Origin of the sequence: Arthrobacter sp. TS-15 (assembly GCF_006964045.1) — a bacterium.
Classification (GTDB): domain Bacteria; phylum Actinomycetota; class Actinomycetes; order Actinomycetales; family Micrococcaceae; genus Arthrobacter.
Window position 1 is genome coordinate 57,672 of sequence record NZ_SDXQ01000037.1, and the last position, 56,577, is coordinate 114,248.

The 56,577-nt window shown below is 61.5% G+C and carries 54 protein-coding genes and 1 tRNA gene (2 of these 55 running past the window's edge); 23 read left to right on the forward strand and 32 right to left on the reverse strand.

Going from position 1 to position 56,577, the window contains the following annotated elements; all coding sequences use genetic code 11:
- From EU811_RS15250 to EU811_RS15260, 3 genes are all read right to left on the reverse strand, one after another.
- Positions 1 to 287: the 5' portion of a Gfo/Idh/MocA family protein gene (locus EU811_RS15250; RefSeq protein ID WP_142939185.1), read on the reverse strand. It extends 823 nt beyond the left edge of the window; 287 of the gene's 1,110 nt are visible here — the first part of the coding sequence; its start codon is at positions 285 to 287; the stop codon falls past the left edge of the window.
- A 57-nt stretch (positions 288 to 344) separates the two neighbouring features.
- A complete protein-coding gene (locus tag EU811_RS15255; RefSeq protein WP_142939186.1) occupies positions 345 to 2,024 on the reverse strand; it encodes a sugar transferase in 1,680 nt (559 codons plus the stop codon).
- 267 nt (positions 2,025 to 2,291) lie between these two features.
- Complete coding sequence (locus EU811_RS15260; RefSeq protein WP_142939187.1) at positions 2,292 to 2,549, reverse strand: hypothetical protein; 258 nt, start codon at positions 2,547 to 2,549, stop codon at positions 2,292 to 2,294.
- Positions 2,550 to 2,588: 39 nt separating this feature from the next.
- On the opposite strand from EU811_RS15260, the gene EU811_RS15265 reads away from it, so the two are divergent.
- Complete coding sequence (locus EU811_RS15265) at positions 2,589 to 2,822, forward strand: DUF5703 family protein (RefSeq protein ID WP_011774832.1); 234 nt, start codon at positions 2,589 to 2,591, stop codon at positions 2,820 to 2,822.
- A gap of 32 nt (positions 2,823 to 2,854) precedes the next feature.
- Here the strand turns inward: EU811_RS15265 and EU811_RS15270 are convergent, their stop codons facing one another.
- Positions 2,855 to 4,015, reverse strand: coding sequence for an acyl-CoA dehydrogenase family protein (locus EU811_RS15270; RefSeq protein ID WP_142939188.1), 1,161 nt, complete (start codon positions 4,013 to 4,015; stop codon positions 2,855 to 2,857).
- A 16-nt stretch (positions 4,016 to 4,031) separates the two neighbouring features.
- On the reverse strand, positions 4,032 to 5,336 hold the full coding sequence (locus EU811_RS15275) for a M20/M25/M40 family metallo-hydrolase (protein ID WP_142939189.1): 1,305 nt from the start codon (positions 5,334 to 5,336) through the stop codon (positions 4,032 to 4,034).
- A gap of 269 nt (positions 5,337 to 5,605) precedes the next feature.
- Between EU811_RS15275 and EU811_RS15280 the strand changes: the two genes are divergently transcribed.
- A tRNA-Leu gene (locus EU811_RS15280) sits at positions 5,606 to 5,691 on the forward strand.
- Positions 5,692 to 5,874: 183 nt separating this feature from the next.
- On the opposite strand, the gene EU811_RS15285 is transcribed toward EU811_RS15280, so the two are convergent.
- The 3 genes from EU811_RS15285 to EU811_RS15295 are packed head-to-tail and all read right to left on the reverse strand — an operon-like array spanning position 5,875 to position 9,514.
- The gene (locus tag EU811_RS15285; protein ID WP_142939190.1) at positions 5,875 to 6,801 is read right to left on the reverse strand and encodes a MaoC/PaaZ C-terminal domain-containing protein; all 927 of its coding nucleotides are present in this window, start codon (positions 6,799 to 6,801) and stop codon (positions 5,875 to 5,877) included.
- The gene (locus EU811_RS15290; protein WP_142939191.1) at positions 6,798 to 8,150 is read right to left on the reverse strand and encodes a 3-oxoacyl-ACP reductase; all 1,353 of its coding nucleotides are present in this window, start codon (positions 8,148 to 8,150) and stop codon (positions 6,798 to 6,800) included. The genes EU811_RS15285 and EU811_RS15290 overlap by 4 nt, the downstream gene beginning before the upstream one ends.
- An 11-nt stretch (positions 8,151 to 8,161) precedes the next feature.
- Positions 8,162 to 9,514 (reverse strand): acetyl-CoA C-acetyltransferase, encoded by a 1,353-nt coding sequence (locus tag EU811_RS15295; protein WP_142939192.1) that lies wholly within the window; start codon positions 9,512 to 9,514, stop codon positions 8,162 to 8,164.
- On the opposite strand from EU811_RS15295, the gene EU811_RS15300 reads away from it, so the two are divergent.
- Together EU811_RS15300 and EU811_RS15305 are read left to right on the forward strand one after the other, a co-directional pair.
- Positions 9,513 to 10,301: a TetR/AcrR family transcriptional regulator gene (locus EU811_RS15300; protein ID WP_142939193.1), complete on the forward strand. Its 789-nt coding sequence runs from the start codon at positions 9,513 to 9,515 to the stop codon at positions 10,299 to 10,301. The genes EU811_RS15295 and EU811_RS15300 overlap by 2 nt on opposite strands.
- Before the next feature lie 46 nt (positions 10,302 to 10,347).
- Positions 10,348 to 12,447 (forward strand): acyl-CoA dehydrogenase family protein, encoded by a 2,100-nt coding sequence (locus EU811_RS15305; protein WP_142939194.1) that lies wholly within the window; start codon positions 10,348 to 10,350, stop codon positions 12,445 to 12,447.
- A gap of 91 nt (positions 12,448 to 12,538) precedes the next feature.
- On the opposite strand, the gene glgA is transcribed toward EU811_RS15305, so the two are convergent.
- Complete coding sequence (glgA, locus tag EU811_RS15310) at positions 12,539 to 13,735, reverse strand: glycogen synthase (protein ID WP_142939195.1); 1,197 nt, start codon at positions 13,733 to 13,735, stop codon at positions 12,539 to 12,541.
- Positions 13,736 to 13,828: 93 nt separating this feature from the next.
- Between glgA and glgC the strand changes: the two genes are divergently transcribed.
- Entirely contained in the window at positions 13,829 to 15,241 is a 1,413-nt protein-coding gene (gene glgC / locus EU811_RS15315) for a glucose-1-phosphate adenylyltransferase (protein WP_187697213.1), read from the forward strand.
- Between the two features lie 73 nt (positions 15,242 to 15,314).
- Entirely contained in the window at positions 15,315 to 16,766 is a 1,452-nt protein-coding gene (locus tag EU811_RS15320) for an SDR family NAD(P)-dependent oxidoreductase (protein ID WP_142939197.1), read from the forward strand.
- Positions 16,767 to 16,838: 72 nt separating this feature from the next.
- Here the strand turns inward: EU811_RS15320 and EU811_RS15325 are convergent, their stop codons facing one another.
- Genes EU811_RS15325 through EU811_RS15335 form a run of 3 tightly spaced genes read right to left on the reverse strand, consistent with a single transcriptional unit; the run spans position 16,839 to position 20,225 of the window.
- On the reverse strand, positions 16,839 to 17,690 hold the full coding sequence (locus EU811_RS15325) for a transglutaminase family protein (RefSeq protein WP_142939198.1): 852 nt from the start codon (positions 17,688 to 17,690) through the stop codon (positions 16,839 to 16,841).
- Positions 17,687 to 18,613, reverse strand: coding sequence for an alpha-E domain-containing protein (locus tag EU811_RS15330; protein ID WP_142939199.1), 927 nt, complete (start codon positions 18,611 to 18,613; stop codon positions 17,687 to 17,689). Before EU811_RS15330 ends, EU811_RS15325 begins: the two co-directional genes overlap by 4 nt.
- Before the next feature lie 55 nt (positions 18,614 to 18,668).
- Entirely contained in the window at positions 18,669 to 20,225 is a 1,557-nt protein-coding gene (locus EU811_RS15335) for a circularly permuted type 2 ATP-grasp protein (protein WP_142939200.1), read from the reverse strand.
- Between the two features lie 110 nt (positions 20,226 to 20,335).
- Here EU811_RS15335 and EU811_RS15340 point away from each other — a divergent pair, with 110 nt between their 5' ends.
- Complete coding sequence (locus EU811_RS15340; protein WP_142939201.1) at positions 20,336 to 21,385, forward strand: YeiH family protein; 1,050 nt, start codon at positions 20,336 to 20,338, stop codon at positions 21,383 to 21,385.
- Positions 21,386 to 21,389: 4 nt separating this feature from the next.
- On the forward strand, positions 21,390 to 23,993 hold the full coding sequence (gene pepN, locus EU811_RS15345) for an aminopeptidase N (RefSeq protein ID WP_142939202.1): 2,604 nt from the start codon (positions 21,390 to 21,392) through the stop codon (positions 23,991 to 23,993).
- A 55-nt stretch (positions 23,994 to 24,048) separates the two neighbouring features.
- Here pepN and EU811_RS15350 read toward each other — a convergent pair whose 3' ends face one another.
- From EU811_RS15350 to EU811_RS15370, 5 genes are all read right to left on the reverse strand, one after another.
- The gene (locus EU811_RS15350; RefSeq protein WP_446698054.1) at positions 24,049 to 25,158 is read right to left on the reverse strand and encodes a lipoate--protein ligase family protein; all 1,110 of its coding nucleotides are present in this window, start codon (positions 25,156 to 25,158) and stop codon (positions 24,049 to 24,051) included.
- Positions 25,159 to 25,234: 76 nt separating this feature from the next.
- The gene (locus EU811_RS15355; RefSeq protein WP_142939204.1) at positions 25,235 to 25,492 is read right to left on the reverse strand and encodes a type B 50S ribosomal protein L31; all 258 of its coding nucleotides are present in this window, start codon (positions 25,490 to 25,492) and stop codon (positions 25,235 to 25,237) included.
- 141 nt (positions 25,493 to 25,633) lie between these two features.
- Complete coding sequence (locus tag EU811_RS15360) at positions 25,634 to 26,443, reverse strand: TrmH family RNA methyltransferase (RefSeq protein ID WP_142939205.1); 810 nt, start codon at positions 26,441 to 26,443, stop codon at positions 25,634 to 25,636.
- 7 nt (positions 26,444 to 26,450) lie between these two features.
- Positions 26,451 to 27,236 (reverse strand): sulfite exporter TauE/SafE family protein, encoded by a 786-nt coding sequence (locus tag EU811_RS15365; protein ID WP_142939206.1) that lies wholly within the window; start codon positions 27,234 to 27,236, stop codon positions 26,451 to 26,453.
- Positions 27,237 to 27,255: 19 nt separating this feature from the next.
- On the reverse strand, positions 27,256 to 28,041 hold the full coding sequence (locus tag EU811_RS15370) for an ABC transporter ATP-binding protein (protein ID WP_142939207.1): 786 nt from the start codon (positions 28,039 to 28,041) through the stop codon (positions 27,256 to 27,258).
- Positions 28,042 to 28,152: 111 nt separating this feature from the next.
- Here EU811_RS15370 and serB point away from each other — a divergent pair, with 111 nt between their 5' ends.
- Together serB and EU811_RS24245 are read left to right on the forward strand one after the other, a co-directional pair.
- Positions 28,153 to 29,046, forward strand: coding sequence for a phosphoserine phosphatase SerB (gene serB, locus EU811_RS15375; protein ID WP_142939208.1), 894 nt, complete (start codon positions 28,153 to 28,155; stop codon positions 29,044 to 29,046).
- A 328-nt stretch (positions 29,047 to 29,374) separates the two neighbouring features.
- Positions 29,375 to 29,944, forward strand: coding sequence for a hypothetical protein (locus tag EU811_RS24245; protein WP_238703421.1), 570 nt, complete (start codon positions 29,375 to 29,377; stop codon positions 29,942 to 29,944).
- A 77-nt stretch (positions 29,945 to 30,021) separates the two neighbouring features.
- On the opposite strand, the gene EU811_RS24250 is transcribed toward EU811_RS24245, so the two are convergent.
- From EU811_RS24250 to EU811_RS15395, 4 genes are all read right to left on the reverse strand, one after another.
- Positions 30,022 to 30,588 (reverse strand): ATP-binding cassette domain-containing protein, encoded by a 567-nt coding sequence (locus EU811_RS24250; protein ID WP_238703422.1) that lies wholly within the window; start codon positions 30,586 to 30,588, stop codon positions 30,022 to 30,024.
- A gap of 6 nt (positions 30,589 to 30,594) precedes the next feature.
- Positions 30,595 to 31,524 (reverse strand): ATP-binding cassette domain-containing protein, encoded by a 930-nt coding sequence (locus EU811_RS24255; protein ID WP_238703423.1) that lies wholly within the window; start codon positions 31,522 to 31,524, stop codon positions 30,595 to 30,597.
- Positions 31,525 to 31,849: 325 nt separating this feature from the next.
- Positions 31,850 to 32,602, reverse strand: a complete 753-nt coding sequence (locus EU811_RS15390; protein ID WP_142939209.1) for an SDR family oxidoreductase — start codon at positions 32,600 to 32,602, stop codon at positions 31,850 to 31,852.
- 116 nt (positions 32,603 to 32,718) lie between these two features.
- Positions 32,719 to 33,444 (reverse strand): beta-ketoacyl-ACP reductase, encoded by a 726-nt coding sequence (locus EU811_RS15395; RefSeq protein ID WP_142939210.1) that lies wholly within the window; start codon positions 33,442 to 33,444, stop codon positions 32,719 to 32,721.
- Positions 33,445 to 33,598: 154 nt separating this feature from the next.
- On the opposite strand from EU811_RS15395, the gene EU811_RS15400 reads away from it, so the two are divergent.
- From EU811_RS15400 to EU811_RS15415, 4 genes are read left to right on the forward strand one after another with little or no spacing between them, the layout of a single operon-like run.
- Positions 33,599 to 34,096 carry a DUF3099 domain-containing protein gene (locus EU811_RS15400; RefSeq protein ID WP_142939211.1) on the forward strand — a complete coding sequence of 166 codons (498 nt, stop codon included), beginning with the start codon at positions 33,599 to 33,601 and terminating at the stop codon, positions 34,094 to 34,096.
- Positions 34,093 to 34,368 (forward strand): hypothetical protein, encoded by a 276-nt coding sequence (locus EU811_RS15405; protein WP_142939212.1) that lies wholly within the window; start codon positions 34,093 to 34,095, stop codon positions 34,366 to 34,368. The genes EU811_RS15400 and EU811_RS15405 overlap by 4 nt, the downstream gene beginning before the upstream one ends.
- Positions 34,369 to 35,235, forward strand: coding sequence for an SURF1 family cytochrome oxidase biogenesis protein (locus EU811_RS15410; protein ID WP_142939213.1), 867 nt, complete (start codon positions 34,369 to 34,371; stop codon positions 35,233 to 35,235).
- Positions 35,219 to 35,704: a YbaK/EbsC family protein gene (locus EU811_RS15415; protein WP_142939214.1), complete on the forward strand. Its 486-nt coding sequence runs from the start codon at positions 35,219 to 35,221 to the stop codon at positions 35,702 to 35,704. The genes EU811_RS15410 and EU811_RS15415 overlap by 17 nt, the downstream gene beginning before the upstream one ends.
- A 177-nt stretch (positions 35,705 to 35,881) precedes the next feature.
- On the opposite strand, the gene EU811_RS15420 is transcribed toward EU811_RS15415, so the two are convergent.
- Entirely contained in the window at positions 35,882 to 37,480 is a 1,599-nt protein-coding gene (locus EU811_RS15420; protein WP_062068715.1) for an ABC-F family ATP-binding cassette domain-containing protein, read from the reverse strand.
- Positions 37,481 to 37,755: 275 nt separating this feature from the next.
- Here EU811_RS15420 and EU811_RS15425 point away from each other — a divergent pair, with 275 nt between their 5' ends.
- The 3 genes from EU811_RS15425 to EU811_RS15435 are packed head-to-tail and all read left to right on the forward strand — an operon-like array spanning position 37,756 to position 39,763.
- Positions 37,756 to 38,385 carry a biotin transporter BioY gene (locus EU811_RS15425; protein ID WP_142939215.1) on the forward strand — a complete coding sequence of 210 codons (630 nt, stop codon included), beginning with the start codon at positions 37,756 to 37,758 and terminating at the stop codon, positions 38,383 to 38,385.
- Positions 38,386 to 38,402: 17 nt separating this feature from the next.
- Positions 38,403 to 39,140 carry an energy-coupling factor ABC transporter ATP-binding protein gene (locus EU811_RS15430; protein ID WP_142939216.1) on the forward strand — a complete coding sequence of 246 codons (738 nt, stop codon included), beginning with the start codon at positions 38,403 to 38,405 and terminating at the stop codon, positions 39,138 to 39,140.
- Entirely contained in the window at positions 39,137 to 39,763 is a 627-nt protein-coding gene (locus EU811_RS15435; protein ID WP_142939217.1) for an energy-coupling factor transporter transmembrane component T family protein, read from the forward strand. Before EU811_RS15430 ends, EU811_RS15435 begins: the two co-directional genes overlap by 4 nt.
- 13 nt (positions 39,764 to 39,776) lie before the next feature.
- Here the strand turns inward: EU811_RS15435 and EU811_RS15440 are convergent, their stop codons facing one another.
- Positions 39,777 to 40,997 carry a thiolase family protein gene (locus EU811_RS15440; RefSeq protein WP_238703424.1) on the reverse strand — a complete coding sequence of 407 codons (1,221 nt, stop codon included), beginning with the start codon at positions 40,995 to 40,997 and terminating at the stop codon, positions 39,777 to 39,779.
- On the reverse strand, positions 40,990 to 42,381 hold the full coding sequence (locus tag EU811_RS15445; RefSeq protein WP_142939219.1) for a class I adenylate-forming enzyme family protein: 1,392 nt from the start codon (positions 42,379 to 42,381) through the stop codon (positions 40,990 to 40,992). The genes EU811_RS15440 and EU811_RS15445 overlap by 8 nt, the downstream gene beginning before the upstream one ends.
- Positions 42,382 to 42,442: 61 nt before the next feature.
- Between EU811_RS15445 and ypfJ the strand changes: the two genes are divergently transcribed.
- Entirely contained in the window at positions 42,443 to 43,348 is a 906-nt protein-coding gene (gene ypfJ, locus EU811_RS15450) for a KPN_02809 family neutral zinc metallopeptidase (protein WP_142939220.1), read from the forward strand.
- An 81-nt stretch (positions 43,349 to 43,429) separates the two neighbouring features.
- Here the strand turns inward: ypfJ and EU811_RS15455 are convergent, their stop codons facing one another.
- The 6 genes from EU811_RS15455 to EU811_RS15480 are packed head-to-tail and all read right to left on the reverse strand — an operon-like array spanning position 43,430 to position 48,584.
- The gene (locus tag EU811_RS15455; RefSeq protein WP_089595078.1) at positions 43,430 to 43,762 is read right to left on the reverse strand and encodes a metal-sulfur cluster assembly factor; all 333 of its coding nucleotides are present in this window, start codon (positions 43,760 to 43,762) and stop codon (positions 43,430 to 43,432) included.
- 13 nt (positions 43,763 to 43,775) lie between these two features.
- A complete protein-coding gene (sufC, locus tag EU811_RS15460; RefSeq protein WP_142939221.1) occupies positions 43,776 to 44,561 on the reverse strand; it encodes a Fe-S cluster assembly ATPase SufC in 786 nt (261 codons plus the stop codon).
- A gap of 43 nt (positions 44,562 to 44,604) precedes the next feature.
- Complete coding sequence (locus EU811_RS15465) at positions 44,605 to 44,961, reverse strand: non-heme iron oxygenase ferredoxin subunit (RefSeq protein ID WP_142939222.1); 357 nt, start codon at positions 44,959 to 44,961, stop codon at positions 44,605 to 44,607.
- Between the two features lie 22 nt (positions 44,962 to 44,983).
- On the reverse strand, positions 44,984 to 46,297 hold the full coding sequence (gene sufD / locus EU811_RS15470; RefSeq protein ID WP_142939223.1) for a Fe-S cluster assembly protein SufD: 1,314 nt from the start codon (positions 46,295 to 46,297) through the stop codon (positions 44,984 to 44,986).
- Between the two features lie 2 nt (positions 46,298 to 46,299).
- Complete coding sequence (gene sufB, locus EU811_RS15475) at positions 46,300 to 47,763, reverse strand: Fe-S cluster assembly protein SufB (protein WP_011774792.1); 1,464 nt, start codon at positions 47,761 to 47,763, stop codon at positions 46,300 to 46,302.
- On the reverse strand, positions 47,763 to 48,584 hold the full coding sequence (locus tag EU811_RS15480) for a helix-turn-helix transcriptional regulator (RefSeq protein WP_142939224.1): 822 nt from the start codon (positions 48,582 to 48,584) through the stop codon (positions 47,763 to 47,765). The genes sufB and EU811_RS15480 overlap by 1 nt, the downstream gene beginning before the upstream one ends.
- 109 nt (positions 48,585 to 48,693) lie before the next feature.
- Here EU811_RS15480 and EU811_RS15485 point away from each other — a divergent pair, with 109 nt between their 5' ends.
- The 3 genes from EU811_RS15485 to EU811_RS15495 are packed head-to-tail and all read left to right on the forward strand — an operon-like array spanning position 48,694 to position 51,413.
- Complete coding sequence (locus EU811_RS15485) at positions 48,694 to 49,659, forward strand: ABC transporter ATP-binding protein (RefSeq protein WP_142939225.1); 966 nt, start codon at positions 48,694 to 48,696, stop codon at positions 49,657 to 49,659.
- Entirely contained in the window at positions 49,656 to 50,420 is a 765-nt protein-coding gene (locus tag EU811_RS15490) for an ABC transporter permease (RefSeq protein WP_142939226.1), read from the forward strand. The genes EU811_RS15485 and EU811_RS15490 overlap by 4 nt, the downstream gene beginning before the upstream one ends.
- Before the next feature lie 48 nt (positions 50,421 to 50,468).
- Positions 50,469 to 51,413, forward strand: a complete 945-nt coding sequence (locus EU811_RS15495; RefSeq protein WP_142939227.1) for a COX15/CtaA family protein — start codon at positions 50,469 to 50,471, stop codon at positions 51,411 to 51,413.
- Here EU811_RS15495 and EU811_RS15500 read toward each other — a convergent pair.
- Both EU811_RS15500 and EU811_RS15505 read right to left on the reverse strand, forming a co-directional pair.
- Positions 51,410 to 51,703: an FtsX-like permease family protein gene (locus tag EU811_RS15500; protein WP_160147652.1), complete on the reverse strand. Its 294-nt coding sequence runs from the start codon at positions 51,701 to 51,703 to the stop codon at positions 51,410 to 51,412. The two genes, EU811_RS15495 and EU811_RS15500, sit on opposite strands and share 4 nt — an antisense overlap.
- A gap of 589 nt (positions 51,704 to 52,292) precedes the next feature.
- Positions 52,293 to 53,255, reverse strand: coding sequence for a heme o synthase (locus EU811_RS15505; RefSeq protein ID WP_142939229.1), 963 nt, complete (start codon positions 53,253 to 53,255; stop codon positions 52,293 to 52,295).
- Between the two features lie 428 nt (positions 53,256 to 53,683).
- Here EU811_RS15505 and tkt point away from each other — a divergent pair, with 428 nt between their 5' ends.
- Both tkt and tal read left to right on the forward strand, forming a co-directional pair.
- A complete protein-coding gene (gene tkt / locus EU811_RS15510; RefSeq protein WP_238703425.1) occupies positions 53,684 to 55,810 on the forward strand; it encodes a transketolase in 2,127 nt (708 codons plus the stop codon).
- A gap of 33 nt (positions 55,811 to 55,843) precedes the next feature.
- Positions 55,844 to 56,577 carry the 5' portion of a transaldolase gene (gene tal, locus EU811_RS15515; protein WP_142939230.1) on the forward strand. The gene runs 385 nt beyond the window's last position, so the window shows 734 of its 1,119 coding nt (coding positions 1–734); the start codon lies at positions 55,844 to 55,846; the stop codon falls past the right edge of the window.

Genomic DNA, 56,577 nt, shown 5'->3' on the forward strand with positions numbered 1-56,577 from the left:
CCATGATGGGTATGCGCGGGAGTCGCTACGGCTACGGCATCCAGATTGTAGGTATCCAACAGCTCGTCCAGGGATTCGACGACGGCCACCCCGCCCACCGTCTCCGCGAGCTTGAGGCCCCGCTCGACGTCGAGGTCGCAGATGGCAACGAGATCCCAGTCCGGGCTGGCTTTGAGGTTCCGGGCAAGATTGGGGCCCCAGTACCCTGCCCCGACCACAGCGATGCGGAGCCTGGGCAACAGCCCGTGGCCGTTAAATTGTCCTGATGGAATGGTTCGTATGGTCATTTCCCACTCTGCTTCTGTGTTGACAGCGCGATTCGTTTGGTGTTGGTCAGCTCTTGGCTAGTAGGCTCCGGTCGGTTGGATCATTGCCCTGAAAGTCCGCCACATGATCATCAGGTCTCCCGCTATGGACCAGTTCTCCACGTAGTAGAGGTCCAGTCGAACGGCCTCGTCCCATGGAAGGTCGGATCGCCCGTTGATCTGCCACAGGCCCGTGATGCCGGGTTTGATGAGGAGCCGGCGGTGTGTATGACGTTCATAGCCGCTCACCTCCTTGGCCAGCGGCGGCCGGGGCCCCACCAGGCTCATATTGCCCACCAGGACATTCCAGAACTGTGGCAGTTCATCCAGGGAATACTTACGCATCCAACGCCCGCACCGGGTGATACGCGGATCCCCGCGGATCTTGAACAGGACGCCCGCGCCCTCGTCCTGGGTATTGAGCTCCTCCAAGCGGGATTCGGCGTCCACCACCATGGACCGGAACTTGAGCATGTGGAAGGTGCTGCCTCGCCGGCCAACCCGCTCCTGGCGAAAAAGGACGGGCCCGGGGCTGTCGTGGTTAACTATGGCGGCCAGGAGCAGCAGGACCGGTGACAGGACCAGCAATGCCGACGCCGAAACCGTAATGTCCATCAACCTCTTCAGAGTGTGCTTCCCCCCGGAGTAGTGCGGGATGTCCACGTGCATCAGTGGAAGTCCCTCCACCGGCCGCCAGTGGATGCGGGGGCCGGCTACGTTGGTCAGGGCGGCCGCGAGGACAAGTTCTGCCGCGTTTTCCTCCAGCCGCCATCCGAGCTCCTGAATGAATTGGTTTCCCCCGGGCACGGGGCCAGCCACAATGACCGCGTTGGCACCTGTCTGCCGGACGGTGTCGGCAATACCGTAGATCGATGACAGGACGGGGACGCGACGTTCGTCAACCTTCAGGACCGCACCGCGACGGGCGCCCGGGAGGCATGCTCCGAGGATGTCGTAGGCGGTGCCGGACTTTCGGTTGATCTGTTTGATGACGTACCGGACATCCTGGGGTTCGCCAACAACGATTGCACGGGAAAGGCAGCGTCCACGGGACTTCTCGTGACTCAGCCATCGGCGGAAACTCCACCTGCTGCCGGTGAGCGCCACCAGGCCAAGCGGCAAGGAAACGATGACAAATGAACTCACGGCATCAATACGGAAAACCACGGCCACAATGCCCAGGAAACCAAAGACGCGGAAACTGGCTGACAGAACGCGCTTGTATTCCTCCGGCCCAACGCCAAGGACCTTAGGATCGCGGGTGCGGTAGACCTCCAGCGAACCCAACCAAAGGAGTCCAAGTATCAGCCCCAACACCAGGTGCCGTGAGTAGCCAGGGCTTTGGGCGGAAAGGGACAGGCCATCGGTGTTGAGAACAAAGCCGGCGAAGACCGCAGCAGCGACCAACGCGGTGTCTGTCATGCGGAGACTGTTGGTAAGCGAGTGCGCCCAATCGTCACCGCCCCGGGCGGTGGACTTATCTTTCGGCGCTCTGCGGGTGACTGGCGGCACGAAATCCAGGGTGACCTCGGACCTTGGTGCCGCCAGTCCCGCCTTTTCAGCCCGTTGTGCAGCAACGGACTTGTCAATCCAGGGAGACGCCGGCGGATTGACGTCGACGATGGCAGTTTTTGCTGGAAAGACTGAATGCGCTGAGGCACGGTCCGCACCTTGGGGTGCCGCTACCTTGCCCGTACGCAAGACTGGAACTTTCACCATGTCAGCCTTCTTCGCAGACCTGCCATTGCCTACATATCAGTGAAGCGGCGGCTCTGTGGTGACGCACCAGTAGTCGGTACTCAAGTTTGCGCAGTATTACCCATCACGCCTACGTGCGAGTACCTATCCGGGGAGGACGGGACTACGTGTTTTTGGTGTCATTCCCTGTGGCGCGAACGGCAGAAATCCAGGCGGGAGTGGGATCTTTTGACGCCGGGAGGGGCATAAAAAAACCGGCCACCCAAGGTGGCCGGTTCATGAGGGTGTTCAGTCCTCCACGATTTCCAAATCTTCGTCCAGGACATCGTCGTCTTCTTCATCCTCGTCATCGAAGACCTGCAGCGGAGTAACCTCGGAGTAGGCCTCGTACAGCGCATCTTCATAGACCTCAAAGGCATCAGCGACGGCGAAAAAGGCCGACTCAACGTTGGGGTCACCTTCACCTCTCCGAGCCGATGCGGCGGCCAGATGTTCTTCCAGGGCGGCGGTCAGTGATTGAAGCGCGACACGCGGATCGATGCTCATGACTTCACGTTAGCCGGAAAAAGACGAAAATGGAGAGGGATGAGAGAACAATTTCCAGGCAGCTCCGTAGAGCGCCAACGAGACTATGCACGTCAGTACGAATACCTCGTTCTGACGGTGGGGCCTGACGATTCGTTGCCGGACGCCCGGCGCCGGCTGGCCGAACATTCCGAATACGGCAAGTGGGAACTCGAACGCAGCGTGCTTTACCTGGGAGGCGGGCGGCGCTTCTGGCTTCGCCGGAAGGTCTACTCCGTGCAGCGAACCGTCTGAACCCTGCGACACCACCGGCCGGGTTGATGCAGCTAGTCCTCCAGCGGCCCCAACCATGCATTTGCCACAGTGTTATGGGCGGATTCGTCGTTGGAAGGATGGAAGATTCCCGCCAGGACATCCCTGTAAAGGCGCTCCATCTCGGAACCGCGGAAGTAGCTGGATCCTCCTGTCACCCGAATGGCCAAATCCACCACGTGGCGTGCGTTTTCCGTTGCCCGGGACTTGAGTCCCACAAGTTTGGGGAACCACTGGGCTCCGTGGTCCACCAGGTTGTCCACATCCCTGGCCAGGGACGAGATTTGCGGGGAAATGCCGTCCATCGCCAAGGCGGCATCGGCCACCTTCCAACGGATATCGGGATCCTGGGCGTAGCTCCGGCCACCGTGCTTCGCCGAAACCCTGCGCTTGACGTTCGCTACCCCAAGGGTGAACGCACGCTCGGCAACACCGGTATACACAGCGGCGAGCAACGTCTCAAAGCACGCGAAAATCGCGAAGAACAGCAGGTCCTTACCGGGACCCACCGGCAGTTTGCGGAAGATCCGCTCCGGCGGAACAACAGCACCGTGCAGGAGGGTGGTGTTGGACGCGCTGGCACGCATTCCCAGGGTGTCCCAGTCGCTCAGTGTTTCGTGGCCCGGCTCATCTCGCCTGAGAAAGCCGAAGACCAGCTCCCCTGCACCGTCCCGGGCGTCGGCATCCTTGCCGAAGGTTCCCAGCCGGGTCCAGCCACGGGAGAGGCTGGTAAAGATCTTCCTGCCCGTGAACCGGTAACTTCCGTCCGGCAGCGGCTCGGCAACCGTGCCGGAATCGAACAGCATGGAGTCGTTGCCGGCCTCGGAAATGCCGAACGCAAAAATCTCACCCTGCCCCGCCTCCTTCAACACGAAATCCAATGACGTGTCCCCGCGCGCGGTCATGACCTGCGCGACTCCGGTCCAGACCAGGTGCATATTGACGGCCAATGCCGTTGCGGGCGCGGCCGTGGCGAGACGCTGCTGCAACGCAGCCACCGCTTCGAGCCCGAGCCCAAAACCGCCGTCGGCCTCTGGCACGAACAGCTTGAGGTAACCGGCAGCGGCCAGTTCATCAAGGTCTTCGTGGAAGAACTGGTTGTTGTCGTCGTAGCCTGCCGCGCGGCCACGGAGCCGTTCAAGCAGTTCGTCGGGAAGGATTTCTTCGGGACTCACGGCGGGGACCTCCTCGTTAGTAGTTGCTTAGCAGGGTGTTCAGGACCCGTGCGCCGAACTGGAGGGACTCGGCCGGCACGCGCTCGTCAACCCCGTGGAACATTCCCGTAAAGTCGAGCTCGTCGGGCAGCATCAGCGGGGCGAAACCATAACCGGTGATACCAATCTTGCTCAACGACTTATTGTCGGTGCCCCCTGAGAGTGTATAGGGAAGGACTTTCGCGCCCGGATCTTCAGTGTGCAGGGCATCGATCATGGAATCCACCAGGTTCCCGGCAAAGGGCACTTCCAAGGAAACATCCTTGTTGACATAGCTGATGTCGATGCCGTCGCCGGCGAGTTCCTTGATGGTCTCGAACACCAACTCCTGCTGGCCCGGCAGCGTGCGGCAGTCAACGAACGCCTCGGCTGACTCCGGGATGACGTTGTGCTTGTAGCCGGAGCGCAGGTACGTGGGATTGGAAGTGTTCTGAAGGGTGGCGCCGACGAAGCGAGCTACAGTACCAAGCTCCTTGAGGAGGATGTCCGGGTTGTCGGCGTCGAACTCGACGCCGGTCAGTTCAGTCACGCCGTCCAGGAACTGTCGAGTGGTGGGTGTCAGTTCCACGGGCCACTTGTATTCCCCGATCCGGGTGACGGCCCCTGCCAACCGGGTGACAGCATTGTCAGTATTGATTTGAGAGCCGTGGCCCGCCCTGCCATGCGCAACCAAACGCAACCATGACAATCCCTTCTCAGCGGTCTGCAGCAGGTAGGTCCGCTGGCCACCGATCGTGGCGGAGAATCCACCCACTTCCGAGATCGCCTCGGTGGCCCCGTCGAAAAGTTCACGTCGGTGTTCGACGGCGTAGCGTGCCCCGTAGGTGCCGCCGGCCTCTTCGTCGGCGAAGAAAGCAAAAATGATGTCGCGCTTTGGCTTGCGGCCCGTCCGGGCGAAGTTGCGCATGACTGAAAGGATCATGGCATCCATGTCCTTCATGTCTACGGCGCCGCGCCCCCAGATCAGTCCGTCCTTCAGTTCGCCGCTGAAGGGGTCAACGCTCCATTGATCCTTGAGGGCGGGAACGACGTCCAAGTGACCGTGAACTACCAGCGCGTCGGCTGAAGGATCCTCCCCGGCCATGCGGGTTATCACGTTCGCGCGGCCCGGGGCCGACTCGAAAATCTCGGCTTCGAGGCCGACTTCGGTGATCAGGCCGGCCGTGTACTCTGCTGCTGCCCGCTCACCCGGGCCGGTTTCGTCGCCGAAGTTGGAGGAGTCAATCCTGATGAGTTCCTGGCAGATCCGGACAACTTCATCTTCAGGGCGGATGACAGACATGGAAACTCTCCTTGCGTGGCTGGGCTGCAGGTTCCGGCGACGCACGCTGCGGTCTTCGCGGCATCTGGCGTCCCTTGTTCCATCAGCCTACCCATCAGCGGTTGCCGGCGTCCGGAATATTCGCCGTGGCAAGGGCCTGAGATGATGACACCCGCGCTCGGACCAGGGCCGATTTTTCAGCGACCTGAAACCGTGTTAGAGTTTTTCTCGCTGCTTCGGAGGAAAGTAAAGCACCGGAAGGTGCCCAACAAACCATCTGAACACCACCTGCGCGGGTGGCGGAATGGCAGACGCGCTAGCTTGAGGTGCTAGTCCTCGAAAGGGGGTGGGGGTTCAAGTCCCCCTCCGCGCACCATCGCAAGGCCTGGAATCCATGGATTTCGGGCCTTGTTTTGTTTGTATGAAGAACATGCGAGACAGTGCGAGTTTCATCACAACTGTTTCTTTAGTTGTCATTAATGAACAGTTTCTTTAGTTGCCGTTAACGAACAATGGCGGCGGGCACCTGGTGGTGGCCGCCGCCGTTGTTGCTGGTGGATCATGGCAAGGCAGTAACGCTTCCGGTGAAGTGCCGCCTGCCGCTGCGGGGATTCCACGCCACGTAGTCCGAGCGTTCCCAATGCCCCGAATCCGACTGCAGCGTGGTGATGTCCAAGGCAACCCGCGCTGGAAGGAAGACCGGGGCTTCGAATGAGACATTCCAGGCAAATGAGTCCGCCTTGACGGCTCCGACGTCGGCCAGCGCGCGGGAGGCCAGGTACATGCCGTGGGCAATGGATCCCCGCAACCCCAAAGCCTTCGCCGAAAGCACACTTAAGTGGATCGGATTGAAGTCGCCGGAAACCGCGGCGTAGCTTCGGCCGGTGTCCAGGTTGAGTTGCCACAGAGCGGTGGGATGCGGAGGGACAAAATCGCTGGCATCCAAGGCACCGTTCGGACTGCCCGCTTTGTCGATACCCGGCAGGAAGACACCCTTGGCCAAATAGGTTGAAACGCCCCGCCACAGCAAATCATCGCTGGAACCCGCCCGGACTTCGGAAACTACGTCCAGCTGGGTTCCTGCTCTATGCCCGGCGAGATTCTCCGCCCAGGATCGGATGTCCAGTTTCTGGGCGAACTGAATGGGAGCCAGCTGTTCAATGCGGTTTTTCAGGTGGATCATGCCAAGAAGTGGCAGCGGAAAGTCCTCGCGGTTCATGACGCTCATGGACACGGGAAATGCCAAAGCATGCACGTAGCCGGCGGGGAGGGTATCACTGGCTGTCTCCCCCAGCAGATGTTGGTAGGCGGTGAGGTTCTCGACGTCGGCCCGTACTCCCCTGACCTCGTGGCTGACAGCTGGAAGCCGTTTCTTGCCGGTGGAGGATCCAAGGACCCGACGGCGGGCTGCTGCGGCCGCTGCATTGACGTACAGCTTGGACAAGGACGGCAGTTCGCCCAGGACTACTGGCTGCGGGTGGTTCATGCTCCCACCAGTTGCTGCCCGCATACGCGCAGTACTTCTCCGGATATTCCGCCGGCAGCGTCGCTTGCCAGGAAGGCGATGGCCTCGGCCACATCCTGGGGCTGGCCCCCCTGCTTGAGGGAGTTGAGCCTGCGGGCGGCCTCACGGATCGCGAAGGGCATTTTTGCCGTCATCTCGGTTTCAATGAAACCAGGAGCTACGGCGTTGATTGTCCCGCCGAAAGGTTCCATCAGGGCCGCTGTGGACCTGACCATCCCTATGACGCCACCCTTGGACGCGCCGTAGTTGGTCTGCCCCCTGTTTCCAGCGATGCCGCTGGTGGAAGCAACCGAGACGATGCGCGGTGATTCCTTGAAATGCTCCGATGCCAGAAGGGCTTCGTTAATCCTCAGTTGGGCGGCGATGTTGACCGCGATGACTGACTGCCAGCGGCCCTCGTCCATGTTGGCCAGCAGCCTGTCACGGGTGATTCCTGCGTTGTGGACCACGATGTCGAGCCGGCCATGGCGTTCCACCGCGTGTTCGATGATCCGGTGTCCTGCGTCATCCCGGCTGATATCAAGCTGCAGGGCGGTCCCGCGTACTTCGTTGGCTACTGCTGCCAGATGATCCCCGGCTGCCGGGATGTCCACAGCTACCACCTTGGCTCCGTCGCGGTGAAGGGTTCTGGCGATTGCTGCACCAATACCACGGGCCGCGCCTGTAACAACTGCTACTTTGCCGGCGAGGGGCTTGTAGGCGTCGTTCGGCAAGCTGCCGGACGTTGAGCTGACGGTGATGAACTGTCCGTCCACGTAGGCGGATCGGCCTGAGAGGAAGAACCTCAGCGCCCCCAGTGCTGAGGGACTGGTTGTTGCCAGATGCTCGTCCAAGTGCTCGTCCAGGAGAATGCCGTTGGCTGTGGCGCCCGCCCGCAGTTCCTTGGCAAGGGAGCGCAACATCCCATCAATGCCCTGCCGCGCAGCAGCCGATGCCGGGTTGCGGGCTGACTGCGATGTCCGGGAGATAGTGATGACACGACCGTTGGGCGATAGGTCCCGCAAGGAAGCGGCCGCGGTCAGTACTGGTTTGCCCAGGTCCTCGGGGTGCTGGACGGCATCAAGGACCAGGATGATAGCCCCCAGCTTTTCCTTAGGCAACGCGTTGCGCCTGACGTCCAAGCCCCATCCAAGCATTGTGGTGGCAAGGTCATCTGCGCCGGCGCTGTCGCCGCTTACCAGGACCGGACCGGTAACGAGGGGTGCGCCGGGTTCGTGGCGTCGAAGAACCACCGGTTGAGGCAGACCGAGCTTCTTGGCCACGTCCTTCCCTAGTCCCTGACTTACAAGCTGTGTGTACTTATCAGTCATCGCGCTCCCCCTTAAGCTGCTTCCAGAATCGCAACGACACCCTGACCGCCGGCGGCGCACACGGAAATGAGGCCACGGGCAGGGCGGCCGTCTACGCTGCCCTTCTCATGCAGCATTTTTGCAAGGGAAGCTACGATCCTGCCACCTGTAGCGGCAAACGGATGGCCCGCAGCTAGCGAGGATCCATTGACGTTGAGCTTGGCACGGTCCACCTTTCCCAGTGCGCCATCCAGGCCCAAACGCGTCCTGCCAAAATCTTCGTCCTCCCACGCGGCAAGGGTGCTGAGCACCGTCCCGGCGAAGGCTTCATGGATTTCGAAGAAATCGATGTCCTCGAAGGTAAGGCCGTGGCGGGCCAGGAGGCGTGGCACAGCGAAGACCGGCGCCATGAGGAGGCCGTCCTTGCCATGGACGAAGTCCACGGCGGCCGCCTCGCCGTCCAGGACCGTAGCGAGCTTGGGCAGGCCGTGGGCGTCCGCCCATTCCCCCGTTGCCAGGAGGACCGTTGATGCGCCGTCTGTCAGGGGTGTGGAGTTGCCAGCGGTCATAGTGGCCTCGGAGCCGAGCGTCTTCCCAAAGACGGGCTTCAGGGTGGAGAGCTTCTCCAAGGTGGTGTCCGCGCGCAGGTTTGAATCCCGGTTCAGGCCGCGGTACGGGGTGATGAGGTCATCAAAGAAGCCCCGCTCGTACGCGGCCGCCAGATTGCGGTGGCTGTTGTAAGCAAGCTCGTCCTGGGCTTCCCTGGTAATTTTCCATTGTGCGGTTGTGAGGGCCTGGTGCTCACCCATGGACAATCCCGTGCGGGGCTCTCCGGTGTTGGGCGCGTCCGGGGCCAGATCCTTGGGCCGGATCCGGCCGATGATCTTTAGTTTCTGCACCGTGGTCTTTGCCCGGTTCAGATCCAACAGGATTTCACGCAATCCTTCACTGACAGCAATCGGGGCATCGGATGCCGAGTCCACCCCACCGGCGATACCTGAATCAATCTGTCCCAACTTGATCTTGTTGGACAGTCCCAGGACTGTCTCCAAACCTGTGGCACAGGCTTGTTGGAGGTCGTATGCGGGGGTTTCCGGAGACAAAGCAGAGCCGAGCACAGCTTCCCGGGTGAGGTTGAAGTCCCTTGAGTGTTTGAGGACCGCCCCGGCTGCTACCTCACCGATGCGTTCGTCCTGGAGCCCGAACCTGGCAATGAGTCCTTCCAAGGCCGCGGTCAGCATGTCTTGATTGGAGGATTTTACGTAGGCGCCGCCGGTGCGGGCGAACGGGATGCGATTGCCGCCTACGATGACCGCCGAACGCGATGCTTGTGGGGTGGTAGCCGGTTCCAAGGGCCCGTTCGTTGTCACGTCTGCTGCAGCCATGCTTGTCTCCTTCGATCAATGCCAGTTACTGATACCCAGCGTACCTGATACGCTGGGTATCGTGAACAGTCGCCACGAAGAATCCGCCGAAGCCGCCGGCTCCCCGCAGCTTGCCGTTGAAGTACCCGGTGCAGTGGACGCAGACGCGGTAGTGGATGGACGTGCAGCCCGGTGGCAGTCCCACCGTGAAGAGCGCCGGCGCGAACTCATCAAAACCGCGCGAAGAGCCGTCCACAGTCTTGGAAGCGATGCCTCCATGGAGGAGATCGCCGGGGCCGCCGGAACATCCAAATCAGTCTTTTACCGCTACTTCGGGGACAAGGCAGGTCTCCAGCAAGCCATGGGTGAAGTAGTGCTGGGGCAAATGCAGCGACGCATGCAGGAGGCCACCCAGCTGGCGCAAACTCCTCGCGAGGGACTCTTTGCCATGGTGTCGGCATATCTGCAGATGGCCGAATCCAGCCCTAACGTCTACGCCTTCATCACCCGGCTTACTCCCGGGGAGGCTTCGGCCCAGGATGCCATCGCGGCCTCGGGCGCCCTGGGCAACTTCTTCGAACAAATCACGGACATGATCGCAACTCCCATGCGGGAGCACCTTGGCGGAGAGAAGGAAGCGGTCATCGTGTACTGGCCCACAGCCGCTATTGGACTCGTGAGGAATGCCGGCGAAATGTGGCTCGGCAGCCCCGCAGGCAGCACCAAACCCGATCAGGCAACCATGGCCGCCCAGATCACGGACTGGCTGTGCCTGGGCATCGCCCCGGAACTTAGAAGCACCACCTGACATCAGCAACGACTCATCAGTTGTCGGAACCAAAGAAGGAAGCAACATGACTGAAGTAGTGGACCGGGCTTCATCCGCCCAGCAACCCTCCGGCCGCGAAGAAGCCACCCCCGGCGCCGAGCCGGTGGTGGACGTAGCCGCCCTCGGAGAGCAGCTCCTTGGAAAATGGGCGCATATCCGCCACGAAGCCCGCAAGGTGGCGGGGAACCCGGTGGTGCAGAAGATCGAAGGCCTGCATCACACCGAGCACCGCGCCCGCGTGTTCGAGCAGCTGAAGTTCCTGGTGGACAACAACACTGTCCATCGCGCGTTCCCCACCCGTCTGGGCGGTTCGGATGACCACGGCGGCAACATCGCCGGCTTCGAAGAGATCGTCACTGCTGATCCGTCCCTACAGATCAAGGCCGGCGTCCAGTGGGGCCTCTTCGGCTCTGCAGTGATGCACCTGGGCACGGTGGAACATCAGGATAAGTGGCTCCCGGGCATCATGAGCCTGGAGATTCCCGGTTGCTTCGCCATGACTGAAACAGGCCACGGCTCGGATGTCGCCAGCATTGCAACCACGGCGACGTATGACGAAGCCAGCCAGGAATTCATTATCAATACCCCCTTCAGGGCGGCGTGGAAGGACTACATCGGCAACGCGGCAAACGACGGCCTTGCCGCAGTGGTCTTTGCCCAGCTGATCACCAAGAACGTCAATCACGGTGTCCACGCTTTCTATGTGGAGCTCCGCGATCCAGCTACCAAAGAATTCCTCCCGGGTATCGGCGGCGAGGACGACGGCATCAAGGGCGGCCTGAACGGCATCGATAACGGCCGGTTGCACTTTACCGAGGTTCGCATACCGCGCACCAACCTCCTGAACCGCTACGGCGATGTAGCTGTGGACGGCACGTACTCCTCCACCATTGAGAGCCCCGGACGCCGCTTCTTCACGATGCTTGGAACGCTGGTCCAGGGCCGCGTTTCCCTTGACGGTGCCGCAGTGGCCGCGAGCAAATTGGCGCTGAAAACGGCCATCCAGTACGCCACCGAGCGTCGACAGTTCAATGCCTCGTCCAGCACCGACGAAGAGGTCCTTTTGGACTACCAGCGGCACCAGCGACGCTTGTTCACCCGGTTGGCAACTACCTACGCGGCCAGCTTTGCCCACGAGCAGCTCCTGCAAAAGTTCGACGACGTCTTTTCCGGCGCCCACGACACCGACGCGGACCGTCAGGACCTGGAGACATTGGCGGCCGCGCTCAAGCCACTCAGTACCTGGCATGCCTTGGACACCCTGCAGGAGTGCCGCGAAGCGTGTGGCGGCGCGGGCTTCCTGATCGAGAACCGATTTGCGTCGCTTCGTGCGGACCTGGACGTTTATGTCACGTTTGAAGGCGATAACACCGTCCTGCTGCAGCTGGTGGCCAAGCGGTTGCTGGCCGACTATGCCAAGGAATTCCGGAGTGCCGACTTTGGCGTCCTGGCCCGCTACGTGGTAGATCAAGCCGCGGGTGTCGCATTGCACCGGACGGGTCTGCGGCAAGTTGCCCAGTTCGTGGCCGATACCGGTTCAGTCCAGAAGGCAGCACTGGCTTTGCGGGACGAGGAAGGTCAGCGAACCCTCCTGGCTGACCGCGTCCAGTCCATGGTTGCAGAAGTCGGTGCTGCACTGAAGGGGGCCAACAAGCTTCCCCAACACCAGGCCGCTGCTCTCTTCAACCAGCACCAGCATGAGCTCATTGAAGCTGCCCAGGCACATGCTGAACTCCTGCAGTGGGAAGCCTTCACCGAGGCCCTCGCGGAGGTCAAGGATGAGGGAACCAAGCGGGTCCTGACCTGGCTCCGGGACCTGTTCGGCTTGTCCCTGATCGAGAAGCATCTGTCCTGGTACCTCATGAACGGAAGGTTGTCGATGCAGCGTGGCCGTACCGTAGGCACGTACATCAACCGCTTGCTGGTGAAGATCCGCCCGCACGCGGTGGACCTTGTGGACGCCTTTGGCTATGGTCCTGAGCACCTGCGTGCCTCCATTGCCACCGGCGCGGAAGCAACCCGGCAGGATGCGGCGCGTGAGCACTTCCGCGAGCAGCGAGCCAACGGCAGTGCTCCTGCGGATGAGAAGACGCTAATGGCACTGAAGGCCTCGAAGAGCCGCTAGCAGCAGGCCGCTTACGAGCGGTGAACAATTGCGGAACTATTGAAAACCACGACGGCGCCGTCGTGGTTTTGCTGTTCTTCAGAGCCGAGGGTTAGCGCAAAACCGACCGGTAGACCTCAAGCGTCGTTTCCGTGATGGACTCCCAGGAGAAGTGCTCTTCAGCGCGGCGCCGTCCTGCGATGCCCATTTCGCGGGCACGGGCGGGATCGGCCACAACCTGGTTCAATGCCGCGGCGAAGTCGCTGACGAACTTTTCCGGGTCCAACGGCGTACCCGTGCCATCGGTTACCTGCTCAAGTTCCACCAGAAGGCCCGTTTCGCCGTGCTGGACAACCTCGGGAATGCCGCCCGTGGCACTGGCCACCACTGCGGCACCGCAGGCCATGGCTTCGAGGTTCACGATGCCAAGGGGCTCGTAGATCGACGGGCAGGCAAAGGCCGTGGCGTGGCTGAGGACCTGGATGAGTTCCCTACGCGGCAACATCCGCTCAATGAGGATGACGCCCTCACGCTTGGCCTGCAGTTCCTCAATGAGGCGTGCGGTTTCGGCAGCGAGCTCGGGAGTGTCCGCAGCGCCGAGGCAGAGCACCAACTGGACGTTGTCAGGCAGGCTTGAAGCGGCTCTGAGCAGGTACGGCACGCCCTTTTGACGTGTATTGCGGCCAACGAAGACCACGCTGGGCTTGGCGGGATCGATGCCCAAGGCCCGGATTGCATCGTCCTCTTCATCACGTTCCCACAGGGAGACATCGATTCCGTTATGGACGACGCGCACCTTGTCCGGGTCCACGTCAGGGTAGCTGCGCAGAATGTCCTGCCGCATGCCATCGGAGACGGCGATGATCGCCGCCGCAGCCTCATAGGCCGTCTTCTCCACCCAGGAAGACAAGGCGTAACCGCCACCCAGCTGTTCGGCCTTCCACGGACGCAGCGGCTCCAGGCTGTGAGCGCTGAGTACGTGCGGAATGCCATGGAGCAGCGAGGCGAGGTGTCCAGCCATGTTGGCGTACCAGGTGTGCGAGTGGACAAGGTCCGCCCCCGCAATATCCGGAACGATCCTCAAGTCGACGCCGAGGGTCTGGATGGCAGCGTTGGCATCGCCGAGGTCTTCGGGTGTGGCGTAGGACGCCACCGAAGCCCCGTGATAGTCGGCGTCACGGGGCGCGCCGAACGCCCGAACATGAAGGTCGACGTGCTTTGCCAGCACCCGGCTGAGCTCGGCAACGTGGACACCGGCACCGCCATAAATTTCCGGAGGGAATTCTTTAGTCACAATGTCTATTCGCACGCTAACCAACGTAGTCGTTCCGGCGTATGTGTTCTAGTGTGAAAGAGTCCGGAAAATCGGACTTTTGGGGGATACGAAGACGTACGGGGAGCTGTGACCATGGCGTTGAAGAAAGTTTTGGCAATCGTATTGGCAGGCGGGGAAGGCAACCGACTCATGCCGCTAACGGCGGATCGGGCCAAACCAGCCGTTCCGTTCGCAGGCGGCTACAGGTTAATTGACTTTGCACTGTCCAATCTCGTTAATTCGGGATATTTGAAAATCGTCGTGCTGACGCAGTACAAATCGCACAGCCTCGACCGGCACATCTCGGAAACCTGGCGCATGTCAACGCAGCTGGGCCGCTATGTGGCATCTGTACCGGCGCAGCAGCGCGTGGGCAAAAGTTGGTTCCTTGGCAGTGCCAATGCAATTTATCAGTCGCTGAACCTCATCCACGATGACGCCCCGGACATCGTGGTAGTGGTCGGCGCTGACCACGTGTACCGCATGGATTTCTCCCAAATGGTGGAGCAACACATTGCCAGCGGCGCCAAAGCCACGGTTGCTGCAGTACGGCAACCGCTGAACATGGCCAACCAGTTCGGCGTGATCGAGGTAGACCAGAACGATCCCCGGAAGATCGCCGCGTTCGTGGAAAAGCCGGCCAGCACCCCCGGGCTGGCAGCCGACCCCACGCAGTTCCTGGCCTCCATGGGCAACTACGTCTTCAACGCAGACGCCCTCGTTGAAGCGCTGCATGTGGACGCGGAACGCCTCGATACCAAGCACGATATGGGTGGCGACATCATTCCTTACTTCGTGGACCAGGGAGAAGCCGGCGTCTATGACTTCACCCTTAACGACATTCCCGGTGCCACCGACCGCGACCGGACCTACTGGCGCGACGTCGGTACCATTGACTCGTTCTACGACGCTCATATGGACCTGATCTCCCCCGTGCCGATCTTCAACCTCTATAACTCCGAGTGGCCGATCTACACGCGCCAGAGCATCTCGCCGCCAGCGAAGTTTGTCCGTGGTGAGAACAACACAGTGGGAACAGCCCTGGATTCCATCGTTGCCAGCGGCGTGGTGGTTTCCGGCGGAATCGTTGAGGGATCCGTCCTCTCCAACGACGCCTATGTGGCTGCCGGTAGCCGGGTTCAGGACTCCGTGCTCATGGATAAGGTCCGTGTGGGCGAGGGCGCCGTCATCAAGAGGGCAATCCTGGACAAAAACGTCAAGGTGCCTGCGGGCGCGGCCATCGGCCTGGACCCCGCCTTGGATAAGGCCCGAGGCTACAAGGTCACCGAATCCGGCATTACCGTGCTGGCAAAGGGTCAGGTTGTCCCCGAGCCCGGTGAAGCCGAACTTGCGTTGTCCGCACAGCATCGGCGTGGGTTGCCGGAAGCGGTCAAAGCGGCCACGCATGACGATCCCGATATCCGCGACTCAGCGGAAAAGGTGGCAGCCGGCATCCAATCACGCGTAGCGGACGCCGCTGGGCAGGGTGCGTCGCATTAGCCCGTAGGCGCACCGCCGGCACCCACAGAACCCGAGGCAGGCCACTGGCTCCCAAGGCTGTAAAATCAGGTCAATGAGCTCCACCGATCTGACGCCTGAAGAGATCCAGGCCTGCCTCAAGGTTCTGACCACGATCCACGTCTACGACGAAGAGCACCCGGACTACGTTGCTGTCCGCCGTGCCACCGGCAAGATGTTCAAAGCCGTCAAACGGCACCGGCGCGTCACCAAGCGCGACTCCATCGCGGAAGCAGACAGGGCTGTCATTGCCCTCACTGCTACCGCCGCCCCGGACCGCATCGACGACGAAACCCGCGGAAACAAGCTGGCCCCTTCCACCACCGGGGAAATTGCAGGGCACCTCATTCGCTCCCGTCCCTGCTACATCTGCAAAAAGCACTACACGCAGGTTGACGCGTTCTACCACCAGCTTTGCCCCGAATGCGCGGCTTTCAGCCACAGTAAGCGCGATGCCCGCACTGATCTCACGGGACGGCGCGCATTGTTGACCGGCGGGCGCGCCAAGATCGGCATGTACATTGCCTTGCGCCTTCTCAGGGACGGCGCCCACACCACCATCACCACCCGCTTTCCCAAAGACGCTGCGCGTCGATTCGCTGCCATGGAAGACAGCGGCGAATGGTTGCACCGGCTCCGGATTGTGGGCATCGATCTCCGTGACCCGGCACAAGTGATGGCTCTGACCGACTCTCTTAATGAAGCCGGCCCGCTGGACATTATCATCAACAATGCAGCTCAGACCGTGCGACGCTCGGGCAATGCGTACAAGCCCTTGGTCGATGCAGAAGACGAGCCCTTGCCGGCGGCGCTTGAAGTTGCCAACGGCGGGCCCGAGCTGGTGACCTTCGGGCACGCACATGACAAGCACCCGCTTGCCCTCGCCAGCAGCGTCACCGAACACCCGGTGCTGGCCGGCGATGCGATCACCTCTCTGGCGCTCTCCACGGGATCAGCATCTCTGGAACGCATTGAATCGGGAACAGCGATCGACGCCGGCGGCCTGGTTCCGGACCTCGCCGCCATCAACAGCTGGACCCAGGTGGTGGACGAGGTGGATCCCTTGGAGATGCTCGAGGTCCAGTTGTGCAACGTTACGGCGCCCTTCTTGCTGGTCAGCCGTCTCAGGGACGCCATGAAACGGTCCACAGCCCACAGGAAGTACATCGTTAACGTCTCTGCCATGGAGGGCCAGTTCTCCCGCGCTTACAAAGGCCCGGGACACCCTCACACCAACATGGCCAAGGCTGCGTTGAACATGATGACCCGGACCAGCGCACAGGAAATGCTGGATTCCGATGGCATCCTCATGACCGCGGTAGATACCGGATGGATCACTGACGAACGGCCGCACTACACGAAGGTCCGGCTCATGGAGGAAGGGTTCCATGCTCCTTTGGACCTGGTGGACGGTGCTGCGCGTGTCTACGATCCCATTGTGATGGGTGAAAAGGGCGAGGACCAGTACGGTGTCTTCCTCAAGGACTACAAGCCGTCTCCTTGGTAGAAAGACGTTAGGTTTGAGTACAGACAAGGCCCTTAAGAGCGACTCTTAAGGGCCTTTTCTGTACATAAACTCCTAGGCGAGGCGGGTAATCTCCACGGATACCGAGAGTCCCGAACCGCCTCCCCCTGACAAGATGCCCTTCAAGGGCGGAACGTCCCGGTAGTCACGGCCGCGTGCCACTGTGACGTGGTAATCCCCTGCAGGCTTGTGGTTGGTGGGGTCCCAACTGCGCCATTCTCCATCCCACCATTCCAGCCAGGCGTGTGATTGGCCGGCTACGGTTTCGCCGATGTCCGCCGAGGACCGGGGGTGGATATAGCCGGAGACGTACCGCGCCGGAATGCCGCTGCAGCGTAAGGCACCGATCGCCAGGTGTGCCAGGTCCTGGCACACGCCCTGGCGTTGGGACCATGCCTGTTCGGCATTCGTGGTGACGCCGGTAGTGCCCTTCATATACGTCATCTCACCGGCCATCCACGCGAACACTGCGAGAGCGGCCTCATGGGGGTTCTTTCCCCGCACAACGTCGGGAATGATCCCCAGGACTTCCTCGCCTGGCCCGCTAAGACGGGACTGAGGCAGCCAGTCGCTGAACTCGTCCTGGACCTTCTCCGAGGCTATGACGTCCCATCCCACGATGTCATCCTCGGTTGCCACCCGTTCCGTGCGGTGCACCTCAACAGTGGCTGTAGCGAGGACTTCAAGGCTTTCGTGCGGCATTTGCATATCGAACGCGGTGACACGCGTTCCCCAATAGTCACGGTAGGTGCTGACGGATGCCTGATGGGGTGAAACTTTCAGCGACGCCTCCAGGACCACTTGTTGACCGTCGGTCAGCGGGGTCATGCGGGCCTCGTTATAGGACAAGGTCACGCGTCGGTTGTACTTGTAGGCGGTTTTGTGAACGATGCTCAGCCGGGTCATGAAACTTCTCCCACCCAGGCGTGCTCGTCAGCCTGATTGAAGTACTTACGGGAAATTGCGTCCGACGCTTGCGTCACTGCCTTCTGCACACGTTCCATGTGCTCGGGCAGTTCGGACATGAGATCGTCCGTGCGGTGGAACTCCAGGAAGGTGCGGGCCTGGCCCACGATCCGTCGGGCATCGTTGATGAACCCGACGCGCTGCGCCGAAGGATCCAACTTGGCCAGGCAATCATCGGCATCACGCAAGGCATACACAATCGAGCGCGGGAACAATCGGTCCAGGAGCAGGAACTCTGCCGCGTGCTGGTCCCCGAATGCAGCCCTGCGGGTCCGGATGAACGACTCATACGCTCCCGCACACCGGAGCATGTTGACCCATGACATCCCAGCGGATTGGACATCGCGCGTGGACAACATGCGGGCCGTCATATCGGCGCGTTCCAGTGAGCGGCCGAGCACCATGAACAACCAGCTCTCATCGTGGCTGACAGTGGTGTCCGCGAGCCCGCGGACCATGGCGGTGCGCTCCAAAACCCAATTGCAGAAGCGGTAGGTTCCTACAACGTCCTTGCGATGCTGATTGAGGCCGTAATAAGTGGTGTTGAGGCTTTCCCAAAGGGACTGTGAGACAGTCTCGCGGGCCCGGCGTGCATTCTCACGGGCTGCGCCCAAAGAACCCGCTATGGAGGATGCGCTGTGCTTGTCATAGGCCAGCGCATGGAGGAGCTCGGGGAGGCCGAACTCTTCCCCTTGCGGCTTGGCACCCATCACGGCAAGGAGCTCCCGCGCGACGCTTCTCTGTTCCTCAAGGGGCAGGTGGTTCAAACGCTCAAGGTGTACATCCAAAATCCTGGAAGTACCGTCGGCACGCTCAACATAGCGTCCGATCCAGAAGAGTGACTCAGCAATGCGGCTCAGCATGGAACTGCCTCCTTCGCGTGGTGCAGATCGAAGTTCAAGTGTTGGTGGAGCGCGTTCACTGCTGCTGCTCCGTTTGGCGGTCCCGCCAATTGCTTTCCACCGGCCACACGGATACCTGCTCACGTATGGTGACGGATTGGCGGGGAATAATCTCGGCCGGCAACTGCGGCGAGTCAGCCAAAACCCAGGTGTCTTTGGAACCGCCACCCTGGCTGGAGTTCACTATCAAAGAGCCTTCTTTGAGCGCCACCCGGGTGAGGCCTCCGGGCAGGACCCAGACGTCGTCGCCGTCGTTGACTGCGAAAGGACGCAGGTCCACATGCCGCGGCCCGAACTTGTCGCCGGAGAGCGTCGGTACTGTGGAGAGCTGCAGGACAGGCTGGGCGATCCAACCGCGGGGATCGGCAATGACGCGCTTGCGCAAAGCGTCAAGCTCGTCCTTCGTTGCATCCGGTCCGATGACCAGGCCTTTACCACCGGAACCGTCCACAGGTTTGACCACCAGTTCGTCGAGGCGGTCCAGAACATGCTCCCTGGCTTCCTTTTCCTCAAGCCGGAAAGTGTCAACGTTGGCGATGATCGGCTCTTCGTGAAGGTAGTACCGGATCAAGTCAGGGACGTAACTGTACACGAGCTTGTCGTCCGCCACCCCGTTGCCTACAGCGTTGGCAATAGTCACCCCTCCGGCCCGTGCGGCGTTGACCAGGCCCGGGCAACCGAGCATTGAATCCGAGCGGAACTGCAACGGGTCCAGGAAGTCGTCATCGATGCGCTTATAGATCACGTCCACGCGCTGCTCACCGGCTGTGGTGCGCATGTAGACACGGTTGCCGCGGCAAATGAGGTCCCTGCCTTCAACGAGCTCGACGCCCATGAGCCCTGCAAGGAGGGTGTGCTCGAAGTAGGCGCTGTTGAAGACGCCCGGTGTCAGGACAACCACGGTGGGGTCGTCCACGCCTGCGGGAGCGGTCTTGCGCAGTGCGGAGAGGAGCCGCCTGGGGTACTCCTCCACAGGCCTGATGTGCTGTTGGCCGAAAGCCTCGGGCAAACCCTTGGCCATGGCGCGCCGGTTCTCCAAGACATAGCTGACGCCCGAAGGTACGCGGACGTTGTCTTCAAGGACGCGGAAAGTTCCGGCAGCATCCCTCACGACGTCGATCCCTGAGACATGGACCCGGACGCCACCTGACGGTTCGAAGCCGTGCACCGCGCGGTGAAAGTGCGCGCTGGTGGTCACCAGCTGCCGGGGAATCACGCCGTCGGTGACAACGGCCATTCGTCCGTAAACGTCATTGAGGAAGGCCTCAAGTGCCTTGACGCGTTGGGCTACGCCTCTCTCCAGCACATCCCACTCATCGGCGGGAATGACGCGCGGGACAATATCCAGGGGAAACGGCCGCTCCTCCCCCGCGTAGTCGAATGTCACGCCACGGTCCAGGAAGGTGCGCGCCATGGAGTCGGCACGGGCGGTGACATCGGCCAGGGAAAGCTCGCGGAGAGCCCCGGAAACCTGACCGTAGGATCTTCTGGCAACGTGGCCTTGGGCAAACATCTCGTCATAGGCGCCAGTGCGGGAAGCAGCCTCGGAGTAATCCTGGAATAGGTCAGACATGGGATTCAGGTAATCACCTTTTTGAGTCGAGCGCATTTCGCGCTGGTTGTGTCGCCGTTTCCGGGTGCTCCCGGTTCGCCTTCCGTGCCCCCATCCGGCAGGGTTGAGGCATGCCCTTCAACAGTCCCGCGCCCCGCTTGTCCCGGCTGGGGCCAGGCTTGGTCCTGAGCATCGCCGCCACGGGTCTTGCCTTCGCGATCCACAGCGTCTTTCCGGCTGTCCCGGCGATGACGCTAGCCGTTGCCTTGGGACTGCTTTCAGCAAATATACCGGGCACGGCTATCCTGGCCGCGGGGCGCGCCCGGCCAGGCCTGGACTTCGCGGGAAAGCACCTTATGCGTGCCGGAATTGTGCTCTTGGGCCTCAAGGTCAGCATCGGCGACGTCATCGGCCTGGGGTGGCTGTCGTTGCTGCTGATCGCCGGGGTTGTCCTGGTGAGCTTTGCGGGAACCTATGGGCTGGCGCGTCTGCTGCGTCTGCCCGGGGAAGCTGCCCTGCTCATTGCCACCGGCTTCTCCATCTGCGGCGCATCCGCGATCGGCGCCATGGCAGCTGTGCGACGCATCAAACATCAAGACACGGTGCTCCCCGTGGCACTGGTAACCCTCTGCGGTACCCTCGCCATCGGTGTTTTGCCGCTGCTCATGCACCCCTTGGGCCTGAACCCTGAACAGTTCGGAGCGTGGACAGGCGCCTCGGTGCATGACGTCGGCCAAGTAGTTGCCACTGCGCAAACTGCAGGTACATCGGCGCTGGCGATCGCCGTCGTCGTCAAATTGACGCGTGTGGTCCTACTGGCCCCGGTTGCGGCTGCCGCCGGGGTGCACCAACGAATCATCCATGTAAGGAAGCGTGCCAGCAGCACAAGCGATGGGGCTGGTGGTATCGACGGGCGGTTCCCGCCGATTGTTCCTCTGTTTGTGGTCGGGTTCCTCGCCACGGTGGCACTGCGCTCACTGGGCTGGGTGCCGCAGACCGGTCTGGAAATGGCGGCCGCTGTCCAGGACATCCTCCTGGCGACTGCCCTGTTCGGGCTGGGTTCGGCGGTGCGTGTACGCACCCTGATTCATACGGGAGGGCGCGCCGTTCTGGTGGCGCTGGGCTCTTGGCTGCTCATCGCATCGCTGGGCCTGGGGGCCGCGTGGATCATGATTAGATAGCTGTGTGTCGAATCACAATCTCTCGCGCGATGAAGCCGCAACCCGTTCAGCCCTGATCACCACCCACAGCTACGACGTCACCCTCGATGTCCGCGACGCGGCAGATCCCGCCGTCGCCGGTTACCCGAGCATCAGCACGGTCACTTTCTCAGCCGAACCCGGCTCCGCCACCTTCATGGATTTCATCAGCGGCGGCATCGAGTCCGTAGTGCTGAACGGCCTGACGCTTGACCTGCGGTCAGTGGTGGACCGCCACAGGATCATCCTGGAAGGCCTCGCTGCCGAGAATACCGTGACGGTGACAGGGACGGCGCTGTACAGCCGCTCAGGCGAGGGAATGCACCGCTTCGTGGATCCTGCGGATGGCCAGTGCTACCTCTACACGCAGTACGAACCGGCGGACAGTCGCCGCGTGTTCGCCAATTTCGAACAACCGGACCTCAAAGCCGAGTTCACCTTCCACGTGATCGCTCCAATCGGCTGGGAAGTCGCATCCAACGGAGTTGAGGTGGCCCGCACGCCGGTTCAGGGCCAGCCGACTGCCGCGCGGTGGGATTTTGCCGCTACCAAGCGAATGTCCACCTACATCACCACGGTCCTTGCCGGCCCCTACTTCAAGGCCACGGACCACTGGGGAACAACGCTCGACGACGGCACTCGCCTGGACGTGCCACTGGCACTTTACTGCCGGGCTTCGTTGGCCGACTCCTTCGATGCCGATCACCTGTTCGGGTTGACCAAGAACGGTCTGGCCTTCTTCAACGACCTTTTCGCCTACCCCTACCCTTGGGGCAAGTACGATCAAGCGTTCGTGCCCGAATACAACCTCGGCGCCATGGAAAACCCCGGGCTCGTGACATTCACTGAAAAATACGTGTACGCCTCACGGGCCACCGACGCCCAGTACCAGGCCCGCGCCAATACCCTCATGCATGAGATGGCCCACATGTGGTTCGGAGACCTGGTGACTATGAGTTGGTGGGATGACCTCTGGCTCAAAGAGTCGTTCGCCGACTACATGGGGACACTGGGGGTGGACCGTGCCACGGATTGGGACACGGCATGGGTGAACTTCGCCAGCAAGCGCAAAGCCTGGGCCTATGTGCAGGACCAATTGCCCACCACGCACCCGATCGTGGCGGATATTCCGGACCTTGAAGCCGCCAAACAGAACTTTGACGGGATCACCTATGCCAAGGGTGCGTCGGTGTTGAAGCAGCTGGTTGCCTATGTTGGCTTTGATGCCTTCATTGCAGGATCCCGTCAGTACTTCAGGGATCACGCCTTCGGGAACACTTCCCTCCAGGATCTCCTGGCGGCCCTCAGCGCGGCCTCGGGACGGGATCTGGCCGGATGGGCCCGGCAGTGGCTGCAGACATCCGGCATCTCCACTATTTCGGCCGAGATTGTGGAAGACGACGGGATACTCGGTGCGGTAACGCTCCGGCAGGACGCCATCGATCCCCTCACCGGTCACCAGGAACTCCGTCCGCACCGTATGCGGCTGGGCCTGTATGACGCCGACTCAACGGGTGCCTTGGTAAGGACCGAAAGCATCGACGTAGACGTTGCAGGACCCAGCTCACTGGTGACGGAATTGCAGGGAAGGCGCCGGCCAGCGCTGCTCCTGGTCAACGATGACGACCTCAGTTACGTCAAGGTCCGGCTGGACAGCCGATCCGAACACACGGTAAGGACATCACTGAACAGGATTTCGGATCCCATGGCACGTGCTCTTTGCTGGACTGCGCTCTGGGATTCAGCCAGGGATGGCGTCACCCCCGCGGCCAGCTACGTGTCCGCCGTCGAGCAGTTCGCGCCCTCGGAAACGGGCATAGGAGTCCTGCTCAACGTGCTGGGCAACGCTGCCAGTGCTACCGAGCGTTATGTCTCCGCGGCTACGCGCGAGGGCGTACGGAAGGATTTTCTGGGCGTAGCTGCTGAGCAGTTGATGGCTGCTGTTGCAGGCTCTGACCAGCAACTTGCCTGGGCCAAGACCGTGGCCGACGTTTCCAGGCACGGTGCCAGCCAGCTCCCCTTGGTGCGGGGAATCCTGGAAGGGAGCGCCGTGGTGGAAGGCCTGGCCGTGGACGCTGAACTGCGCTGGAGCCTGTGGCAGGCGTTGGCCGCCCATGGGCAGGCGACCCTCGCTGAGCTGGACCGGGAGCTTGACGCTGATACCACAGCATCGGGCAAGGAGGGCTACGCTCTGGCCTCGGCCGCCCGTCCAGAGGCCTCAGTTAAGGCCGCAGCCTGGGATTCCATCGTCAACAGCGCCGGTCTTTCCAACGAGATCCTCAGCGCCACCATAGCGGGGTTCGTCACTGCTCCCGGAGAGCTTCTTGAACGCTACATCGAGCCCTACTTCGAGTGCCTTGAACGAGTGTGGTCCGAACGGAGTATTGAAATCGCGGGCCGGATTGTCCGTGGACTCTTTCCCGGAGCCCAAAATCTCACCGAAGGCATGCGGCCTGCCGAGCATCCGGTCCTCATCCGGGCGGACCAGTGGTTGCATGACCACCCTGAGGCGCCCCGTGCCCTGCGCCGCATCCTCATCGAACAACGGAGCCACCTGTTGCGGGCGCTGACCGCCCAAGCGGCAGGCTGAACGACGGGAAAGGTTGACAGCAGGATAGGTACACCGGAAATGACCCGGGGAACGCCTAGGGAACCCGGTTCAGCCATTCCTCAGTGCCAAACTTCTCATTCACACGCTGCCTGGCTTCGTCGAGCTCACTATCGGTGAGCCGTGATTCAACGGCACCGTAGCGTTTGATGAAGACATCCTTCATGGCCTCAATGATTGCCGACCGTGCAAGACCTGTCTGGCGACGCAGGGGGTCCACGCGCTTCTTGGCGCTCCGGGTTCCTTTGTCCGAGAGCTTTTCCTTGCCGATGCGCAAGACCTCCACCATCTTGTCGGCGTCGATGTCGTAGCTCATGGTGACGTGATGGAGCATGCCGCCGTTAGCGAGCCTTTTCTGTGCGGCACCACCGATCTTGCCTTGATCGGTGGCGATGTCATTCAAGGGCACGTAGAAGGCAGTAATGCCCAGTTTCTCCAAGGCTGCCATGACCCAGGCATCGAGGAATGCGTAGGAGTCAGCAAAGCTGATGCCGTCCACCAGCGTCTGCGGCAGGTACAGCGAATAGGTGATGCAGTTTCCGGCCTCCATGAACATGGCACCTCCACCACTGATGCGACGCACCACGGAGATACCATGCCGCATGACCCCGTCCGGATCCACCTCGTTCCGCACCGACTGGAAGCTGCCGATCACCACGGATGGTTCTTCCCAGTCCCAGAACCGCAACGTGGGATTGCGTCGACCGGCTCCCACCTCTGCCGTGAGTACCTCATCCAGCGCGACGTTCACCTGAGTGGGCAGGACTGACGGCGGGATGACTTCCCACTGGTGGTCCGCCCAGCCTGTGGCCTTGGACAGTGCGCGACGGACTGCTACCGCCACCGCTTCGGCGGAGAAACCGAACATGACGGTGTTTTCGGGGAGGCCGCCCGTGACGGCCGCGGCGATGTCCGCCGCTGTTGAGTCTTCAGGAAGTCCGGTCAGCGCGCGGTTGATGTCCTCAAGGGCTTCATCGGGCTCCAGGAAAAAATCGCCGCTCAGCGAAACATTGGTAAACCGTCCATCAACCACCACCAGGTCAACAACTACGAGTTTGCCGCCCGGTACTTTGTATTCGCCGTGGAGGCGCGTGCCGTCGTCATGGGTGGGCTGTTCGTGGGCCGGGTGGGAAGTCATGGTTTCCATCTTGCCGGAAAACGCAAAAGCCCGCATTGCCGGAAGTCCAGCAATGCGGGCCTTGAAAGCCTTGGGGTGAAGTGGGTTACTTCGAGCCGCCGAAGCCCTTGAAACGAGCGTTGAAGCGCTCGACGCGGCCAGCGGAGTCCATGATGCGCTGCTTGCCCGTGTAGAACGGGTGGGACTCCGAAGAGATTTCGACGTCGATAACCGGGTAGGTGTTTCCGTCTTCCCACTCGATGGTCTTCGAGGAAGACACGGTGGACTTGGTCAGGAACTGAGTACCGGAGGCCAGGTCGTTAAAGACAACAGCTTCGTACTTCGGGTGGATATCAGACTTCATAATGGGACCTTTTGTTCACGCAACTGGATTTTGCCAGCTGCCAGGTATGAATGGAGGTGGTCCGTGGCTGCAATGCGAACATTCCAGCGGGCGGGCCAACAACCAATCATAGCGGAAACGCCCATGCCAGACGAACCGGACTCAGTGCTGCGGACGAAGCTCCCAGAACGCCACTGCCGAGGCGGCTGCTACATTGAGTGAGTCCACACCTGCGCGCATGGGAATCTTCACGGTGAGGTCGACGGCGGCCAGCGTCTCCTCACTCATGCCGGCACCTTCGGTCCCCAGCACCAAGGCCAGTTTCGGGTAGTTTCTGGCGGCGAGTTCGTCCAGGGTCAACGCATCATCGGTCAGCTCCATGGCGGCCACCGTGAAGCCTTGCTCCTGCAGGCCTGCCAAGCTCTCAGGCCAGCTTTCCAAGCGCGCCCACGGTACTTGGAAGACCGTTCCCATGCTGACCCGAACGCTGCGCCTGTATAAGGGGTCCCCGCACCTGGGTGATACCAGCACGGCGTCCACACCCAGCGCCGCAGCTGAGCGGAAGATGGCGCCAACGTTGGTGTGGTCCACGATGTCCTCCAGCACAGCCACGCGTTGGGCGTTGCTAAGGAGCTGCGCCAGCGGAACGGGGGCTGGCCGGTGCATTGCAGCCATCGCTCCGCGGTGCAGGTGGAAGCCGGTGATCTCTTCCAATAGTGCAGCTTTGCCAATGAAAACCGGAACGTCGGGATACGCCTGGAAAACATCGTCCAGGTCCTCAAGCCACTTCTCCGCCAGGAAAAAGGAGCGTGGCTGATGGCCTGCGGCCAGTGCCCTGCGGAGGACCTTGGAGGATTCGGCGATGTACATGCCTTCCTGGGGCTCCCGGAGCTTCCGAAGATGAACATCGGTCAGCGTTGTGTAGTCGCTGACGCGGGGATCCTCGGCCGACTCAAGGTAGTGGAACGTCAAGGTGCGGTCACTTCAGCAGGTTGGCGATCATGAAGCCCAGTGCCACGATGCCGAGGACGAAGATCACGGCCCGCAGGACCTTCGGGGACAGCTTTCGGCCTACCTTTGAACCGATCAAGCCGCCAATGGTGGAGCTTACGGCGATGATGAGGACGAACAACCACTCAATACGGTCGAACGCAAAAATCAGGTAGGAAACGGCGGCAACCATGTTGACGCCCAGCACCAGGATGTTCTTCATGGCATTCGCGTTTTGCATGGTGCCTGAGAGGAAGACCCCCAGAATCCCCACCAGCAAGATTCCCTGTGCTGCCACGAAGTAACCTCCGTATACGCCCGCCAGGTACACGAGGACCACTAAAAGGACGTCGTGATTTCGATCGCGGATGGCATGCTCGGGGTTTTGTTCCCTGTTCTTCACCCAGGACTGCAGCTTGGGCTGGAAGACCACCATCAGCAAAGCCAGTATCAGCAGCACTGGGGCTACGTAGTGGAACACCTTCTCCGGAAGGTGGAGCAGCAGCCAGGCACCGGTAATGCCGCCCAGCAACGAGGCCGGCAAGAGTTTCATCAATTGCCGACCGCGGCCGGCGAGTTCGCGCCGGTAGCCCCAAGCGCCGGCGGCGTTCCCCGCCACCAGGCCCATGGCGTTGCTCATGGAGGCAACCACTGGCGCTGTGCCAATGGCGATGAGAACGGGGAATGTAACAAGGGTGCCGGAGCCGACGACGGCATTGATGGTGCCGGCCCACAAGCCCGCGAAAAAGACCAGGATGCTGCTAAGAATCTCCACAGTAAGTTACAGAACTCCTCTAGCGCCGGGCAGTAGCCGTGTAGCGGCCGGCGTTCTCCGAAACATCCAAGGCCAGGCCGAAGGTGTTGCTGAGGTGCTCGTCGGTAAGTACTTCCTTGATGGGACCAGCAGCTACCACTCCGCCTTCGCGCAGCAGCATGGCGTGAGTGAACCCTGGCGGCACTTCCTCAAGGTGGTGGGTGACAAGGACCATGGCCGGAGCTGCTTCGTCACTGGCGAGTTCGCCCAACTTGTGGACCAGTTCTTCGCGTCCCCCGAGATCAAGGCCGGCCGCGGGCTCGTCCAGCAGAAGCAGTTCGGGGTCCGTCATCAGTGCGCGGGCAATCTGGACACGTTTGCGCTCACCCTCGGACAGGGTGGCGAACGTCCGGTTCAGGAGAGGACCCATCCCCCAGTCGTTGAGCAGGGCAAAGGCGCGGCGTTCGTCGTCGCGCTCATAGCCCTCGCGCCAGCGGCCGGTAACTCCGTAGGCAGCGGTCACCACAACGTTGAGAACGTTCTCGTGTTCGGGAATCTGGGTGGCAAGAGCGGCGGAGGAAAGTCCGATCCGGGGTCGCAGTTCAAAGACGTCCACGCGGCCCAGGGTTTCGTCAAGGATTCCGGCCCTGCCGCTGCTTGGGTGCAGGCGGGCGGCAGCAATCTGGAGGAGGGTGGTCTTGCCGGCTCCATTGGGTCCCAGGATGACCCAGCGTTCGCCTTCGTTGACCTGCCAGTCAACCTTGTCCAGCAGGGTCTTCTTGCCTCGGACAACGCTGACGGAAGCCAATTCCAGAACATCACTCATAGCAGTAGACACTAGGACAAAAATCCATATGACTGATAACCGGCAGTGAAGCAGGCTCTGTGTGGCGAAACGAATTCGGGCGCGTGCAACGCCCTCAGTAGGATTGGGGCCATGACTTCGAACTTGGCTGCAGTCAGCTATGGCGTGAACTTGTCCCCCGAATCCCTCGACAATGTGCGGAAGACGCTGGCCGATGCCGGCGCGGCAGTGTCATCGGAATCACAGGGTGGAGACGAGCGCTTTGGAGTGCACACGGCCGCTCTCTTGGTGGGCGGGGACACGGATGTGGAACTGCGCACCATGCGTCGGCTGGTGGCAGAGGCCGCAGAAGCAGGGGTGGATACTGCCATCGTGCCTGAATCGTTGCGCCAAGCCGCCCGAAAGCTCTTGATCATGGATGTTGATTCCACGCTGATCCAGCAAGAGGTCATTGAACTGCTGGCAGCGCACGCTGGCAAACGCGAGGAAGTCGCTGCCGTCACCGAAGCCGCAATGCGCGGCGAGTTGGACTTTGCCCAGAGCCTCCACGCCCGCGTTGCCGTCCTCGCAGGCCTGCCTGCCGCCGTCGTCGATTCTGTTCGCCAAGAGGTGCGCCTCAGCCTTGGTGCTGCAGAACTTGTGGCGGCTTTCAAGAAGGCGGGCCACGTGGTGGCGGTGGTGTCCGGAGGATTCAACCAGATCCTGGGTCCGATCGCTGATGAACTCGGCTTGGACCATTGGATCGCCAACGAGCTTGAAATCGTCGACGGCGCGTTGACCGGTAAGGTGCTGGGCGCGGTGATCGATCGGGCCGCCAAGGAAAAGTACTTGCGCGAGTGGGCGGCTGCTGAGGGCATCAGCCTTGAGCACACCATCGCAGTGGGCGACGGTGCCAATGACCTTGACATGCTCAGTGCTGCCGGCATTGGAGTTGCTTTCAATGCCAAACCTGCTGTTCGCGCGGTGGCAGACGCCGTGATCACCATGCCGTATTTGGACGCCGTGCGGCACATAGCCAACGTGTGATTGCAGGGGCGCATTTTCCCCGAGCCCCTCTCCAGTCCCCTCGCAAAGCACCGGCGCGGTTATCCCGCCGGTGCTTTGACGTATCTGCGTGCCCGTTATCGATGCTCAAAACGTAAAGACCCGATCTGAAACAGCAAAACCAATTTCGTGACGCAGAAACAAAAACAATTTATACAATTGTCATTCTTTCTGGTGACGGAATACCCTCGATGGTAGCCGAGGGCGTATTTCAGTCTCCGATGCCCCTTAATTGTGTAAAGTGGAGATTCTTATCAATATCTCCGCATTATCAGCGGTTGACCGGAATGATGAAATTCGAGGGTAGGAAGTGGGCCGTTCAGAGCGCACATGGAAATGGTGGAAACGCGACGAAGGCTACCAATCCAACGCCCATGAACAAGATGGCGCGGAAGGTCCCTTGTCACCCTTGCTTGAGATCCTCCACTTGGATCTTGATGACGACGACGCAAGCCGGTTTGCCGACTTCACAGAAACTCCCGATTACTCAACAGAACAGGAACTACCGGATATGAGCACACTGGACGAAGCCATAAAGCAACTGCTGGCCATCGAAGGATCAACTGGTGCTGCCGTGGTGGACTACTCCAGCGGCATGGCCTTGGCCCAGGGCGGAAGCCCCGGCTTTGACCTCGGAGTTGCAGCAGCCGGCAACTCCAACGTGGTGAGCGCCAAGTTGCGTACCATGGCCGACCTAAGCCTTGACAGCGACATCGAAGACATTCTTATTACCTTGGGAACGCAGTACCACCTCATCAACGTACTGAACTCGAGCGGCTCCAAGGGGCTGTTCGTCTACCTTGTGCTTGACAGGACCTATGCGAACCTGGCGCTTGCCCGGCACAAGCTCAAAAACCTCGCCAAGGACATCACCATCTGATCTTTCGAGGAAAGTCACTAGGGGCGGTGGCGCATCATGCGTCACCGCCCCTATTGCCGTGGCAGGGATCCAACGCGTCAAATTCTCGCGCGCCGGGCCTCGCTGCTGCCTGATTCAAATTTCACGCCCAACATATGGTGCACCAGCACATCTTCGTTGGTGTTGGCATTGGCCTCGATGGTCACGAGTTCGCCGTCTCGCATGACGCCCACCCGGTGGCACCAGCTGATCAGTTCGGACAGGTCCGAGGACAGGAGAATAATGGCCACGCCTGTCTGGCTGAGTTCGCTGAGCATCTGGTAGACCGCTTCCTTGGCGCCGATGTCGATTCCGCGGCTCGGATGGCTAAGAATCAAGAGGTCGCAGCCTGTGGTCATCCACTTGGCAAGCTGCACTTTCTGGCGGTCGCCGCCCGAAAGCGTACTGATGTTTCCGTGGATGTTGGTGGTGCTGATGCGCATGCGTTGAATGACTTCCGCAACCCCACGAAGCTGCGTGATCTCATCCCGAAGGCTCGTTTCTCCCCCTTCCACGCCTCGCTGAAGGCCTTCCACTATGGTGCCCGTGGCCTGGTCAGCGTCGAGGGCATCGGACAAGTATCCGATCTTCAACCGCATGGCATCCTCGGCCGACCGAATCTGCACTGCTTGTCAATGCATGAGCAGGTGGCCTGAGGTGCCGGGGCGGACGCCCGCCAGCGCTTCGACCAACTCGTAGACGCCGGAACGATGCGTTCCTGCCAAGCCAAAAATCTCGCCCCTGCCCACACTGAAGGTAACGTCCCGAACCCTGTCCCCAGCGCTGAGGGACACTACCCGCAAGACTTCATCAACCTCAGCGGGGTCGCTGGGCCTGGCGCTGCCTTCCAGTTCGTGCTGAAGCAACAGGAAGGCCAGTTCGTCGACGTCGGTATGGCTGGCCTCCAGGGTTTTGTGCACCCGGCCTTCCCTGAGTACGGCTATGCGGTGGGCAATGGATCGGACTTCGTCCAGGCGATGGGTGATGTAAATGATGGCCCGTCCTTGCCGGACGAGCATGCGCAGAACCTGATGGAGCACGGCGACGTCATGGTCCGGAAGCGATGCAGCAACCTCGTCCATGATGACGAGCTGGGCTTCTTCGGCGACCATCCTCAGGACTTCCACCAGGGCTTGCTCAGCACGGATGAGGGATCCAGCTTTGGTGTCCGGATCCAGGCTGACGCCGATGTCACCGATCAGCTGGCTTGCTTGCTCACGGAGTTCCTCGTGGGGCCTGTCTGCCTGGAACGTACCGCGAAAGATGGCTTGTGCGATGGTTAGCTGGGGGTCGATCCTGAAGTTCTGCGGGATGAGGCCGACTCCGCAGGCTTGCGCTTCATCAAGGGATTCCGGCCCATACTTTTCTCCCGCCAGCGTCATCAGCCCGGCGTCGTGTTGATGCAAGCCGGCCAGTACACCCATCAGCGTGGTTTTTCCCGCACCGTTGGTTCCGATCAAACCCAGGATCTCGCCTCGTCGTACCGAAAGTGCAACGCCTTTGAGGATTCGCCGCTGATCGTATGATGCATGAATATTATCGGCGTGCAATAACAGGTCCAACGAAAGCTCCTAATGCAAGGGGACAATAATCGCCCTGTGAGTCAACCGAGTAGCTTCCACATGCTGCATGAGGTTGCTGAGTGTATCTAAACTCCCAACCCGGGGTTGTGCGGCCCGTTGATAACCAAGGGCGAGGGCGCCTTTGAGAGTCAATCAGATCAAATCCCATATTGCAAAGCGATTGCCGTAAAACAATAAAGCGCATTTCGTGACGCGAAAATCAAAATAATTGTTGGAATCGTTATTGTTCACACGCCAAGGCGTGTTTAAGCAGCAGAGGCCCGGGACACATGTCCCGGGCCTCTGCTGGAGTGGTGTGCGAAGGCTACTCTGACGTTTTGTCGAAGTAGTCGGCGCCGCCCACATATTCAGTGTGGCCGGATTCGACGTCGGCGGTCACCATCTTTGCCACCTCGGCTGCGAACTCCTCCACGGAGTAGAGCTTGCCGGCTTCCGCGCGGCGCGCTTCGATAGCGCCCGGGTTGGAGCGATCAAGCAACGTGGCAGTCACGGTGCCCTCGATCATATCGCCGGACACAACCACCAGTGAGATGCCCTTGTCCGCAAGGTTGGGCAGGAGGGCGCGCAGGGCATCCTCACCGGCGCGCTTGCTCTTTGCCACAGGCTCATACTCGGGCATAGTGGGCACGGTCTCCACAAAGTGCGCCTGGTGGCTGGTGACGAATACCACGCGAGATCCCTCGGGCATGAGGGGAACAGCCGCATTGAGCATGTTGACCTGGGCATCGCGGTTCAGCTTGAGTGCGTACCCCTCCTCCATGCCGGATTCCATACCGCCGGAGGCATTGAGGACCAGGATATCGAGGGAGCCGAACTCTTCCATCGCGGTGCTGGCCAGTGCGTGAACTCCTTCATCGGTAGTGAGGTCTGCGCCGACGGCGGCTGCACGTCCACCTGCAGCCTGGATCCCGGCCACTACCTTGTTGGCGCGAGGCGCCTTCTGGCGGTAGTTGACCACGACGGCGGCGCCCTCACCTGCGAGGATCTTGGCAACTTCGGCGCCAATTCCGCGGGAGGACCCTGTGACGATCGCGGTCTTGTTATCCAGCATTCCCATTCGTGCTCCTTTTGTTCACTTCATCCAAATTCGGTGGGCTCGGGTTCCATCATGCCAGCGGCACGGGAGAAATCCGTTGTTGCCCTCGAACAAAAACTTATGTGCGGGCTAGTTGCCTAGTGGCCCATCCCCAGGCCGCCATCCACAGGAATCACGGCTCCGGAGATGTACGCGGCCTCGTCACTGGCAACCCAGCGCACCACGTTTGCTACCTCGGAAGCTTCAGCGAAGCGTCCGGCGGGAACGTTGGCCAAATAGGACTTCTGCGTTTCCTCCGGCAATTCAGCAGTCATATCTGTGTTGATGAACCCGGGTGCAACAACGTTGGCCGTAATGCCGCGGCTGCCGAGTTCGCGCGTCAGCGAGCGTGCAATGCCCACCATGCCTGCCTTGGAAGCGGAGTAGTTGATCTGGCCGGGGGCGCCATAGAGACCGGAAACCGACGAGATGAGGACAACGCGGCCTTTCCGCAACCGGATCATGCCTTTGGAGGCCCGCTTGATGACACGGAAGGCGCCGGTGAGATTGGTGTCCAGGACTGACGTAAAGTCGTCCTCGCTCATGCGCAGCAGCAGCGTGTCCTTGGTAATGCCCGCGTTGGCAACCAGTACCTCCACAGGGCCATGCGCCTCTTCGACAATCTTGAACGCAGCGTCAATCGACGCCTCGTCCGTGACGTCGGCCTTCACCCCCAGGATGCCCTCAGGCAATTCTGATTCACTGCGGTAGGTGACAGCCACCTTGTCTCCATTGGCAAGGAAAGATTTGGCAATGGCGAGGCCGATGCCCCGGTTGCCGCCGGTGATCAGGACGCTGCGGCCGGTGGTTACTGCTTCAGACATGGGTTTGCTCCAGGTTCCGCGGCATTTGCCAGGCCGCTATGAGAGAGGGATTTTCTGAGTTGATCCTATCTGGCGGGCGCTGCAAGCGGCGGGTAACCGGTCATCAGTGTGGTTTGGGCGAGTACGTCCTTGGTGAGAGAATTGATGAAGGCCTTTGGAGCGTGATGATTCAGTTGTGACACGAGAAAACAGTCCCCTGCAGCAAGTGCCCGGGGAACCGGACGCTTTTTCCGGTGCCCCCGAAGTCCACAGCATCACAGACGCTGCTGCTGCCCACTCCGAAGACATGCGTGATCGCATGGTCAAGTACGCGGTAGCCATGGGTATTCGCATGGTCTGTATCATCCTCATTTTTGTGGTCGATGGCTGGTTCAAGATCATTGCCATTGTGGGCGCCGTCTTCCTGCCGTGGATTGCGGTAGTCATAGCCAATGGCAATGACAAAGCCGAGGACCATAGCGAGTCCTTGTTGGACTACGTCGCCGTCCCTGAATTGGAACGTTCCCCCGAGCCTGAAGAAGCTCCCGTGGACGCCCCAACCGTGCTCCAAGGTGAACTGGTGGATGACGAAACACCTGGCACATCAGGAGGCCCGGCCATGGGCCATTCAAGCGATGCCGGACAGTCCGGCGACGAACGGGCGGCTTCATGAATATCTTCAACCTCGGCGGCCCGGGTGCGGCCAGCGGGGAATCCGGACGCGCCACGGCTACGGCAACGTGCTCCCGCAAAGGTTGCCGCGCCGGCGCAGAGTGGCAGCTCCTGTGGAACAACCCGCGCATTCACACGCCGGATCGCCGTAAGGTGTGGCTTTCGTGCGGCGAACACCGGGACTGGCTGGAGGATTACCTGCAGACGCGTGGCCTCTGGAAGGAAACACTGCCGTTCAAGGCCAGTGAAGCAACAGCGAATGAGGCTGGCTGAATGTACCGTTTTCTCTTCTCCAGCAAGTGGCTGGGGTACTTCGTGCTGGCTGTTATTTTCGCCACAGCCTGTGTCTTCCTGGGGCGATGGCAGATGGACCGCCGGGCTGAGACGTTGGCAGAAATCAATCGGGTGGTGAGTAACTACTCGGCCACCCCCATCCCCTACGCCCAGATCAAGGACGAGTTCGACTCCCTGGACCCTGAACGGGAATGGACGCAGGTTGAGCTACGGGGCAGTTATGACCTCGACGGGCAGCGGGTTGTGCGCAACCGGCCGCTTAACGGCCAGCCAGGCTACGACGTCGTGGTTCCATTCCGGCTGACTACAGGCGAAGCAGTCGTGATCGACCGCGGCTGGCTACCCATCGGCAACAACACACCAGGCCGGCCTGACGTGATCCCTGCTCCACCCACTGGTGAAGTAACTGTGGTGGCCCGTCTCAAGCCTGCCGAACCCAAGCTGGATCGTGGCGCGGTTGACGGTCAGCTGGCTTCGATTGACCTCGCAAGCTTTGCCGAGGAACTCCCTTATCCAATCGCAACAGGTGCTTACGGGCAGTTGGCCAGTGAATCTCCTGCAGTGCGGCCGATGCCCACGCCTTTCCCCAAGCCGGCCACTGAGGAAGGGACGCACCTCTCCTACTCACTGCAATGGTTCGCCTTCGGCGTCCTGATGTTCATCGGCTTTGGATACGCTGCACGGCAACAGGCCCGGAACGCCGCCATTGATGCCGAAGACGAAGAGGACGAGCAGATCATGGCCGCGGGTGGCACGCCCAGGAAGCGTGCCCCCGCTCCCCGGAAAAACAAGCGACCCACGTCCGAAGAAGAGGAAGACGCCATCCTTGATGCTCAGGGCTACTGAACTGTTTCATGATCCGGTCCTGAACGTCCGGTCTGCTTTGACGGCCGCTGGTGCTGAGGACACGGTCCGGATTTTCAGAGACAAGGTGCCCACAGCGGCTGCAGCAGCATCGGCTCTGGGCTGCGATGTAGCGGCAATCACCAACAGTCTGATTTTCGAACTCGATGGCGAGCCCCTGCTCATCCTCGCCAGCGGTGCGGCCAAAGTAGATACGGGACTGGTGGCAGAACAACTTGGCACAGGCAGAATACGCCGGGCGAAGCCAGAATTCGTCCTGGAACACACAGGCCAGGAAGTAGGCGGAGTAGCGCCCGTAGGCCACCCCAGGAAACTCCGCACCATCCTGGACACCTCGCTCCAAGAACACCCACTGCTATGGGCAGGAGCCGGAGACCACAACTCCATGTTCTCCATCAGCTACGAAGAGCTAGCGCGCATCACCGACGCTGAAGAACTCCGGGTCCGCTAGCTGCATCAGCCTGCGGGGGTGACCCCACCGCGAGCGAAGCGACGAGGTTGATCTGCGTAGCGTGCGTCTAAGCGAGGAACGAGCGAGCACGCGGCAGATCGAGCGCGCCGCGCAGCGGAACGCAACCAGACGCGACGCAGCGGACGCAACACACGCGCAGCCGAACGCAACCAGGGCTTACGCCAGCGTGATCAAGTCCAGGTAGTCCTCGTTCCAGTGGTCTTCAACACCGTCCGGGAGCAGCACAACGCGCTCAGGGTTCAGCGCTGACACTGCACCTTCGTCGTGGCTGACCATGACGACGGCGCCACTGTAGTTCTTGAGCGCACCCAGGATTTCTGCGCGGCTGGCCGGGTCCAGGTTGTTGGTGGGCTCATCGAGGAGCAGCACGTTGGCGCTGGAGGCCACAATGGTGGCCAGGGCCAGGCGTGTCTTCTCACCGCCGGAGAGAACACCGGCGGGCTTGTCGACGTCGTCGCCGGAGAACAGGAACGAACCCAGGATTCCGCGGACTTCGGCATCTTTCATGTCAGGCGCTGATGACCGCATATTTTCCAGGACTGTGCGATCGACGTCGAGCGTCTCGTGTTCCTGGGCGTAGTAGCCAACTTTGAGGCCGTGACCGGGGATGATGTCGCCGGTATCGGGCTTGTCTACACCGGCGAGCATGCGCAGAAGAGTGGTCTTGCCCGCACCGTTGAGTCCAAGGATGACCACCTTGGAACCGCGATCGATTGCCAGGTCCACGTCCGTGAAAATCTCCAGCGAACCGTAGGACTTGCTCAATCCCTCCGCAGTCAAGGGGGTCTTGCCGCAAGGAGACGGATCCGGGAACCGCAGAGCTGCCACGCGGTCGTTTTCGCGCACTGCCTCCAAGCCGCTCAGGAGCCGCTCTGCTCGCTTGGCCATGTTTTGGGCAGCGACGGCCTTGGTTGCCTTGGCGCGCATCTTGTTGGCCTGGTCGATCAGGACCTGCGCCTTCTTTTCGGCGTTGGCGCGTTCACGCTTCCGGGCGCGTTCATCCGTTTCGCGCTGGAGCAAGTAGCGCTTCCAGTCCATGTTGTAGTAATCGATCTGGGCGCGGTTGGCGTCCAGGAGGAAGACCTTGTTCACCGTCGCCTCGAGCAGGTCGGTGTCGTGACTGATCACGATCAAGCCACCCTGGTGGTTCTTCAGGAAGTCACGCAGCCAGGTGATGGAGTCGGCGTCAAGGTGGTTGGTGGGTTCGTCGAGGAGCAGGGTCTCCGCATCGGAGTACAGGATGCGCGCCAACTCCACACGGCGGCGCTGGCCACCGGAAAGGGTCTTGAGTGGCTGGTTGAGGAGGCGATCCGGCAACGCAAGGTTGGAGGAGATCGCAGCAGCTTCAGCTTCCGCTGCGTAGCCACCGCCCGAGAGAAACTCAGCCTCCAGGCGGTCGTAGCGATTCATGGCTTTACGCTGGACCGCCGCGTCATCGCTTGCCATATCCTCGTGGGCCTTCTTCAGCTTGCCCACCACCACATCCAGGCCGCGGGCCGAAAGGATGCGGTCACGGGCGAGCTGTTCCATGTCCGGAGTCCGCGGATCCTGTGGAAGGTAGCCGATCTCACCGCTGCGGGTGACCTTACCCCCGGCGGGGAGCCCTTCGCCGGCGAGGACCCGGGTGAGTGTGGTCTTGCCGGCACCGTTACGTCCGACGAGTCCAATCTTGTCCCCTTTGTCCACCCTGAAGTTGACCTGGTCCATGAGCAGGCGTGCGCCGGCGCGGAGTTCGAGGTCCTGGACGGTAATCAATTCGGGTGATGCCTTTCAATGGGGAACGCTCGCGGGGACCGGTGGGTCCGATAAGTGCGGCGGGGGCGGCCGTGAGAACAGCCTGTTCAAGTCTACCGGTACCTAGGCCGCTGCCTGACATCGGTCCTCCCAGGAGGAAACTGTGCTGACGGCCAAAGAATTCCGGGTCAGTGTTGTGGAAAGACTCCAAAATCCCGATTCCGTTCCCTCCGTACTCTCGACAACAGGGGAAACAAGAACATCCATCGCATCGCATTACACCCGATAGGACCGTCATGAGCCAGACCAACTCTTCCACTTCCGCTGCCACACTGCAGCGAACCGCGTCCTCCCGAAAACGCTGGACCGCCACAGACCTGGGCCTCATCGCAGTTTTCGCTGCCCTCGTAGCGGCATCGGCAATTGTCCCGGGCATTCCGGTAGGAGCCCTTGGGGTTCCCATCACTTTGGTGACGTTGACGGTGATGCTCAGTGGACTGGTGCTCGGAGCCGGGCGCGGTTTCGCCGCCGTCGGGCTTTACGTGTTGCTCGGCTTTGCCGGTCTGCCGATCTTCAGCGGCGGGCGCAGCGGTTTGGGTATCCTCGCCACGCCCTCCGCCGGTTACATCATCGCGTTCCCGCTGGCGGCAGCCGCGACCGGTTACCTAACATCGGTGGTCATCCGCAGGACAGTCAAGTTCCGTTCACTGTGGCTCTTCGCAGCGACCATGGTGAGCAGCATCGTGGTTATTCACGCCCTCGGCGTCCTGGGCATGATGGTCAATGCCAAGTTGGATTTCACCAAGGCCTTCCTCGCAGACCTCCCTTTCGTCCCCGGCGATATCATTAAGAACGTCCTGGCCGTGATCATCGCCGTGGCAATCCACAAAGCCTTCCCGGATGTCTTGGTACGCCGGGTCAAGTAAGCGGGAACAATCACTCCATGAATTCCATCAGTTTCAGCAGGGTTTCGGTGCGTGTCGCAGTCGATGGCAGCGACACCCCCAAAACCCTGCTGCAAAATTTTTCCCTGGACCTCGCAGAACGCAGGATTGGAGTCATCGGCGCCAACGGCTCCGGAAAGTCCACGCTGCTGCGGCTCGTGAATGGCTTGGTTGAACCGAGCGAAGGCACAGTGGTAGTCCACGGAGATGACACTCTTGCCGATGTCCGCCGTGTCCGGGGCAATGTGGGTTTCGTCTTTACCGATCCCCTGTCACAGTTGGTGATGCCTACCGGGCGGGAAGATGTTGAGCTCTCGTTGCGCCGCTCCGTCAAGAACTCCAAGGAGCGGGCGGCGCGGGCAGAAGCAGTGCTGGATCGCTTCGGCCTGCTGCATCTGGCCGATCAAAGCATCTATGAACTGTCCGGTGGTGAAAGGCAGCTACTGGCCTTGGCCGCAGTCCTTGCGGTGGATCCCACCGTCCTGGTTCTCGACGAACCATCCACCCTCCTGGATCTTCGAAACCGCGAACTGCTGCGCCGCACAGTCGCTGGCCTGGATCAACAAGTCATCATGTCCACGCATGATCTCGACCTGGCCTTGGACATGGACAGGGTGCTGGTAGTTGAGGCCGGGCGTATCGTGTTCGACGGCGGTGCTGCAGACGGCGTCGCCCGGTACCGCGAGCTTTGCGCGGCTGCCCTGCCCGGTGCCGGCGTGGGTGATGTGCCGAGATGAGGGGGCATGGCTTCCTTATAGCCAACTACGTGCGAGGGAACTCGATCATCCACCGCACTCCCCTGTGGCTGAAATTTCTGGTTGTAGCGGCCTGCGGAGCGGCGTCCTTCCTTATTGTGGACTGGGCCGTGTCGCTGGTGGTCTTCGCCGTCATGTGTGGCTTATTCATGCTGACGGGGGCAGGCTTCCGCCGCCTTCTGAAGGCCATTTGGTTGGTGGCTCCTATCCTGCTGGTCATCGGTCTCTTCCAATGGTGGCAACTGGGCGGGCCCACCGCGGCACGCATCGTGTTCAATGTGCTGGTCTGCGTAGTGGCAGCTTCGGTCCTCACCGCGACTACTCCCGTGCAGGATCTTCTGGACGGCGTGGTGGCGTTGGCAAAACCGTTCCGGCGTTTCGGTGCCGATCCTGAACGATTCGCTTTGACCATCGCAGTGATGCTCAGGAGCATTCCCTTCATAGCCGGCGCCTTCACTGACGTAAGGGACTCAGCGCGGGCACGCGGGCTTGAACGCAATCCCCGCGCACTGGTGCTCCCTGTCTTCATCACCACTGTTGCGTATGCGCGCCAAACCGGTGATGCTTTGGCGGCCCGCGGGTTGGGCGAACCGGAGAGGGACTAGACCGGCGCAGGGGCTACAGCTTGGCGTACTGAAAGAGAGCTGCGGTTCCCATGCCTCCGGCGATACTGATCATGGCCAATGCCAGCGAACTCTCGCCCCGCACTGCGTAACTGCGGCGTGCTTGAGCCATCAACCTCGTCACCAGGACCGCTCCCGAAGCTCCGTAGCCATGACCCAAGGCAAGCGCGCCGCCATCAAGGTTGGCTTTCTGAGGATCAACGCCCAGATACTCCAGGCATGCGATGGTTTGGGAGGCGAATGCCTCATTGAACTCCACCAGATCAATGTCATCTGCGTCCACTCCATGGCGGTTCAGGAGCCGCTTGGCCGCGTGGGCTGCCCCTATGCCAAGAAATTCCGGATCAACGCCGACGGTCTCGCACCCCAGCACCAGCATCCCGTGCGTCGCGCCCAGGGTGCGGGCTCGTTTAAGGGACGTCATGACGACGGCGGACGCTGCGTCCGCGTCAAAGCATGAGTTTGCTGCCGTGACCGATCCGCCCGCCACGAATGCTGCTGGGAACCTCGCCATCAGCGGGGCCCGCAGTGAAGCTCGGGGGCCATCGTCCAGCGCCACCTGTTTCCCCTTGCTCTTGAGCGGAACAATTTCATCCTCAAAGAGCCCTGTCCTGGCAGCGTCAACGGCACGGTGATGGCTCCGGAGCGCGTACTCGTCCTGCCTCTGACGTGTCACGCCGAATTCGCGGGCGACATTCTCCGCCGCAACACCCATGTCCGGGTCGCCGAACTGCGGCGGCACAAAGCTGGCCCTGGAGTAGAAGTCGAGTTCGCCGTCGTCGTTTCTATTGGCCCGGGCCGGGGCGTTACTGATGCTTTCAACGCCCCCTGCCAAATACAGCGGATCCCCGCCGGCTGCCACCAAGCGGGATGCCAGTGCAATAGCGTCCAAACCTGAGCCGCATTGGCGGTCCACGGTAAGGCCAGGGACGTTGATGGGCAAACCCGCCTGGAGAGCTGCGAATCTGGCAACATTCCCGCCGCCGCCCACAGCATTGCCCACAATGACATCGTCCACCTCCGCCAGGTCCACGCCCGCTCTTTCAACCAGGGAAGCCAGTACGGGTGCCAGGAGGTCCGCGGCACGTAACTGCTTCAACTGACCGTTGGCACGACAAATAGGAGATCGGAGCGCGGCAATAATGACAGGCTGGCGGGATTCGTCAAACCCTCCGGCTGAGCCGGTCCCGCTATCCAGGGGCTTGTGGCTATCCAAGGGCTCGCGCCCGGGGGTCGTGGTTCTTGATCCAGTCCAGGAGCACCTTTCGGCTGACCTTGCCACGGTCCGTCATGGGCAGCTCCGACAACACGTAATACTGCAACGGCCACTTGTCGCGCGCCAGCAGGCCATCCAAGCCTGTGCGGAGCTGGGTGGCGGTGATCGCACCGCAGGCAGGAACGACGCCGGCGATCACCTTGTGACCGCGGATGTCATCCGGTACTCCGGCAGCAACCGCCCCTTCCACGCCCGGCACGGAAGCAACGGCCAGCTCAACCTCATGCGGGTAGACGTTCTTTCCCGAGGTGATGATCATGTCCGAGCGCCGTCCAAGGATGTGAAGGGTGCCGTCCTCCAGAAAGCCCTGATCCCCCACGGTGTACCACCCATCAAGGCACCGCAGGGCCTGCCCGTCGTCGCCCCACAGGTAGCCATTGCTGATCATCCCGCTGCGAACGCTGATATTCCCGTGTTCCCCGTCCCGGAGAGGGCTGCCAGCGTCGTCAAGGATGGTCACTTCAACCCCCGGAAAAGGCAACCCAATGCCGGTACCGCCAGCATCCAACGGCTCGCCGGCGGCCAGGCGGGTACCGGAAACGAAACTCAGCTCCGAGGCACCGTAGTACTCGTAGATGGCTGCACGGGGTGCCCACCGCCGGGCTGCCTCCAGTGTCCGGGCGTCCAACTTGGAACCGGCACAGATGATGCTGCGGATACCGGAAGCATCAACGTCGCCGGCCAGTCCCCGCTCGCTGAGCAACCTCAGGGCAGTGGGCGCCAAAACAAGGCGGGTGATGCCGTCATGGCTGATGGCGGCATGGGCGTCGGCGACATCGAACGACTCAAGCGTATGGAAAGCCGAACCCGCGTACAGGCACTCTGAAAGGGCGAAAAGATTCAGGCTTGCTGACAAAGGACCGGGCGCAAGGGTCCGGTCCTCCTGGGACAAGCCAAAGAACTCGATGGAGGCATCGAAAGACACCTGCCAGGACCGGCGGGACCTGGTGAATGCCTTGGGCACGGACGTGGTACCGGACGTGAGGCCGATGAGGAAGGTACTGGATGCGTCCCCGTCCACCAGTTCGGCGCCAACCGGTGTGGTGGTTGCGAGGACGCGTGAGGATACTTCTTCGATCATCGGGGCCGGCCATTCGGGGTCCAGAACGGCGCACCGCCGATCCCCCGCCACAGCGGCAGCATAGCGCTCCACGAAGCGCACAGAGTTGGGCTCGGCCAGAACGGTGGTGGCAGGGGCGTCCGCCACCAAGCCAGCTGCGGCGTCGCGGAGTCCCGCCCAGGTGAGCCGGCCGCTGCCCACAACGACGGCGGTGTCGTGGGGGCGCTCCTCGGCCCAGAGCTGAAGTTTATCCAGGAAAGGCATCCAAACAATTTTACGGCAGTGTCTGGCACCAGGCACCAAAAGTGACGTCTATTCTGACTGTATGAGTTTCAATGACGGCGCGCAGCTTGACCCCTCCCAAGTGGAGGACCGACGTGGCAGTGGCATGGGCCGCGGTACCAAGATCGGTGGTGGAATTGGTGGCGGTATTGTGGTGCTGCTCCTGGCACTCTTCGGCATCAATCCCAACATCCTTGGGGACCTGACCGGGGGCGGAAGCCAGCCACCCGCCGTCGAAGGTGGCAGTGCCGGAGCCGGCGGCGTCCAGGAATGCCAGACCGGCGCCGATGCCGACAAACGCCTGGACTGCCGGATCACCGGTACGGTGAATAGCTTGAATGCTTTCTGGCCTGACTATCTGGCGGATTACAACGTCCAGTACCCGCGGCCCAAGACTGTCATCTTCAGCGAGGCCACAAACACCGGCTGTGGCGCGGCTACCAGCGCTGTTGGCCCCTTCTACTGCCCTGCAGACACCACCGCCTATTTCGATCCCGGCTTCTTCGATGAACTGGTGACCCGTTTTGGCTCTTCTGGAGGCCCGCTGGCACAAGAGTACGTAGTAGCCCACGAGTTCGGGCACCACGTCCAGAACATCCTCGGAAGCCTGGACAAGGCCCAGCAGGATCCACAGGGACCGCAGTCGGGGGCGGTGCGGGTGGAGCTCCAGGCAGACTGCTATGCGGGACTGTGGGTCCGCCATGCCACGACGCAGACGGATGCGAGCGGGAAGCCTTTCCTTGACCCCCTCACCCAGCAGGACCTGCAGGATGCGCTCTCGGCCGCTTCCGCCGTCGGCGATGACCGCATCCAGGAAGCCGCAACCGGCCGCGTCTCACCTGAGTCATGGACCCACGGCTCCAGCGAGCAGCGGCAAAAATGGTTCTATCAGGGGTACACCACGGGCGACATCAACAAGTGCGACACCTTCGGTGTGGCTGCGCCCTAAGGCATGACAACACCAAAAAGGAAGGGTTCCGGGTGATATACCCGGAACCCTTCCTTTGCCCGTTGCACGGGTGAATGCTGGTTAGATGTTGAAGCCGAGGGCCCTCATCTGGTCCTTGCCGTCGTCGGTGATCCGTTCCGGACCCCATGGCGGCATCCATACCCAGTTCAGGCGCCAGTCGTCAACCACTCCGTCGAGGGACTTGCCCACCTGCTCTTCAAGCACATCCGTCAGCGGGCAAGCCGCCGTGGTCAGTGTCATGTCGATCAGGAGCGCGCCGTCATCGTCGGAGTACTTGAGTCCGTAAAGAAGGCCCAAGTCCACGATGTTGACCCCGAGCTCTGGGTCAATGACGTCCTTGAGCGCTTCCTCGACGTCCTCGAGGCTGGTTCGCGCCGTGTTGATTTCGGTCATGGAACGATCCTAACTAGGCCTGCACAGCAGGAGCAACGGCAACGCCGGCGCCTGGAGCGTAGCGGTCGTAGCCTTCTTCTTCAAGACGGTCTGCGAGCTCGGGGCCGCCCTCTTCAACAACCCTGCCGTCAACGAACACGTGAACGAAGTCCGGCTTGATGTAGCGCAGGATGCGGGTGTAGTGGGTGATGAGCAGCGTGCCCATGTTGCCCTCTTCGTGGGCGCGGTTGACGCCCTCGGAGACAACCTTCAAGGCGTCGACGTCCAAGCCGGAGTCGGTTTCGTCAAGGATGGCGAACTTCGGCTTGAAGAGTTCGAGCTGCAGGATCTCAACACGCTTCTTCTCACCACCGGAGAAGCCCTCGTTGACGTTGCGCTGTGCAAAGTCGGCGTCGATGCGCAGCTGCTGCATGGCAGCCTTGACGTCCTTAGTCCAGGTGCGCAGTGCCGGTGCTTCGCCGTCGATCGCGGTCTTGGCGGTGCGCAGGAAGTTGGTCATGGTCACACCGGGAACCTCTACCGGGTACTGCATGGCCAGGAACATGCCTGCACGGGCGCGCTCGTCGACGCTCATTTCCAGGACGTCTTCGCCGTCCAGCGTAATGGTGCCGCTGGTGACGTTGTAGCGCGGGTGACCGGCGATCGTGGAGGCGAGGGTGGACTTGCCCGAGCCATTGGGGCCCATGATGGCGTGCGTTTCACCGGTCTTGATGGTGAGGCTGACGCCCTTCAGGATCTCCTTGGTGCCCTGCTCCGTCTCGATGCTGACGTGCAGGTCCTTGATTTCAAGAGTTGACATGCTCTTCTTTCTTTCCGTTCGTAAGTCTGGCGGTACTGGGCGCTCAGTAGTGATCTACCGAGGCGCCGTTCACAACGTTGGTCACGTCCACGTAAACGTCGTCTCCATCGATGGTGACGGCAAAAACGGGGACGGGGTCATAAGCAGGCAGCTGGAGCGGTTGTCCGCTGCGGAGGTCGAACTGGGAACCGTGTCCCCAGCACTCGATCGCGCAGCCTTCAACCTCACCCTCGGACAACGAGATGTCCGCGTGCGAGCAGGTATCGGCGATGGCGTGGATCTCGCCCATCGAGTCCTTGACGATGGCTACAGGATAGTCATCGATCAGGACACGCAGCGCTTGCTTGACCTGGATGTCATTGGCGTTGCATACCAGTTCGCCCTTGGTTTGTTCACTCATTGTTTGCTCTGCCTGGCCTGTCTTAGTTGTCGGTCGCGGCGAGTTCGCGCTCAACAGCTGCGGTCAGGCGATCTTCGATTGCCGGGACCTTGATCTGCTGGATGATCTCGTTGAGGAAGCCCCGGACCACCAGGCGGCGGGCAACCTTCTCAGGAATACCGCGGGCCATGAGGTAGAAGAGGTGCTCGTCATCGAAACGGCCGGTGGCGCTGGCGTGGCCTGCACCCTCGATCAAACCGGTCTCGATTTCGAGGTTGGGAACCGAGTCGGCGCGTGCACCGTCCGTGAGGACAAGGTTGCGGTTGGCCTCGTAAGTATCGGTACCTTCTGCTTCCTTACGGATCAGGACGTCGCCGACCCATACGCTGTGGGCATTGCGTCCCTGAAGAGCACCCTTGTAGAGGACGCGGGACTTGCAGTTGGCCACCGCGTGGTCAACGAAGAGACGCTGCTCAAGGTGCTGGCCGGCGTCGGCGAAGTACAGGCCGAACATTTCGACGTCGGCACCGGGAGCCGTGAAACGCGTGGACGGCGTGACCCGAACGAGGTCGCCGCCCAGGCTGACCACGATGTGCTTGAACTTGGCATCGCGGCCGATCTTTGCCTGCTGCGAAGACGCGTGGACCGCGTCGTCTGCCCATTCCTGCAGCGAGACGACAGTCAGTTCAGCACCGTCCTCCACAATGATTTCCACGTTCTCGGAGACAACCGCGGAGCCCTGGTGATCCAGAATCACAACAGCCTTGGAGAAGCGTTCGGCCACAATCACGATGTGCTGTGCCGACGGCGCCTCACCAGCGCCGGTGACCAGGACGGAAACTTCACTCTCGGCCTGCAGATCGGCGGGCACGGTGATCACGGTGGCCTCGGCGAAGTTCTCCCAGGCATTGGCGGACACGAGGTCCTCGGGGATGCCCGCCTGGCCGATGCGCTTGTCATCGCGGCCAACAGTTTCAACAACGACGCCGGCCGGTGCAGTGACGCTGACAACAGGAGCTGCGCCGTTGAGGACATCGGTGTGGAGGCCGCGGAGGCGCTTCAACGGAGTGAATCGCCAGTCCTCCTCAAGGCCGTTCAGCGGCTTGAAGTCTGCAAGCTTGTACGAGGTGAGGCGGCCGGCGCGGGAGCTGTCCGGGATGCCGACCCCGCCACCGTGCGAGTGGCTCTTGGCCGAAGCGCCGCCGAGCGGACCAGCGGAGGGCTGCTCCGACGTCGTGCTGGTGTTCGTTCCGGTGTTGGCGGGCGAAAGGTTCTCGCCTTCCTCGGTGAAGCCGTTGATGAACGGCTGAGCCGAGGGCGCGCCGATGCGCGCTTTTTCAGTAGTGATATCAGTCATTGTTAACCGACGGACCCTTCCATCTGCAGTTCAATCAGGCGGTTCAGCTCAAGAGCGTATTCCATGGGCAGTTCACGGGCGATCGGCTCGATGAAGCCGCGCACGATCATGGCCATGGCCTCGTCTTCAGGCATGCCGCGGGACATCAGATAGAAGAGCTGCTCTTCGCTGACGCGTGAAACGGTGGCCTCGTGGCCCATGACAACGTCATCCTCGCGGATGTCGATGTACGGGTACGTGTCCGAACGGGAAATGGTGTCCACCAGCAGGGCATCACAGCGGACCGTGTTGGCCGAGTGCTTGGCACCCTCACGGACCTGGACCAGGCCGCGGTACGCTGCACGTCCGCCGCCGCGGGCGACCGACTTGGAAATGATGGAACTCTTGGTGTTCGGTGCAATGTGCACCATCTTGGACCCGGTGTCCTGGTGCTGGCCCTCGCCGGCGAAGGCGATGGACAGCGTCTCGCCCTTGGCGTGCTCGCCAACGAGGTAGACGGCCGGGTACTTCATGGTCACCTTGGAACCGATGTTGCCATCGATCCACTCCATGGTGGCGCCCTCTTCGCAGATAGCGCGCTTGGTCACCAGGTTGTACACGTTGGTGGACCAGTTCTGGATGGTCGTGTAACGGACGCGGGCGCCCTTCTTCACGATGATCTCCACCACGGCCGAGTGCAGTGAGTCCGAGGTGTAGATCGGAGCCGTGCAGCCTTCGATGTAGTGAACGTAGGAGTCTTCATCAGCGATGATCAGCGTGCGCTCGAACTGGCCCATGTTCTCCGTGTTGATGCGGAAGTAGGCCTGCAGCGGGATGTCCACATGAACGCCCTTGGGCACGTACACGAATGATCCGCCGGACCATACGGCCGTGTTCAACGAAGCGAACTTGTTGTCGCCCACCGGGATGATGGTGCCGAAGTACTCCTGGAAGATCTCCGGGTGCTCGCGAAGTGCGGTGTCCGTGTCCAGGAAGATCACGCCCTGGGCTTCCAGGTCCTCGCGGATCTGGTGGTAGACAACCTCGGACTCGTACTGGGCTGCGACGCCAGAGACGAGACGGCTGCGCTCAGCTTCGGGGATACCCAGCTTCTCGTAGGTATTCCGGATGTCTTCCGGAAGGTCTTCCCACGTTGCCGCCTGCTTCTCGGTGGAGCGCACGAAGTATTTGATGTTGTCGAAGTCGATGCCGGAGAGGTCTGCACCCCAGGTAGGCATAGGCTTGCGGTCGAAGTACTTAAGGCCCTTGAGCCGCAGATCGAGCATCCATTCAGGCTCGTTCTTCTTCGAGGAGATATCGCGGACGACCTCCTCGTTGAGGCCACGACGGGCGTTGGCGCCAACGTCGTTCTTGTCGGCCCAGCCGTACTCGTAGTTTCCGATACCGTGCAGTTCGGGATTCTTCTCCAGAATCTCCGAGATCACAGTGCCGTCAGCTACCGCTTTCTCTGCTATTTGGTCCGTCATCACGGCCTTTCTTGCTGGTTGTTTGATTCCTGGTACGGGTTCCCGGACTGCACTGCGACATCCGGAGATGCCGTGGCAGCCGGGCGCCCGGTAGGTATATGGGTGGTGCACACATGTCCGCCCTGCGCGAGCGTGGAGAGACGCCGGACATCGACGCCCACCAAGCGCGAGAAGACCTCGGTCTCGGTGTCGCAGAAAACCGGAAACTCCGCAGCCAGGCGCTGGATAGGGCAGTGACCCTGGCACAGCTGGACGCTGGACAGTGCGGCGGGCAACGGGGCCTTGGCCTCAATGGAATGGGCTGATGCAACGAAGCGATCGCGGCTCAGGGCCCTGGAAAGTGCCATGGCCCTGGCAGTGATGTCATCTCCGGCGGCCTCGACCTCGGGAGCGTAGCGCCGTTCCATATCGGAGAAGCGTTCCTCCGCATATGCGCGAACCGCGTCTTCGCCGGCGAGTTCCTGGAGACGGTGGAGCGCCGAGCTGGCAATGTTCAGGTAGTCATCGCCGAGAGTGGACTGTCCCTGCGAGCTCAAGACGTAGCGGCGCGCGGGGCGTCCCGCGCCGGAACCGGCCTTGGTCACACGCTTGACTTCGATTACGCCGTTGCGCTCCAAGTGGTCAAGGTGGCGGCGGACTGCGGCCGGTGTGAAGCCGAGGAGGTCGCCGAGCTCCGCGGCGCTCACTGGACCGTTTTCCAGAACGGCGCTTAGGACCCGGTCCCGTGTGCGATCATCCGCGTCCGGCATCGCGGGCGGGGCAACGAATGCCTCCGCCGCTGCAGCATGCCGTGTTGAAGGCATGGAAGTTGGACTGCTCATGGAATACACAACATAATCATGTCGTAATTTGTTTCATGCATCCAGTAAGGCAAGGCTGACCTGCGGAAGCCGCCAAGTGTGACCGTACTACTTCCCGTAGAATACCCTGGTGCGATCCCCCAAATCCCCCGTCCTCACTATAGATGGACTCATAAAGGACGTAGGCCCCCTGACCTCCCTTGACGGCAAAATGCTCAGGGTGGTCAGCGGACTGTCGCTGGTGGCCGAACGCGGCCAGGTAACCGCCCTATTGGGGGCTAACGGCGCGGGCAAGACCACCACGCTCGAGTGCGCCCAAGGTTTGCAGAAGCGAACAGGCGGAAATATCTCCCTCCTTGGCGCGGACCCTGATACTGCAGGTGCCGTCTTGAGATCCCGCGTAGGTGTGATGCTCCAGGACGGCGGCCTCCCGCCGTCGGCCCGTCCCATACCCTTGTTGCGGCATGTCGCCGGCATGTACCAAAAGCCCATGAACGTTGACGCGCTGGTGGAACGCCTGGGAATACACCAGTTCAGCCGGACCAGCGTGCGCCGCCTTTCCGGCGGCCAAAAGCAGCGGCTGGCACTCGCGGCGGCGCTGGTGGGTAACCCTGAAATCCTTTTCCTCGACGAGCCCAGTGCCGGCTTGGATCCACAGTCCCGGCAGATGGTTTTTGAGCTCATTGCCGAGCTCAGGGATGCCGGAATGGGCATTGTCCTGACCACCCACCTGATGGACGACGCGGAACGCCTGGCGGACTACGTCTACATCATCGACGGCGGTCACAACGTGGTTGAGGGAACGGTCGCCGAATTGCTTCGGCACGATCACGCAGCGGACTCCGCCATCACGGACCGGACGCTCTACTTCGACGCACCCGGCGGTCTAAGCTTGAACGGTGCTGTGGATGCCGGCCTGCAGATAACAGAGACGCGCTCCGGGAGTTACGCCATCACCGGCGCCATCACCCCGAAAGACCTTGCATCCCTGACTGCTTGGTGGGCTGAACGGAACATCATGCCCGCCTCGCTGCGGTTGGAAGCCCGTAGCCTGGAAGACGTGTTCCTGGACATTTCCGGAAGGGACCTCCGATGAGCCCACTTCACTCGCCCAACGCCGGACCGGCATCCCTACCGCGCCGGATCATGCAGCAGGGCCGCTACGAGACCATCACCATGCTGCGCAACGGTGAGCAACTCATCCTCGCTATTGTCCTACCCTTGATGGCCTTGGTGGGACTGGTAGTGACGCCCCTCCTCGATGACATGGGCGGATCACGCGTAGACGTTGCAACGCCGGGAATCCTGGCACTTTGTGCGATGTCCACTGCCTTCACCGGCCAGGGCATCGCTACCGGCTTTGACCGCCGGTACGGAGTGCTCCGTTTCCTGTCCACAACTCCCCTTGGTCGGGGCGGACTCATCGCAGGCAAGATCCTCGCCGTGCTGGTGGTCCTTTTTCTTCAGGTCCTGGTCGTGGCAGCCGTTGCCGGCATGCTGGGATGGCAACCACGCCTGGACGCCTGGCTTCCAGGGCTCGGACTTTTAGTTCTCGGTGCTGCAGCCTTCACTGCGCTGGGGCTGCTGGTGGCCGGTACGGTGCGCCCTGAAGCTACCCTGGCAATCACCAACCTGCTGTGGATTCTCCTGGGGGCCCTGGGCGGGATTGTGGTGCCGGCGGAACGACTACCTTCCCTACTTCAGGGCATCGTGCACTTCCTGCCCTCAGGGGCGCTGGGCCAAGCGCTCCGTGATGCTTTCCTCTCGGGCAGTGTTCCTTTCCCCGCCGTTTTAGTCCTCCTGCTGTGGACCGTACTGGCCGGTGCTGCGGCCATCCGATGGTTCAAATGGAACTAACCCATTCAGGCATTAACCACCAACGCAGAACTGAGAAGTGAGACAACTGTGAGCACGGCATCGCGCCTACCCAATACCGTCCAGCGATTGACGTCCAAGCTGCCCACCGAGGTCAACAACGCCGTGCGCCGCCTGGCACTGTTGTCCCTCATTGGACAGACAGTGCTTGTGGTGACCGGTGGTGCCGTGCGACTTACCGCTTCCGGCCTTGGGTGCCCTACGTGGCCGCGCTGCACCAGCGATTCGTTGGTGAATACGCCGGAGATGGGCATCCACGGTTTCATCGAATTCGGCAACCGGCTCCTGACCTTCGCTCTGGCAGCCGTTGCTGCGCTCATGCTGGTGTACTTGTGGAATCTCCGCAAAGAGCGCCGCGACCTGTTCGTCCTTGCTCTGGGCCTTCTGGCCAGCATTCCGGCGCAGGCTGTGATCGGTGGAATCACGGTTCTGTCCGGCCTCAACCCTTGGGTTGTGGGCCTTCACTTCCTTGTCTCCATGGCTCTGGTGGTCTTCGCCACACTCCTGGTCAACCGCGCTTACGGGCGGACCGGCCGGTTCATGAACCGCACGCTGCCTGTCCTGCCCGCTGTAACCCGTCCGTTGATGACGGCCGTTGCTGTTTTCTCGGCACTTTCGGTGATGCTGGGTGTCGTGGTCACTGGCGCCGGGCCCCACGCAGGCGATGCAGATGCTCCGCGCAATGACCTTGACTGGGACCTCTTCTCACATATCCACGCCGTACCGGCCTACCTGATCACTGCAGGAACACTATTCGCGGTGTACTTGGTTTTCAGGCACAAGCTTTCCGGGCCATTCCGGACGGCGACGTATCTCCTTCTGGGTGTAACCCTGCTGCAGGCCGTCATCGGCTTCACTCAGTATTACAACGGCATTCCCGCACTGCTCGTGGGCGCTCATATGTTCGGTGCTGCCGTGTTGATGAGTGCGGCCACCAACGCCGCTGATGTGGCGAAGTACAGCCCGAAGCGTTAGCTGCGGATGAGCTGCGCCGGATTCGCCCGCGACGCCACCACTGCCGGATAAACCGCTGAGAGGGTGCCACTGAGCAGGTCGGCCGCGATACCCCAAAGGGCCGCATCTGCTGGAATCACCGGGACCCAGCCCTCGTTTGCGGCGTAGGCAAGAGCGGCGCCCATGCCCGCGGCGGCGCCGGCAATGCCACCAAGTGCACCCACTACTGCCCCTTCCACAAGGAACATGGACGCCAGAGCGGTCCGCCGCATTCCGAGGGCCAGCAGAACAACCGAAACTATCGCAACCATACGGCGCGCCGGTTTGCGTCCTGAGGACCAAATTCGCGGCCACATTGGTTGACCTTATGGGGTAGGACCGAACGCCAACCACAACGGCGCCATCGAGGATGGGGTCACGCCCCGGTTTATTGATGATTCCCACCACTGGTACTGGCTGGCCATAGAGCCACATCACGACGCCGGGTCCCGGCTTCGCGACGCCCAGCTGCCGTGCGGCGTCCCCGCCGAGGACGGCGACCGGAGCCCCGAATGAATGATCAAGCAGGGCGACATCACCAAAGGAATCGGTGGCACTTTGCAGACGGACAAATGCGGCGTCTGCGATGCGGACAGCACCTCTGCATGGGGGCGCCTCGGGGATAGAGCCAGCCGGAATGTCGAAGGCTGTGTGTCGCTGGACTGTCCGCGTCACATCACGAACGATAGGGGGCGTTACGGGACCCCTGGAGCGGTTAGGCTCCGCGGGATGTGAGAGAGGGATCCGCTCAAGCCCGTGGGATGTGAGAGAGGGTCAGAGAAGAGCGCCGCAAAACGGCGACGCCGGCACTCTGGCGAGTACCGGCGTCGAGCGTTTGCGGCTTGCAGAGCGTGTGCGGAGCTAGGCGCCAACGATCGCGGAGCCGACGAACGGATCAACGGCCAAGGCAATGAAGAGCAGCGTCAGGTAGCTGATGGAGCCATGGAAGACCTTCATTGCGCCCTTGTTGGAGACGTCGCCACCCTGGGCGCGCTTGTACAAGGCGTGGCTTTCGTAGAGGAACCAGGCGCCGGCGGCAACGGCGACGATGGTGTAGACCCAGCCGGCCCCACCAACGGGCACCATCAGCAACGAGCAGGCCACCATGGCCCACGCGTAGAGGACTACCTGTACAGAGACCACCTTCGCGCCGGCGATGGCGCCGAGCATGGGTACGTTGGCGTTGCGGTAGTCCTCGCCGTATCGCATGGAAAGCGGCCAGTAATGGGGAGGCGTCCAGAGGAAAATCACCATGAACAGGACAATGGCGGGCCACTCGACCGTGTTGGTAACGGCCGCCCAGGCGATGAGAACCGGGAAGCATCCGGCAGCACCACCCCAGACGATGTTCTGGGCCGTGCGACGCTTCAGGATCATGGTGTAAATGACCACGTAGAAAACGATCGCGCCGAGACCCAGCCACGCAGAAAGCGGGTTGGCACCGAACCACAGGATCGCGATCGAGGCGGCACCCAGCACCCAGGCAAACACCAGGGCCTCGCGCGGCGATACTTCACCAGTGACCAAGGGCCGCTTTTCCGTGCGGTGCATGAGTTTGTCAATGTCGCGGTCGATGTAGCAGTTGAAGACGCCGGCACTGCCGGCAGCGAATGCACCACCAACGAGGGTCGCAAGAATCAGCCCGATGGACGGGAAACCGCGTTGCGCAAAAATCATGGTGGGCAGTGTGCTGACCAGGAGCAGTTCGATGACCCTGGGTTTGGTCAGAGCCAGATACGCCTTGAATTTACGGGACATTCCGATGCTTCCCCGTGCCGGGGACGCGTTAAGGGGCGTATCAGTTGTGCTCACGGCGGCAGTCACTCTGTTCTATGCTCTGGGGTTCTCGCAGCGGCTGCCGTCCCTGTTGTCGAAAGCAAACTCGGGCGCATGAACCGCTGCTGGCCTTCAAATATCATACCGTGGCGGAAAGAGGGCCGATGTCCGCAAAATACGTCAATGTTTCCGAAACTTCACTCCCCCGTGGTGCCATGGTGATTCATATAAGCGAATTTCTGTCCAGTTAGTGGGATTCCCTCAGTTACCTGACACGTTTAGGGCTAAGCTGTTGAGCAGATCAGCACACGTTGACCATCCGGGAAACCGTATTCTCGGATATCCGTGCGTCTGGATGAGAGATCAACGTTTCAATGGTGAACGGCTGGTAGACACATTGCAGCGGGCGCCATCCTGTGCTTCCTGCGTGCCGTGTCCGTACGCCTGCCGTCAGCACAGAGAGGGGCTCGGTTTTCGTGCCACATTTGGAAGAGCAAGAACTGTCATGGACCGATCTGGACAAAAAGGCAGTTGACACCGTTCGCGTGTTGGCCGCCGACGCCGTGGAGAAGGTCGGAAACGGTCACCCTGGTACGGCAATGAGCTTGGCTCCGGCAGCGTACCTGCTGTTCCAGAAGCTGATGCGTCATGACCCGAAGAACCCGGACTGGATTGGCCGCGACCGCTTTGTGTTGTCCCCCGGTCACACGTCATTGACCCTGTACATCCAGTTGTTCCTCTCCGGTTATGGCCTGGAACTGAAGGACCTCGAGGCGCTCCGCACCTGGGGTTCGCTGACCCCGGGTCACCCTGAGTACAAGCACACCGCCGGTGTGGAAATCACCACCGGCCCGCTGGGCCAGGGACTGGCCTCCGCTGTTGGTTTCGCGTACTCCCAGCGTCGCCAGCGTGGATTGTTCGACGCCGATGCTCCCGCCGGCGAATCGCCGTTCGACCACACCATCTGGGTCATCGCTTCCGACGGCGACCTCCAGGAAGGCGTGACGTCCGAGGCGTCCTCGCTTGCCGGACACCAGGAACTGGGCAACCTCGTTGTGATCTACGACGAGAACCACATCTCCATCGAAGACGACACCGACATCGCCTTCACTGAAGACGTCCTTAAGCGCTACGAGGCCTACGGCTGGCACACCCAGCGCGTGGACTGGACCAAGACCGGCGACTACGTCGAAGACGTTCAGGAACTCTACTCGGCACTGCAGGCAGCGAAGGCAGAGACGAACAAGCCGTCCATCATCTCGCTGCGCACCATCATCGGCTACCCGGCGCCAAAGAAGCAGAACACCGGCAAGATCCACGGTTCCGCTTTGGGCGCTGAGGAAGTCGCGGCACTGAAGACCGTGCTCGGTTTCGATCCGGCCAAGTCCTTCGACGTTGACGAAGAAGTTCTGGCCCACGCCCGCAAGGTCCTGGACCGCGGCGCCGAAGCCCGTGCCGCGTGGCAGAAGTCGTTCGAGGCATGGCAGGCCGCCAACCCGGATGCTGCTGCCCTGCTGGAGCGCGTGGAAGCCAAGAAGCTGCCCGTGGGCATCGACGCTGCACTGCCCGTCTTTGAGGCAGGCAAGGACGTTTCCACCCGCGCTGCCTCCGGCAAGGTCCTGAACGCTATCGGCCCGGTCCTGCCCGAGCTCTGGGGCGGTTCGGCCGATCTCGCCGAGTCCAACAACACCACCATCGAAGGCTCGCCGTCGTTTATCCCGACCTCGCGCTCCACGGATGCCTGGAAGGGCAACCCGTACGGACGTGTGCTGCACTTCGGTATCCGTGAGCACGCTGCTGCTTCGATCGTGAACGGCATTTCCTTGCACGGACGCACCCGGGCCTTCTCCGGTACGTTCCTGATCTTCTCCGACTACCAGCGCCCGGCGATCCGCCTTGGCGCGCTAATGGGTGTCCCATCCCTGTACGTGTGGACGCACGACTCCATCGGCCTGGGCGAAGACGGACCTACCCACCAGCCGGTGGAGCAGCTCGCTTCGCTGCGCGCCATCCCGGGCCTGGATGTCGTCCGTCCCGGCGACGCCAATGAGGTCTCGGCTGCATGGAAGGCCATGCTGGAGAACCACGAGAACCCGGCAGGCATTGTCCTGACCCGCCAGAACATCCCAACCTACCCCCGCGGCGAAGGCGAAGCTGCTGGTGACACCTTCGGTTCCACCGCAGGTGTAGCCAAGGGCGGGTACGTCCTTGCCGAAGCCTCCAAAGACGGCGAAACCGTTGACGCGCAGGTCATCCTGATCGGCACCGGCTCCGAGGTTCAGCTCGCAGTCCAGGCCCGCGAAGCCCTGCAGGCCGAAGGCATCGCAGCCCGCGTTGTCTCCATGCCGTGCGTTGAGTGGTTCAACAAGCAGGACGAGGCTTACCGCGAGTCCGTGCTCCCCGCTGCTGTCAAGGCCCGCGTTTCGGTCGAAGCCGGTCTGGCACTGGGCTGGCGCGAATTCGTCGGCGACGCCGGCCGCTCCATCTCCCTGGAACACTTCGGCGCCTCGGCCGACTACAAGCGGCTCTTCAACGAGTTCGGCATCACCGCCGAAGCCGTTGCCGCCGCAGCCAAAGACTCCCTCGCAGACTCCAACGCATAACAGTCTGCTTCCCTCTCACAAGGAGAAACACACATGTCTACAACTCCCACGCAGCAGCTCTCTGACGCCGGCGTTTCGATCTGGCTCGATGACCTCTCCCGCACCCGCCTGGATACCGGCACGCTGCAGAAGCTCATCGACGAGAAGAACGTTGTTGGTGTGACCACCAACCCGTCCATCTTCCACGCCGCCATCACCGCCGGCACGGACTACGACGCCACCATTGCCGCCCAAGCTGCGGCCGGCGCAAGTGTCGAAGAGACGATTTTCGAGATCACCACCACGGACGTCGCTGACGCCTGCGATCTCTTCGCCCCGATCGCCGCCGCCACCAATGGTGTGGATGGCCGAGTCTCCATCGAGGTTGACCCCCGCCTTGCCTGGGACACCGCCGGTACCATTGCCGAGGCCAAGCACCTGCACGCCAAGGTCAACAAGGACAACGTCCACATCAAGATTCCGGCAACCCTGGAAGGCCTGGAGGCCATCACGGCCACCCTCGCCGAGGGCATCAGCGTCAACGTCACGCTGATCTTCTCCTTGGAGCGCTACCGCGCAGTCATCAACGCCTTCCAGTCCGGTCTTGAGCAGGCCAAGGAAAACGGCCACGACCTTTCCAAGATCCACTCAGTGGCATCGTTCTTCGTGTCCCGCGTGGATTCGGAAATCGACAAGCGCCTTGACGCCATCGGCACCGATGAAGCCAAGGCACTCAAGGGCAAGGCCGGCGTGGCGAACGCACGCCTGGCCTACCAGGTCTACGAAGA

What these genes read in the sequence shown, in the direction of transcription:
- EU811_RS15335 (WP_142939200.1), bottom strand. Translation starts at nt 20,225, where the DNA reads ATGTCTGACCTATTCCAGGATTACTCCGAGGCTGCTTCCCGCACTGGC.
- EU811_RS15255 (WP_142939186.1), bottom strand. Translation starts at nt 2,024, where the DNA reads ATGGTGAAAGTTCCAGTCTTGCGTACGGGCAAGGTAGCGGCACCCCAA.
- EU811_RS15445 (WP_142939219.1), bottom strand. Translation starts at nt 42,381, where the DNA reads ATGCCTTTCCTGGATAAACTTCAGCTCTGGGCCGAGGAGCGCCCCCAC.
- EU811_RS15300 (WP_142939193.1), top strand. Translation starts at nt 9,513, where the DNA reads ATGCTTGTCTCCTTCGATCAATGCCAGTTACTGATACCCAGCGTACCT.
- EU811_RS15455 (WP_089595078.1), bottom strand. Translation starts at nt 43,762, where the DNA reads ATGACCGAAATCAACACGGCGCGAACCAGCCTCGAGGACGTCGAGGAA.
- EU811_RS15355 (WP_142939204.1), bottom strand. Translation starts at nt 25,492, where the DNA reads ATGAAGTCTGATATCCACCCGAAGTACGAAGCTGTTGTCTTTAACGAC.
- EU811_RS15425 (WP_142939215.1), top strand. Translation starts at nt 37,756, where the DNA reads ATGAGCCAGACCAACTCTTCCACTTCCGCTGCCACACTGCAGCGAACC.
- EU811_RS15275 (WP_142939189.1), bottom strand. Translation starts at nt 5,336, where the DNA reads ATGTCTGTCATCCGCCCTGAAGATGAAGTTGTCCGGATCTGCCAGGAA.
- EU811_RS15295 (WP_142939192.1), bottom strand. Translation starts at nt 9,514, where the DNA reads ATGGCTGCAGCAGACGTGACAACGAACGGGCCCTTGGAACCGGCTACC.
- EU811_RS15500 (WP_160147652.1), bottom strand. Translation starts at nt 51,703, where the DNA reads ATGGTTGCGATAGTTTCGGTTGTTCTGCTGGCCCTCGGAATGCGGCGG.
- EU811_RS15305 (WP_142939194.1), top strand. Translation starts at nt 10,348, where the DNA reads ATGACTGAAGTAGTGGACCGGGCTTCATCCGCCCAGCAACCCTCCGGC.
- EU811_RS15350 (WP_446698054.1), bottom strand. Translation starts at nt 25,158, where the DNA reads ATGGAAACCATGACTTCCCACCCGGCCCACGAACAGCCCACCCATGAC.
- EU811_RS15490 (WP_142939226.1), top strand. Translation starts at nt 49,656, where the DNA reads ATGAGCCCACTTCACTCGCCCAACGCCGGACCGGCATCCCTACCGCGC.
- EU811_RS15415 (WP_142939214.1), top strand. Translation starts at nt 35,219, where the DNA reads ATGCTCAGGGCTACTGAACTGTTTCATGATCCGGTCCTGAACGTCCGG.
- EU811_RS15465 (WP_142939222.1), bottom strand. Translation starts at nt 44,961, where the DNA reads ATGAGTGAACAAACCAAGGGCGAACTGGTATGCAACGCCAATGACATC.
- EU811_RS15480 (WP_142939224.1), bottom strand. Translation starts at nt 48,584, where the DNA reads ATGAGCAGTCCAACTTCCATGCCTTCAACACGGCATGCTGCAGCGGCG.
- EU811_RS15320 (WP_142939197.1), top strand. Translation starts at nt 15,315, where the DNA reads ATGAGCTCCACCGATCTGACGCCTGAAGAGATCCAGGCCTGCCTCAAG.
- EU811_RS15405 (WP_142939212.1), top strand. Translation starts at nt 34,093, where the DNA reads ATGAATATCTTCAACCTCGGCGGCCCGGGTGCGGCCAGCGGGGAATCC.
- EU811_RS15285 (WP_142939190.1), bottom strand. Translation starts at nt 6,801, where the DNA reads ATGAACCACCCGCAGCCAGTAGTCCTGGGCGAACTGCCGTCCTTGTCC.
- sufB (WP_011774792.1), bottom strand. Translation starts at nt 47,763, where the DNA reads ATGACGGACCAAATAGCAGAGAAAGCGGTAGCTGACGGCACTGTGATC.
- sufD (WP_142939223.1), bottom strand. Translation starts at nt 46,297, where the DNA reads ATGACTGATATCACTACTGAAAAAGCGCGCATCGGCGCGCCCTCGGCT.
- EU811_RS15430 (WP_142939216.1), top strand. Translation starts at nt 38,403, where the DNA reads ATGAATTCCATCAGTTTCAGCAGGGTTTCGGTGCGTGTCGCAGTCGAT.
- EU811_RS15340 (WP_142939201.1), top strand. Translation starts at nt 20,336, where the DNA reads ATGCCCTTCAACAGTCCCGCGCCCCGCTTGTCCCGGCTGGGGCCAGGC.
- EU811_RS15265 (WP_011774832.1), top strand. Translation starts at nt 2,589, where the DNA reads ATGAGAGAACAATTTCCAGGCAGCTCCGTAGAGCGCCAACGAGACTAT.
- ypfJ (WP_142939220.1), top strand. Translation starts at nt 42,443, where the DNA reads ATGAGTTTCAATGACGGCGCGCAGCTTGACCCCTCCCAAGTGGAGGAC.
- EU811_RS15395 (WP_142939210.1), bottom strand. Translation starts at nt 33,444, where the DNA reads ATGTCTGAAGCAGTAACCACCGGCCGCAGCGTCCTGATCACCGGCGGC.
- EU811_RS15330 (WP_142939199.1), bottom strand. Translation starts at nt 18,613, where the DNA reads ATGCTGAGCCGCATTGCTGAGTCACTCTTCTGGATCGGACGCTATGTT.
- EU811_RS15410 (WP_142939213.1), top strand. Translation starts at nt 34,369, where the DNA reads ATGTACCGTTTTCTCTTCTCCAGCAAGTGGCTGGGGTACTTCGTGCTG.
- serB (WP_142939208.1), top strand. Translation starts at nt 28,153, where the DNA reads ATGACTTCGAACTTGGCTGCAGTCAGCTATGGCGTGAACTTGTCCCCC.
- EU811_RS15325 (WP_142939198.1), bottom strand. Translation starts at nt 17,690, where the DNA reads ATGACCCGGCTGAGCATCGTTCACAAAACCGCCTACAAGTACAACCGA.
- sufC (WP_142939221.1), bottom strand. Translation starts at nt 44,561, where the DNA reads ATGTCAACTCTTGAAATCAAGGACCTGCACGTCAGCATCGAGACGGAG.
- EU811_RS15260 (WP_142939187.1), bottom strand. Translation starts at nt 2,549, where the DNA reads ATGAGCATCGATCCGCGTGTCGCGCTTCAATCACTGACCGCCGCCCTG.
- EU811_RS15370 (WP_142939207.1), bottom strand. Translation starts at nt 28,041, where the DNA reads ATGAGTGATGTTCTGGAATTGGCTTCCGTCAGCGTTGTCCGAGGCAAG.
- EU811_RS15390 (WP_142939209.1), bottom strand. Translation starts at nt 32,602, where the DNA reads ATGGGAATGCTGGATAACAAGACCGCGATCGTCACAGGGTCCTCCCGC.
- EU811_RS15435 (WP_142939217.1), top strand. Translation starts at nt 39,137, where the DNA reads ATGAGGGGGCATGGCTTCCTTATAGCCAACTACGTGCGAGGGAACTCG.
- EU811_RS15290 (WP_142939191.1), bottom strand. Translation starts at nt 8,150, where the DNA reads ATGACTGATAAGTACACACAGCTTGTAAGTCAGGGACTAGGGAAGGAC.